Raw genomic sequence first — 56,951 nt, 5'->3', positions numbered from 1 at the left:
AGGGGCCTTTTCTCACCTTGCTCCGGAGTATGTGCTTGGCGGGATGGAATGGATGGGTACGGCCGATGGTCGCATCCACTTTGCTGGCGAGCACACGGGGACTTGGATAGGGTTCATCGAAGGCGCGCTGGAGAGCGCAGAAAGGGTGGCGAAAGAGGTTCTGGACGCTTGAGCGAGCTCATCGGGCGACGGTGGGATACCGGCGAACTGGTTCGGGTTCTCAGCCATGCGGGCACGATCGTGTCGATTGACCCGATCGCTGGCGAGGGAGATCACGGCTGGCTTGTGCCAGGTTTTATAGACAATCATTGCCATATTCTTCCCTCCGGGATGCACATGGGCTATTTGGATCTGGGTGGAGTCGCCAGTCCCGAGGAGGTTTTGGCGCGGGTTCACGATGCAGAGCCCACCATGCCGGACTGGGTGCTAGGGATCAGCTTGGACCCGATGCGCTTCGCGCCCGGATCCGCGCTACATCGCCTCGACCTAGACAAGATTTCGCAAGAGAAGCCAATCTTACTTCGTCATGTGAATGGCCACGCCAGCTTCGTGAACTCGGCAGCGCTGGAGAGGGCGGGCATCCATCGCGACGCCCCGGACCCAGCGGGAGGCACGTTCGTCCGCGATGCGGCAGGCGAGTTCACGGGCGAGATCTTGGAGCATGCGAGTGAGCACGTTTGGAGCACGGTTCCAAACCCGTCGCGGGAAGAGATGGTGAACGCCATCTTGCGCGCTGCAGAATCGATGGCGAGCTACGGAATCCGCACCGCGTCGGACATGATGACGGGCCGCTACGACTTGCTCGACGAACTGCACGCCTATCGGATCGCGACGGAGCGCGGCTCACCGGTGCGATTCCGATTGTACGTCCAGTGGAGCACGGTCTTTGGACCACGGGCGTTGGATCCGGAGCACTTGCGTGCTGCGACCGACGCCATGGATCCTGATCGTTGCCGCGTGGCGGGGATCAAGATTTTTGCGGATGGGGCGATCGGCTCGGCGACCGCAGCCATGTCCGAGCCGTACCTGACTGGTGGCACGGGCAAGCTGATCTACAGTCCCGAGAAGCTCACCCACATGGTGCGTACCGCCGCAGACGCGGGGTACTCGGTGGCCGTGCACAGCATTGGAGATCATTCGACCCAGCTAGTCATGGACTCCTTTGCGAAAACGGAGGACCCCGCCCGTCATCGCCTGGAGCACGCGATGCTGCTTTCGGAAGCGCAAATCGATCAGCTCGCGGAGCTGGGTTGTTTCGTGACTATGCAACCCGAGTTCTTGGTGCGCTTTGGACACTCTTATGCGCGCCAGCTAGGGCCGGAGCGCAGCGCGCGGCTCAAGCAGTGGCGGACCCTCATGGACCGCGGGATACCCGTCAGTTTTTCGTCCGACCGCCCGATCGTCAGCGGCGACCCGATGGCGTTGCTGCGCTGTGCAACGCACCGTCCGGCACCCTTCGATCCTGGAGAGAACGTGGGCTTTGATGTTGCGCTTGCCGCCATCACCTCGGAGGCCGCACGGGCGAATGGCGACGCAGGCTGGGGCCAGCTGGTGGTCGGCTCAACCGCGGATCCTATGCGACTTTCGACCCATCCTCGCGAGAATGTGTCCTAGTTTTCTAGTTTGGCGAACTCTTTAGGGGGTGAATGCGTTCAGATCAGTAAGCGCTGCAGAAAAAGACAGCGGTAAGCCAATCAAGCAAATCTCTCCTCCAACAACAATAACCAAGACCCAGCCCCCGAGCTCCCCTCGCTCCGGGGGCCTTTCTTTGCGCCGCATCCTGTGAAATTTAGAGTGGCCTCATGCGTTTAGGACTGTACGCGTTAGCGCACAATAAGATGATGATGAAACTGGCAAAACTGACGGGCGTGCTGTGCGCCCTCGCGAGTTCGTTCGCGTTCGCTCAGATCGACCCCAATCGGGTCCTCGTCACTGTAAACGGCGAGCCCATCAAGGCAGCCGAGTACTTTAGCCGAATGGAGTATCTACCGGGCGTCGGTCGCATGCTGCCCGATGGCAAGACCTGGGAAGAGAGCCCCCCGGGAGTGCTTACGCTCCAGCTCCTGATCGAGGAGCGCGTGATCATGCTTTGCGCCAAGGAGAATGGCGTGACCCCGAGTGCGGCCGAGATTGATGCGCAGTACCAACGCAAGGTTGGACGCAACCCTGAGTACCTGAAGAAGTGGCTCGCCATGGGTTTGACCGAAGCCGATTTGAAGTATCAAGCGCAGCTAGAAGTGGCGCAGTTCAAGTTAGTAACCAAGGGGATCAACGTCACCGACCAAGAGGTCGAGCGGCACTACAAGACTTACATCAGCAGCTACACCGTCCCGAGGACCATGAAACTCAGCGTGCTTGTGGTCTCCGATGAGAATAAGCCCAAGGCGACTGCTGACCTGGCCGCCGGGAAGGCGTTTGCCGACGTGGTGAAGGCGTACAGCGAAGACCTTACGCGCGCTAAAGGCGGAGCGCTTGGTGACGTCCCCGTCGAAGAATTCGCAGAGCCAGTGCAGAAGGCGCTGGACAGCGTGAAGATCGGTCAGCAGACGGATTGGATCAAGGGCGACAACAAGTGGATCAAGTTCAACAAAGAGGGCGTGACCCCCGAACGCGTGCTTCCTTTGGATGACACGCTGAAGGCGGACATCCGCCGCGGGCTGATGATCGACCGCGGCAACGTCAAGAACGACCTCGCCAAGATGCTCTCCGAGACGCGAAAGAAGGTCGTGATTCAGATGGTGGACACGCAGTTCAAGTCAGAGCTGCAAAAGCTGATCGATCGCTACAAGCTTGGTCGTTAGAAAACAGTACACCGTACTGGGAACTTTGTCAGGGCAATCAGACACTAAATAGAAGTGCGCCGTCATCAGGCGGCACACTTCTTTTCTGGAGGTAAGTACGTTGGATATTATGAACAAGGCTAAAGAGGCATTAGAAAACCTGACGGGTCAGGCCGCTACCGATGGTGAGGGCGCAGCCGGTGCTGCTACCGAAGGCGCAGCAGGCATGCTGGAGCAGGCTAAGGAAGCCATGTCGGGTGGCGTCGATGGTCTGGGCAAGTTGGCCGCAGGCATGATGGAGAAGGCAGGCGGCGTTGCCGACACCATTCAGGACAAGGCCGAGGAACTCCTCAAGCGGGATCTGGACGGCGACGGCGAGATCGGCAAGTAAGCGCGGTCTCAGAACGAATTGGCCCGTCACTTCATCGGAGTGACGGGCCAATTGCTGTCTAGATTTCGCCGCTGGTGCGATGTCGAAGTGGCGTGACCGGGAGCCGCAGGTCTGAAGTCGAGGTGCTGGAGGTGAACTTCAGCACGCGATTGAGGATGACCTTGATGGAACCCGCGACGGGGAACGCCAGAATCATGCCAGCGATGCCAAAGAGCGCCGCGCCGCTGAAGACCACGAACATGCTCACCAGGATGCTGAGCCCGACGGAGCGGCCGATCAGCCTCGGATTGACGAAGTTATCGTAGACGAAGAAGACGGCCGTGTATACGCCTGCGCAGACCGCGGCAAACATCCACGGATCGGCCATGTGCATGAACCAGTTGCCGGTCGCACCGGTCAACCCGGTGACCAGGAATACAGATCCCAAGGCGATGAAGAAGCCTAACCACGGGATCATGTAGAGCGCCCCAGCGAGCAGGGCGAGCAAGATCGCGTACGGAACACCCATGATGCTCAGGGTGACTGTGACGATGGCGGTGTAGACCGAGACTGAGATCGTGACTCCGCGCAGGTAGCTGATGAAGACTTGCCCGATCTCACGGATGAGGGCGAGTGTTTCGGCGCGGATCGAAGTTGGGATGTAAGTTGCCGAGCGTATCCTCATCTGCTCGAAGTCTCTGAGCATGAGGAAAACGAATACGGGCGTGAACAGCAGCATGAAGAACTGCGAACCCGCGCTGAGCAGGATGGAGAAGAAGCTGTTGAAAAACGTCTTGACGCCGTTTGCAATGCGCTCGCGGTGCGGTTCGATGTACTGCTGAACGAGCGCGCGGCGGTTTGCAGGGACTCCCACACGACCGAGCGGCTCGCGGAATTGCTCCAGCATCCGGTCGATAGGGTTGACGGTGGCCGTTTGGGTCGCCCGCTCAACCGGGTTCCAACGTTCGAAGACGCTCTGCGATTCCGATTCAGCGAGCTGATTGGTTAGCGTCTGAAGGTTGGAGCTGAAGTTGCGAAGCTGGGTCGTCGCCATCGGCGTGACGAGCGCGCCCACGACGGTAAGGCTCCCAAAGAAGAGAATGAAGACAAGGGCGATGGCCATGCCCTGACTCACGCCGCGTCTTCGAAGTTTCTGGATGGTTGGTTCGAGCAGGACGCTGATAATGAACGCCAGCACGAACGGCATCAGGATGCTGCGGACAAGGTAGAGAAAACCGAGGGCGGCGACCATGATCGCCGCCCACAGCATAATCTTTGGCCAACTGAGGCCGGCCCGCTGCACTTAGGCTCCGAGCTCTTCCGGCTCAAGCTTGCTTACTCGCTTGGCCTTTTGCTCCTCAACCCATTCCTTTGTGCGACCCTTCAGGTCGGTCAGCTTGTGGCCGAGATCCTCGCGGACTTCCGTGCCTGCCTTCGGTGCGAAAAGCACGCCTGCAGCTGCTCCAACAATCGCGCCGAGTCCAAATCCGGCAAGTAGATAAACTAAAGCATTCTTATCATCTGATTCGCTCATTTAGGTTCCTCCTAGTTCGTTTTACTCCAAATCTTGGTTTTTGGATACAAGAGCCTTTGTCCGCTGTTTTCGAGCAGACAAGAACCCTTGCAACACATTCAACGCCACCAACGCCGCAGTTTGTCCCGCGCCTCGGTTTTTTCCGCCCAGAAGCAGGGGCACGAGAGCGCCCAGCTTGCCGGGCAGTGCGGGAAGCGAGTGTGACTGATCCTCCAGCGCCTTCAGCTTTTTCTCCTGACTCGCAAGTTTGGAGTCCATGCGATCAAGTTGCTTGGAGAGCGATCCGAGGTTGCGGTTCAATGCACGTAGCTGCTGAAACGCCATGGCCCCGAGGACCATTGCGATGAGCGCAAACGTTAAGGCGAGGATTCCGAGAACCAGTTCCAAGATCACTCTATTCTAGTCTGTTCACCCCAGCTTTTTTAGGGCTTGTTCGAGATCTGCAATAAGATCGCGAGAATCCTCGATCCCGACACTGAGTCGGAGCAGGGTTGGAGTGATGCGGCGGGCGAGCCGCTCTTCCTCCGTCATGCCCGCGTGCGACATGAGTTTGGGGTAGCCGATGAGGGACTCGACGCCGCCCAGGCTCTCGGCGAGGATGAAGAAGGAGAGATCCTTTGCCAGTGCACGAGCCTGCTCCTCTGAGCCGTCCAGGTCAAAGCTCAACATGCCGCCAAAGCCGTTCATTTGGACCTTGGCGAGGGTATGGCCGGGGTTGGACTCCAGACCCGGGTAGTAAACCTGCCTGATACGAGGGTGGGCTTCCAAGTAGCGGGCGATTTCGGCGGCGTTCTTGCAGTGCCGTTCCATACGAAGTGCCAAGGTCTTGACTCCGCGAAGGGTCAGCCAGCAGTCGAATGGGCTCGGGTTGCAACCGACGTTCTTGTTGAACTCAAAGATCTGCTCGGCCAGTTGTGGGTCCTTGGTCGCAACTGCTCCACCCACCACGTCACTGTGGCCACCGATGTACTTCGTGGTGGAATGCAGAACGAGATCGACCTCAAACTCGAGGGGAGTTTGAAGCGCCGGGCTGGCAAACGTGTTGTCGAACACGACGAGCAGTCCCAGGCTCTTGGCCACAAGAACGTTCGCGGCAATGTCCATGACCTGCATGGTCGGATTGGTTGGCGATTCGAAGATCACCATGCGCGTTCGGTCGGTGGCGGCCTCTCTCATGGAGTCCGGGTTGCTCGCATCGTAGAAGCTCACGTCGATTCCGAGGTTTGGGAGGTGTGCGACGCCGAGTCGGTGCGTACCGCCGTAGATGTCGGAGGCAATCAAGAGGTGATCACCTTGCTTCAGGAGTGAAAAAGTCGCCATGACAGCGGCCATACCAGAGCTGAAGCAGGTACAGAACTCTGCATTTTCGAGTGCGGCGATGACCGATTCCAGTGCGCGCCGAGTAGGGTTCTGAACGCGTGTGTACTCAAGATCTGGAGTCGATTCCAGGTCGTCCCAAGCAAAGGTCGAGGATTGGTAGATGGGGAAGATGACGGACTTGAAAGCCGACTCTGGCTTTTGTCCTACGCGGATCGGCTTGCTTGCGAACTCCATATCTCCATTTTGACTGATGTCAGTCGGAGGCCATGGCTGAGGCAGAAGCAGCGCGAAAAATGACCAAAGACACCAAAACAATCGTACGTCTTTGTGACTTTCGACAAAATAAGCGGGCGCAATTCACAGGAATTGCGCCCGAGGTGGTTTCTTTGTGCCTTACTAACCGGTGACTTCGTTCTCAACTCCTCGTCGCACGACGAGGAACTTCATACGGCCTGGCTTAAATCGATCCTTCAGGACGTCCATAGCTTTGTGCACGTGCACCGTGCCACCGCAGTAGAAAAGGTCGACCGCTGCGTAACCGTGCTCGGGCCAAGTGTGAATCGTGTAGTGCGACTCTTGAATGATCACCGCGCCGGATACGCCATACGGCTTGAACTCATGGAACGACTCTGTCACGACCGTCGCCTGGCTCTCTGCCGCAGCTTCGTGCATGGCCTGACCGACCGTGGTTTCAAGCTTGAGTGAGTCCTTGTCGCAGTCGAAAAGCTCGACCAGAAGGTGCGATCCCAGCGAAGATGGTTCGCCGTCCTTGAACGGCAGTCCGACCTCGTCGCGCTCAAGCCAAGAGCGAAACTCATCGACGTCGTCACACTGGATAAGCGTCCATCCGCCCTCATTGCGTACGCGAGGTGGGGATGCGACTGCTTTCTCGAAGCGCTTTAAGAAGCGGCTGAGCCAGCTTGCCCTGCGCGAATGCACCATGGGCACGACAGCCGCAAAAGCGGCAACGACACTAAACGTATGGAAGATATTTTCCAATCAAGTTTCCCTTAGAAGATGTGACGCCGGACCGACAGCCGCAAGGGCCACCGGGAGAAACCCGACCAGACGACGAGTGGAGTGTGGGAGTGACGAATCCCAGCGACCGATCTCCTTGGTAGAAGTTCTGAGCATTTTGCTCAACACCCCGGTGCTTGGCACCGTCACCGTACAAGATCGACGTGAGATTCATTCTGCTAGCGCATGTTCGCTCCCGAGATTCGGCGGGCCAAAGGATCGAATTGTTCCCGTGGGGGGTCCCGCAGAGGTCCATTGTACCAAAGGTTAGGCCGGAAGTCAAAAATAGTTGGGGAAAACTCGCAGAACCGGTATCGAAACGGTGTCAGTGGTGGACAATTTCGCCATCGGAGATCTGGATGATTCGGTCGGCTTGGGCCAGCATGGAGGGGTCGTGGGTGACCATGATGAGCGTGCCCGAGCCCCGATGCTGGTTCAAAAGCTCGACTACCTGAGTTCCATTCTTGTGATCGAGCGCCGCAGTGGGCTCGTCCGCAAAGATGGCTCGCGGTGAACCCAAGAGTGCCCTGGCAACGCACACGCGTTGACGCTCACCGCCGGAGAGTTCATGCGGCTTCCGATGGGACTTTTGGCCGATCCCCAGCTCCTCAAGCAACTCTAGGGCCTCGTCCCGGCGGTCCTCGCCGGGACGAGCGAGCAGTACATTCTCGAGCGCGCTGAGGTACCCGAGCAGGTACGGGTACTGGAAAACGAAGCCGAACGATTTCAGCCGTAGGGCACTGCGCGCGGCGTCGGAAAGTTGATTGATGTCTTGATTATCGAGCGATATTTGCCCGCTAGTAGGAGTTTTCAGTCCTGAAAGTAAGAAAAGTAGCGAACTCTTGCCCGACCCAGAGGGGCCGAGGATGCCCACGAACTCACCCTCGTGGAGTTCCAGGCCGACCGCCTTGCACGCGAAGACTTCTTTGCCGTGATCGGAGTACACCAAGGATGCATCGGAAGCGCGGATCATACAAGCCTCCTCTCGACTACGCCCACCGGGTCAAACCTGCGGAAGCGGATCATCACCGTGAGCCCCGCCACTACCAAGATCGCGATGGGGACCGGAATGGAATACAAGTAGGCGGTGCGATCTAGCGGGTCGAGTGCGAACGCCTGCGGGTCCATTAGGATGCGCTTCACGAGATTGAGGAGTCCGAAAGCCGTGAGGACACCGAGGAGCCATCCGCCGATCACGACCATTGCTGCTTCACCCAAGACGCGACGTAGAAGTGCCGATCGTGTGTATCCCAGCGCCTGGAGCAGACCAAACTCTTGCAACCTCTGCGACTGGTAGATGTTCATGAGCATGCCCATCATGAAAGTGATCACGAGCACCAGCGCGCCGATAACCACGTTGAGAATCCGATACAGGATGTTGAACATCTCGGTTGTGTCCTTGTCGAGATCCTCGTAGACAAAAACGCGCGTCCGCTCACCCTTGAAGGCTTCGAGTGCCCACGAGTCGAACTCAGGCTGCTGCGCGGGGTCCTTCGTGAAGACCGCGAGGACGTCGATGGGAGGGAAGTGGTACAGCCGGTGGTACTCGATCGGGACCATCGCGACCCACTTGTTGGTCTGCGCGATACCGACCACCTTGACGGGCATGGGCGAGAAACTCTCGTCGATGGTCGGACCGAGCAATGTGGATCCGAGCTTGAGCCCGAGGTTCCTGGCAAGCGGCTCGCTGATGAGGGCCTCTGGCGTACCGGGGCGCGGCTTCCGACCGTCGATGGACTTGGTGTCCATCGCCTGTAGGTAGTAGTCCATGTCGGATTGCTCGAGTCCGAGAATGACGAACGGCCACTTTCCTACGATGCTCTTGACCACCGCTTCGCTGGCTCGGGCGGTCATGACTCTACCCAGCGGTACGGGAGACTCTTTCTCGATGCGCTGCCGGATTTCGGGGGTACGGCTGGCATCGCCCCGCGGGGTGAACCCGGCGTAAAGTGCTGAGTAGCTGTAGATGGTACGGATGCTCAGCGGAATGGAATTGATCATGCTCACAATGCCCGCGATAAGCATCACGGCGAGCACGATCACAAGCGTCAAAGGAACCGTCTTGCCCGTTTCGCGGAGCAGGTAGACCTTGGGCGCAAGTGGGTTGGTGCTCAGTCGCTTGGCCATGGGTTAGCGCTCCTCCCGACGGTAGCGCAAAAAGACTTCGTTGCCGATCGGTAGCACTGAGATGAGTTCCCACTGTTGGACATCTTCGCGCGAAAGCGGCTCGCCGTCCGCGAGCGTCGGCACATCGCGTCCGAGCTTGATCTTCGGCGCGAGGGTCATGAACACTTCGTCGACGACCCCGGCCTGCAAGAAGAGGGCGTTCAATTCGGAGCCGCCCTCGACAAGCAGCCGTTCAATTCCGTGGACCTGTCGGAGGGTTTGCAGGAGTGCGGAGACATCGCCGCAGAACGGGAGCGTCGGATGCACGGGGTGCTTGACTGGACCCGCGACGAACGCCCGGCCATTGAAGAATTTGGGCCGAGGGGGGAGATCGCCGGAACGCGACACAACGATGCGAACCAATCGGTCCTCGTACCAGATCCCGGGGGTGGCCCTGAGCGAACCGGCACCGATGATGACGGCATCCACCGCAGCGTGCAATTGGCGCATGGCATCATGATCGACGTCGGAGCCCAAGTCCATCACGGCTTCTTCGCGTGTGCCCGTGACTATCTTGCCATCGATCGTCGTGATCATGTTCATGATGACGGTCGGACGGTCTGCTTGGGCGGGAGGGAGCCGCAAGTGTTCGTACGGCGCATCAGACATGGGTTGGAGTGATAGCGTTACGGATGGCGGTCCGGAGGGTACGGGTCGGTTGCTCCGCATACCGCTCGCCAGCAATGAAGAAGGTTGGGACGTTGTAAACTCCGGCAGCGTAGGCGTCGTCGTCGAACCCGACGATGCGGTCGGCGAACTGGCGGTTTGCCACGGCCCCCAGCATCGCCTCCACGTCGTGGATCAGTCCCTGCGCGAGAAGCTTGAGCACTTCAAGTTGGTTGATCTCGAGCCCCTTCTCCCAGTAAGCGGAGTACAGACGCTCGATGAACGGGAACGGGTCGCCTTCGGTCTTGGCGTACTCGACGGCCTGGAGCGCGTTGTGCGTTCGCATGTGCTCGGGGCGCACAGCCTTGGGGGCGTCCATGTTTTCGGCCGCGTAGGCGAGCCCGAGACGGGACGGCGTCTTCGGTTTGTCCGGATTCTCCACGGGCGCGGGTCCAGCGTCTTCGGGCCATTCCAGGGCCTCCGGGAAGAGCTCGAATCCCTCCCATTCGACCTCGATATCAAACTCCTGGGTGAGCGTTCGCACTTGCGAAACGCTGATCCAGCACCATGGGCAAAGGAAGTCGTGGGCGAGGCGAATTTTCAGACTCATCTCGCCCATTCTACGTTTTTGAGCGTTACTTCGTGCGCGTGTAGTCGCCTTCCATGAGCTTCATCCACTTGGACTGGTCCGCTTCCGCACGCATGTCCAACCTGAAATGGATCACCCCTTTCGGCTTGAACTCGTACTTTGCGACAACCTGCATCCGTCCGCCCATCATGGGGTCTTCTGCAAATTCACTCGTCGCCGTGAAGCCATTCTTGTCTCCTGGCCCCGACATTTGCAGGACGGTCCCGGTGGTCGAATCGCGCCAGTCGCCGCGAAACTGCTTCGCCTTTGCGTCGTACGTCATCAGCAAAAGACCACTCTGGGTTCCCATCGTCGTTTCGGTGTAGTCCACCATGCACTGCAGATAGCGGCCATTGAGGATCATCTGGTTGGACATGGAACTCGTCCCTTTGGACTCGTTTATGCCCCAGAAGTAGCCCATGTTGGCTTTGAACTTGCCGACCATCGACTGCAGAACCGCCATCTCCTTGGGTGGCTTCATCGCCTCCGCCATTTCTGCTGGAGTGGGCTCGACGGTAGCCGATGCCAGGACGCAACACGACGCAACAAGAGTCGTTAACATATTGATTTCTCCTCGCTAGCGCCGCGAGCAGCGACGTAGACATTTAGTTACTATAGCAAACTTGCCTGGAGATGGCAAGAGCTGCGCGTAAGATCTAACATTTGCGGTTCTAAATGCCGTGTTCGACGCCTTTCATTGAGCAGAAATCGGCCATACGAGCGAGCGTTTCTGCGCTCACATGGTGCTCAATCCCTTCGGCGTCGGCCTGGGCGGCCTCGCGCGAGACTCCCAGCGCGATCAAGAACGCCACTACGAGTTCGTGCCGCTCGCGGGACTTGCGGGCGACATCGTGACCCGCATCGGTGAGAAAGATCGAGCGGTACGGCTCGCTACGCAGCAGCCCTTCGCGGCTGAGCCGCTGCAGCGTCTTTGAGACCGTCGCTTGGGAGACCCCCAGTCGGCTGGCCACATCGACCACTCGTGCCTCGCCCTTCTCAACGATGAGCGACGCGATCAACTCCACGTAGTCTTCGGCGATTTCGCTGCTGTGATCCAGGCGCGTGCGTTCGTAACGGTTCATGGCGCAGGTGGTGAGTTCAGCATACCGAAAGGTCAAATTCATAGTGACGAGCCACGCTGGGGTTTGCGCGAATCAGCTCCTCAATCTCCTCGCGAGAGGGGATACCCTGGTTCCCGCCCCAATCGCGGCAATTGAGACACCCCGCTGCGGAGGCGTAGGCAAGGCAGCGACCGAGTGGCCAGCCTTGATCAAGTCCGAAGAGCATGCCCGCCCGAAACACGTCGCCCGCGCCCGTTGAGTCCACGACCATTGGACACGGGAAGGGTGGAAAGGCGTGCGCGCTGCCGTCGGGTAGCGCCAGGGTGAACCCGTTGGGTCCGTCGCTGAGGATCGTGGTGCAATGGTGCTCTTTGGCAAAGCCCTCCACCCACTGCAGGTTCTTCTGGATGTTGCCGCGCTTGCCAGCCCAGTCAGTACTGCTCTGAAGTACGCAACCGGCCGGGATGGGCTGACCCGGCAAGACGAAATCTTGCAGGTAAATCTTCATGCCCGCGGCAGCAGCTAATTCGATGGCTCGGCACGCTGCGAGCCCGTGATTGGGCTCAGAGGTGAACCACTCGCCTCGCTGGTACGGAGCGAGGGATGGATCGACTTCGTCTTCCATCCTCAAGAACCCAAAGCCGTAGATCGTACGGTCTCCATCGGCGGTGACGTAGATGTCGCAGAACGGGGCGGGATGGTCCGCGTTGTCCGGGCTCACGAGCAGCAACCCGCGATCGGCGAGACACTGCCGCACGAAGTCGGACTGGTGCCCGATACCGAGGGCGTTGCCGAACAGCTCGAATTTCTGACCCCAAGCGCTGAGCGCGCATGCGGTGTTCGAAGCTTCGCCGCCCAGCATCTGATGCTCGCGGAGTATCTCGGCGTAGCCACCCTTCTTGGGGAGGCTCACGACGTGGCGGATGCGATCCAGGCAGACGGTCCCGTAGACGAGCATTATTAGCGCTTAGTTTAGCGCGTTGTCGCCGAGAAGGCTTCGAGTAGGTCTTCAACCATGCTCGATGTGAATTCGCCAGTCTCGATGTAAGCCTGCATGTCGGCTTCGAGTTGGCGCGCGTCGTCCGCCATCCAAACTCCAAGTGGAGCCTTCATGCTATCGACTTTGACCAGCGACAGGCGAAGGGCGTTGGCATCTCCGTCGATTCGACGGAGACCTTTCTCCTTCAAATCGTGGATGCTCGTGTAGATTCCAGTGGCGCTGCTCGACCCATCCGGTCGAACCTCTTCAACGATCCAGTACAGTAGTCTGAACATAGGGTTTTGTCTCCGTTGACGATTTCCCCGACGAGAATCGAGGCCCGTTTGTTTCCTTTCTAGGACGCAATATTGCCGCCAAAGGCTCGGAGGCTTGCGAGATTCACGCTCAAATAGCAGGACCTAGCGGACGTAGTGGATCTTGGGAGCATCCAGATTGTCCAGGAGCATCAGGCTCACGATGGGCATGGGGCGCTGCTTGGCGATTTCTCGTGCCTCGTCAAAAGAGACCTCGAGACACACCATCCCGACCATGTCGATGAACTCCGCGAACCGAATCGCTCCCGACTGCTGACTGAAGCAGGCGAGCCCGTTGACCCCATCATGGAAGTAGCAACCGTACTTGTCACTCGCCGGATGGTGGATGAGGTACAGGGTGTTTGGGAACTCAACATCGAGCCCCAGAATCGGTTGTAAAAGTGTCTGCGACATAGCTTGCTAAGTTTGCTATTGGAAGTCTACGCCGAAATTTTCAGACTTATCAGCCTCGTTTCATGAATCGCTTTTGGACCACTGAACCTGGCTCCTCGGCGCCGCGAATATTCACGGTGATTTCTTGGCCAATCGTGGTGTCCGGAGCGAGGAACGCGAAGCCAATCCCGCACTCCAGCAAGGGCGAGTAAACGCCGCTGCTCATGGAGCCGATCTGCCGGCCACCGGCGGATACGACCATATCGGGCGCAGGGATGCGCCGCGAGTTCATCTTAATTCCGAAAAGCTTCGTCGGCGTGCCGGACGCACGCGCGGCCTGCACGAACTCCGCGCCAACAAACGACTTTGTCTTGGATATCACCCAACCCAACCCGGCGGTCAGGGGGCTGAGCTCGTCGGTCAGTTCGTGACCGTAGAGAGGCAGCCCAGCCTCGACCCGGAGCACATCGCGTGCGCCGAGCCCGCAAGGTACAACGCCCGCCTCGACGAGCGCATTCCAGAGCTTCTCCGATTCCTCGGCCGGGCAGATCAACTCGAAGCCGTCCTCGCCCGTGTAACCCGAGCGGGCGGCGAGTACGGACACGCCCGAGATCTGGGTGTTTAACAGTCCGAAGAGCGGGGCGGCTCTCATGGCTTCGCCGTCGCCGGATAGCCCTGCGAGGATCTCCGTCGCACGGGGTCCCTGCACTGCGATCATCGCGCTGGCGTCGGTGTTGTCGGTCATCTGCACGTCGAACTGGTTCTGACGGTTGAGCCACGCCACGTCTTTGGCGTGGTTCGCAGCATTCACGACCATCACGTACTCGTGCTCGCGCAGCCGGTAGACGATGATGTCGTCCACCACGCCGCCCTGGTCATTGGGCAGCAGCGAGTACTGGCCGACGCCGTCGCTCAATTTGCTGACGTCATTGGTGGTGACCCATTCCAGGTACTCAAAAACGCGCTCTCCCACCAAGTTCAGTCTTGCCATGTGGGAGACGTCAAACATGCCCGCTCCGGTGCGCACGGCTTTGGACTCAGCGATGATGCCTCCATCATATTGCACGGGCATGTCGTACCCGGCGAAGGTGACCATCTTGCCGCTCGCTCGAACGTGAGCTGCATGGAGCGGAGTGCGGAGGGAGAGCTCGTTCATGCCCCAAGGATACCAACCGTCTCGGCCCAATCGACGCGTTCTGTGGTTGACAAATTCGGCCCGATCCTATTACTAGTAAGTAGACAAATGTATAGTAATGAGGTGAGCAATGATTCGTACCAATAGGCTCTCTGTTGTGGCCGATAGCCTCCTATCGTTGGTGGAGCGGGACCCCCGGTGTCCGCACTATGGAGAGGAGAGTTTCGAAAGAAAGCTGAAAATGGCGACACGGCGCGAGATTCGGCTGCCGCTGGGAAAATTGGACCCGTCGGCAGGCTATCTGCTGCGTCGCGAGTGGCTGATCATCGGCCGGCTGGCCGCCTTGACCGCGCGTCAGCATGACATCTTTTTCAAGCGGATCAGCGGGTGGACTTTCGAAGAGATCGGTCGCGAGGCAGGGCACAGTAAACAGGGTGCGCAGAACATTTTTCGTCAGGCACTCAAGAAGATTTGCCGGTCTGAATACGTCTATCCGTACGCCGGGCTGTCCGAGGTCTATCAGGCCGAGATCCGGCGTGGTCGGTTCGCGAAGCGGCGCTAGGTACAATCCAGGGTGCGCCGCCCTGACCGGTGATGTGCCTATGGTGACTTGTTCCGCATGTTCGAAAACCAGCACGCTCGACAGTCGATTCTGTCGATCGTGTGGATCTCCCTTGGATTCCGAGGCCATCGCCGCAGCGGAGACTGAACTGGGTGCATTGCTGTCCGCGGGCAAAGAGATGCTTGAGGAGGGGCGGGCCGAAGAGGCCGTGCTCACCGCCAAAGAAGCGCTCGCCCATCACCCCGGCTGCTACGAAGCGTACGCTCTCCTGGGGGACGCGCAGGAACGGCTCGGCGAACTCGCTCTGGCACTTGATGCGTACGAGCACGTCGCTGAGCTCCATCCCGATTCTCCCCTGGACCGGATCAAGCTGACCCACCTGCGCAACCAGTTGCAAGGAAAGTCCTTGGCGGCTCCGCCACCAAGAAAGGGTGCCGCTCTCGGCGCGGGACTCGCGGCGATGGTACTGGTCGGGTGCGTCGGCGCAGCATTGGCCCTCCGTGGACAGTCGGTTCCAGTAACCGATTCGCAACCCAATCAGCCGGTCGTGCAACAAGCAACGCCAACTGCCGCTGGCGCGATGACGCAGGGTGCAGGAACTGCGACGCCGGTCGATCGAGGCTCCGAAACCGCAAGCCAGCCTGAACCCCAACGAACCGAGGCCAGCGCTCCGGTCGCAACGCGCACTAGCGCGGACGGCACGCTTCCTGCGGCTGCGCGCTCCGGTCCACCGACGGTTGAGCCGATGCCGATCGGCCCAATCAAGATTGTTCCGAACGATCGACCGGCCGACACAAACCCAAAGGTCGAATCGCGCGACCCGGATCCAGGCCCGGTCACCAGCACCAAGACGGACGGCTCGAAGCCAGCAGAGGTCAAGCGCCCGCCCGGCATCATCGAGATCACGCCTTCAAAGGACTCGGGTTCGAGGCCAGTTGGTGGCAGCGAGAGCCTCGGTGGGGACGCGGCAAACCTGGTACGAGTGGCGCGCCAGCGCTACGCGACGGGTGACTATGCGGGTTCGGCGGACGCCTACGAGAAGGCGTTGAGTGCGGGCGGAGACGCGGGCTCGATCAACCAACGACTGGCCCAGTGCTACGAAAAGCTGGGTCGGAAGAGTGACGCCAAGGAGTGCTACCGCCGCGCAATCGCCGCGTACGAGCGTCGCAACGACGATTCGTCTCGTGCGGCGCTCGCCGCCTGCCGGACTGCGCTCCAGGTGCTAGGAGGCTAGTTTGCGCCTCGCTCCCGTTGCCCTCTTTGCGGTTTTCTCGGTGCCCGTTGCTGGCTATGCCACCCCGACGGTCATCGTTTATCAGCAGCTTGCCGCAGTCGAGGACGATCGGGATCCGAACATCGCGGTTCAGGCTTCGATGGCGCAGCAACTGAACGAAGCGCGCAAAGTTCGCGCGGTTGCCTGGGGGTCGGAGGATCGGCTTTTCCAGCAGTGGAAGGCCGCGGGGCAAGCCCCAAACTCGAAGGCCCCGTCGATCACCGAGCTACAAACGGTCGCTCGCGCCGTCAAGGCCGACTACATCTTGGTCGTGACTGGCGTGAAGTCCGAGGGTGCCGCGAACGGCGGTGCGATGCTCTACCGACCTTCGGGTGCTCGTCCGGTCTGGACCGATACGAAACAGTTCAAGGCGCAGGTGGATGGCGTCGCAGACTGGCAGTCCGCGGGCATGACACTCGCGAACACGTGGCGGATATTGCTCGATCAGGGACCGTTCAAGGGTCTGCAAGCGAGCGCTCTCCCGGCTGACGATGCTCCGGTGACTCCGCGGCACGATCCGGTCCAGCCCCCTGTCGACCCGAAGAACAACGATCCGGTTCTGCCTGACAAGACGAAGGTCCTGACGTCGATTCAGGCGCTCATGCGCCAAGGGTTGGTGACTGAGGCGATCGTTTCGCTGCGTCGTTCGATCGACACGAATCCGCTCGAACCGGAGTATCGACGACTCTTGGTTCAGCTGCTCCTGGCACGCGGACTCCGGGCAGAGGCGGCCGATGAAGCGCAACGGTTTGCTTCGCTGAGTGTGGCCAACCGAGAGTTCCTACTGCTCGCGGCAGAGGTTTGGGTTGAGCTCGGGGACCCGTCGCAGGCTCAGTCGCTTCTGAACGATTTGAGAGCGCGCGAGGGGAACACTGCACTGAGTCAGCTTGCCCAGGCGAAGGTGTATCTGGCATTGGACGACATGGTCAAAGCCGAGGCGGCGTTCCGGGAGTCGATCAAGCTTTCACCGTCGTTTGAGGCTGCGATGGGACTGGCCACATTGGCGGCGATGCAAGGCAACGAGCCGCAGATGTCTCAGTCGATGGCCGAAGCCGGGGGCTTGAAGCCCCGCGACTACGATAACACGTATCGCTGGGCGATGGCAGCGATCGACCGGCGCATGGTGACCGTCTCCGACATGGCGCGCGATGCTTTGCAGCACGCAACTGGCCGCCCTCGCACCCCCGAGGCGATTGCAAAAGCCACGAAGCTTCAGGCAATCGCGAAGGGCCTGGCAGGGTTCATGCGCGGAGTCCAGCCGCCGTCTGCGCATCAGAAATCGCACGATCTCCGACGATTGGCACAAGATTTGCTCATGCAAGCCACGAGTGAGCTTGCAAACTTTGCGTCGAGCGGCGATTCCGACATGGGTGCCGAAGCGACTCTGAGTCTTGGCGAGGCACTCCAGTATTTCGCCCGGATTCGCGAGGCAATGGATCAAGAATTCGGCGGCAAATGAGGAATAGGAATGGAGTCGATACTCCAAACGCTGCAGTTCTTTGCGCTAAGTTTTGTCCTCGCCATGGCATTCGGATACGTAGTCACTCAATACCGGCTTCGCGGCCGTCGCCACTTCCTTGAGGGTATCGCCCCCGAGGCAGTGGTGCGGGTGAAATCTGAATGCGGCGTGTATCGTGCCCGATTCATCGGGTGGCGCGAAGGGCATTTAGAGGTCAGCGCCCCACTGCAACGCAGCCACTTTGTCCCGTTGCGAGTGGGCCAAGAGCTGATCATCGAAGCACCGGTCCAAGACAAGGTCGTCCTCTTCCACACCGAAGTCATCTCCCGTGACCCGCGCCGACACTCGTTCATTCTCGAAAAGCCGGAAGCACCGTCAGTGGTGAACCGCCGAGAGAGCAACCGTATCGTGCGTTATGCGGGGACCGAAGCGCTCCTGAACGAAGAGCCCGCGGAACTGGTTGACGTCTCGATCCGAGGCGGGAAGTTCCTAAGCAAAGGGACCTTCAACGCGGGTGACGTCGTGCGCGTGCGCATCCCCGAGTTGGGGGCAAATGTACTCGGCTGGATCATTGACTGTATCCCCGTCGCCTACGATGAGGGCCAGGGGACGTGCACGAGGATCAGGTTTGCAGACGATCTGCCCCCAATCCCCGCGCACACCAGTCCTGCTACTTCGTAAGCTCCACGAGTAGCGGTCGCACTAACTTCTCCGAAGCCGTCTTGTAATCCGCAAGCACCCGGGCGAGGTCGGCGTCGAGCATGGCAAACACTTCGTAGCTAGGCTTGGTCGGCGCATACCAACCGCTTTGCACGACTCCAACCAGCGAGGAGAGCTTGTTAATCAGCTTCACCGGGTGGTTCAAGAAGTCTTGGCTGTTCTCGGCATTGACTTGATCCAGGATGTCCTCGACTGCCTTGAGGGCATCGAGTGCAGGCTTGGCGGCAGCCTTCTGCTCCTCGGTTTTCGCCAAGCGGTTGATTCGGTCCCGATCGCGACGCAGGCTGGTTAGAGCCAAGAACCCTTCGGCCGCGCGGTTGCTGATCTGCCGCGAAAACCGGAATTGCTCCATCAGGTCGGCGTCCGTCGAATCAAACCGGGGGTCGCGATTCCATCGGATGGGAACTGTCAGGGTCTTTTCGTCTGTCGTGAGCCGCACGGTGTAGTTTCCGGGAGGTGCCTTGATGCTAGATGGACCGCCGCCCCACATGCGTACGCCGGTGAGCGTGACCCCTCGATAGCGGGGTGTCACCGACCAACGATTGAACCCTGCGGTGGGCCTCGGCTCGGACGTATTGACTACCTCGCCTGCCGCATCCACGACTTCCAGCTTGCAACTCTTGGGAGCAGCGGGGAAGTAGGCGTCGATCACCATCGCGCCCTGCGGATTTCGGCCAGCAGTCGTTGCTGGAACAACGCGACCCAGCCCGAAGTTGATCGGATTGGCGGGCTTCGGTGCGAAGAGACTGACCTGGTCCTTTTTTCGCCCGATCATCTGGCGCAGGCTCACGAGGTTGTCCAAGATCCAGAACGAGCGTCCATGCGTCGCAGCGCACAGGTCGTCCGCTTTGATGATCAGATCGTGAATTGGTACGACGGGCAAGTTTGTCTGCAGCGACTGCCAGTTCGCGCCGCCGTTGAAGCTTACGTATACGCCCGACTCGGTCCCCGCGTACAGCATGCCTACCACCACGGGGTCTTCGCGCACCACACGGACGTAAGTGTCGCTCGGAATGCCGGTCGTCTGATTTGACCACGACTTGCCGCCGTCGGTGGTGATGAAGATGTACGGTCGGAGATCGTCGTTTTCGTGGTTGTCCACCGCGAGGAACGCGGTCTCAACGCGGTGCGGCGATGCTTCCACCATGCTGCAAAGACCATTCTTCGGCATCTGCTTCGGTGTGACGTTTGTCCACGAACCTCCCGCATTGTTCGTTACGTGGACCAATCCATCGTCGGATCCGGCCCAGATCATGCCCCGCTTCAGCGGCGACTCTGCAATCGTGAAGACCGTGCAATAGACTTCGACGCCGGTGTTGTCGCGCGTGATCGGCCCGCCGCTTGCAACCTGTTTCGATTTGTCGTTCGTGGTCAAATCAGGCGAAATCGAGTGCCATGATCCACCGTAGTCTGTGCTTCGCAACACATGCTGCGAGCCCACGTACATGGTGCGCGGGTCGTGCGGCGAGAAGACGATGGGGAAGGTCCATTGGAATCGGTGGCGGATCGACTCGACGCCCTGGCCGGTCAGTTGCTCAGGCCATGCGCTAATGTCACGGCTGATATTGAGCGCATGGTTCTGCCGCTCCAAGTAGCCCCCGTAGTTCGCTCCGAAGACCACATCGGGATTCAGCGGGTCGGCGACCATGTAGCCGCTCTCGCCCCCGGCGCTCGAAGTCCAGGCGTCTTCGTCGATCAATCCACCAAAGACGCGCGTGGAGATCCGCACCGAGCTATTGTCTTGCTGGCAACCTAACAAGCGATAGAGCAGGGCGTTGTCCGCCGAGACGTGATAGAACTGCGCGGTGGGGAAGTCTTGCTTGGACCAGGCACGCCCCGCATCAATGCTGACCGCCGCGCCGCCATCGTTGGCGCTGATGATGCGCTTGTTGTCGCTTGGGTCGATCCACAGGTCGTGGTTGTCCACATGGCCAGCGACGAGGCTGGAGAACTGCTTCCCGCCGTTGGTGGATTTGTGGATCATGACATTCAGGACGTAGACCGTTTCCTTGTCTTTCGTGTCCGCAATGACACGGTAGAAATACCAGGGTCGTTGCTGTATCGCGCTACTGCCGCTCGCCAGCGTCCAGGTTGCTCCCGCATCGTTCGATCGATACAGGCCGCCCTTATCGGCGTGCTCGACGGTGGCCCACACTTGCTTGGGATCGACGGGCGAGACATCGATGCAAATCTTGCCCAGGAGTCCCGACTGGGGCAGGCCCGGCGCGCGGCTCAAGTCGGTCCAGGTGTCTCCGCCGTTTGTCGATTTCCAGAGTCTGCACTCGGGACCGCCGGAGTTCAAGAAGAACGGCGTGCGCCAAATTTCCCAGGTGGTAGCGTAAACGACGTTTGGGTTCTTTGGTTCCAGGCAGATGTCCACCGCGCCGGTGCGATCGTTCGCGAACAAGATCTTCTTCCAGGTTTTGCCTGCGTCGGTGGTCTTGTAGACCCCTCGGTCGGGGTGGGGGCCGTAAATGTGTCCCATCGCCGCGACGTAGATCGTGTTCGGATCGGTGGGATGGATCCGAACGCGACCGATGGTCTGCGTGTCCTGTAGGCCGATATTCTTCCACGTTGCGCCCGCGTCTTCGGACCGCCAAACGCCATCGCCGTGGGTGATGTTGCCACGCGGGGCGTTCTCGCCCATCCCCGCAACGACAATGTCCGGATTGCTCAAGCTGACGTCGATGCACCCGACCGATCCGCTCTTGCGCAAGAACTTGTCCGAGACGTTGAGCCAGTTCTCGCCTTCATCGACCGATTTCCAGATACCCCCGCCGGTGAATCCCGCATAGAACTCTTTCGGACGACCCACGACGCCGGTGACTGCGGTCGAGCGCCCCCCACGCCAAGGACCAATCTCACGCCACTGCAGGCCAGCGTAGAGGTCAGGATCGACTTGGGCCTGCGATGTGGTGGCGACGACGAAGAGAAGAGGAGCGAGCGCAAAAAAACGAACGGCACGAGGCATAGGTGCACCTTAGCCCAAAATGGTGATGCATGAAAAGTCCCTCAGGATTTCGGTGCTGCGATTGTGCCGCCGCAGACCACCGATTCACCTCGGAATGCGACCGCGATCTGACCCGGAGTGACTGCGCGGATCGGCTCGGCGAACCGTATCAAGGGCTGAGGGCCGGGGATGAGCATTGCGCGCTGCGGTGCCATGTTGTAACGGATCTTGGCGGTTACACGCATCGGCTCATCCAACCGGAACGACTCGTTCCATGAGACGTCGAGGAGCTCGACTTCGCGCTGGAGGAGCTCCTCTTCATGGCCGACGACCACGCGATTTTGCTTGGGGTCCAGCTTGAGGACATACAAGGGGCGACCATTTGCGACCGTGAGCTGGATTCCGCGCCGCTGACCGACGGTGAATCCCGCCACTCCCTCGTGCTGCCCGAGAGTCCGACCTGCGCTGTCCACGAGTTGGCCGGGCGCGAAAGTCTCGGGCCGCTCCTTGCGCAGGAATTCCGTGTATCCGCCAGCCTCGCTCACAAAGCAGATCTCCTGGGAGTCGGGCTTATGCGCGACTGAGAGGCCGTATCGCTCAGCCATGGTCCGGGTCTCGGCCTTACTGTCGAGCTCGCCAAGAGGGAACATGGCCGCCCGGAGCTGCTCCTGGCCAAGCATGTAAAGCACGTAGCTTTGGTCCTTCGCACCGCCTTTGGAACGGAGGAGACGGTACTTACCCTGGCTGTTGCGCCGCACTCGGGCATAGTGGCCAGTCGCGATCCGGTCGCAATTGAGGTCTCGCATCGTGTCCATGAGCGCCTCGAATTTGACCTTCTTGTTGCACTGAACGCAGGGGTTTGGCGTGCGACCAGCGGTGTATTCGTCGATGAAGTACTGAATCACCGTGTTGCGGAATTGATCCTTGAAGTTGACAACATAGTGCGGGATTCCGAGCACGCGCGCAACGCGCCGGGCGTCTTCGACAGCCCCGAGCGAGCAGCATCCCGCGTGGCGTGGGTCGCGCTGGCTCTCCTGCCAGATCTGCATGGTCACGCCAATGACGTCGTAGCCACGTTCTGCAAGGATCGCGGCCACCACGCTGCTATCTACGCCGCCGGACATGGCGACGAGTACTGTCTCTTTCTTCTTCGCCATTACGGTGCTAGGAGCTCGCGATAGGGGGACGAGTTCAGGGTTTCGGTCAGATCTCTTGCTACGTATCGAGGCGGGACTCCCTCGGCAAAAACGATGAATGTGGGGGTTCGGTCTACGCCCTTGCTGGTGGCGTACTCCATGATCTTGCTCAGCGGGTCGATCAGCGAATCGTCCGCCTTGGCGATCCGCTCCCCTAGCGCGGTGGCATCAAGTCCAAGGTTGCGAGCCATCCCCAGGATCTGCTCCATGGAGGCCATCTGCTCGGTCGGCGTTGTGAAAAACAGTTCGACGGCCGCCCAGTAGTTTCCTTTCTTTCCCGCCTCAAGCGCGACCAGGCTCGCAGGGAGCGACTGCTCGTGCCCTTGGAGCGTGTACATCGGAAACGGGGTGAACCCGACGCGCAGTTTCCCGCCGTACTGGCGGAATGCTCCTTTGAGCTTGGGAAATGCTTCCCGGCAACTGGGGCAGAAGAAGTCGGCAAACTCCACCACCGTGACCTTCGCCTTCGGATCACCCTGGAGGTGGATAGCGGGATCGATCACGAAGTTTTCGGGGAGGAGGGACTTGATCGCTTGGTTCGCGTCGACGGCGTAGTCCCCGGCTCGGCTGAGCTGGGCTGCACCCATTCCAAGCCCGCCTATTGCCAAGATGAAGCAGACGCCCGCGACGGTTCGGTCCATGTTCCAAGTTGGCGTCACTTGGTCGGGCTGATTAAGCAGGAAGGCGTGCAGAAGGAAGATCAGCGTCATCGTGATCGCCGAGGCGAGGCACCACGCGCACGGCTGGATCGCGACGAAAGAGAAGAGAGTCAGACCAATGCTGACGAGAGTGCCTGTTCCTGAAATCCAGAATCCAAGGCGATTCAAGGTGTTCGCGGCGGGACGATCGGCGCGGCTGCGGGCGACGGCGAGCGCCATGAGCAGGAGATACGCCATGAGACCGAAAACGGCGACGGGAATGTTACCGATCTTCGAGGAAGGGTGAGAAGCGATTGCGGCGCAACCACCGCTCGCGCCGCAGGGAATGGCCTTCCCCATCATGTGGCTCAGCGAAAGGTAGCCCGCAATGTAGATACCCACAAAGGTCAGGACCGTGAGCACTCGATTCAGGGTAACTGCTTTCACCGACAGATTAAACCCGTTCAGACTGGCCGAGCGTTCCCCTTATGCGAGAGTTCAATCGTCCGACGCGAGACCAACGCGGCTGTCCGGATGACCTCGGCATGTGACCAAGTGAGCGGGCAAACCGACAGCGGCTCGCCTGAATGCGGGTGAAACTGCTCACTGAGCGCGCCAGTCGATTCGGCCCGGTCTGCGGCCCAATCGAGCCACAGCGCCGCCTCGCGAACCTCATCGAGCGTTCTCGCCTGTTGCAGTTGGGCCTGGGCGAGCCACATGGTGCAAATGATCCATGGGTTGCCGGGCATGTCGTGGTCGCGGCGGAAGTAGTAATCGTTCTCGTACCGCGCCACGCCCCGGATGCCGGTCTTCATGAGGAGCATTTCCGTCACTGCCTGGTAGGAGGCAACCATGGCCGGGTGATCCCATGGCAGGACGCCCAGGAGGCCGACAGCCAAACATGCGGAATCGACGGTGGAATCGGGCTGCGGATCCTTGCCGCCGGACAGACAGCGGAGCAGCCGTCCCGAAGCGGGGTCTACGAGGTGCTTCAGCATGGCAGCAAGCTGAGACTCGGCGACCCTCGACCACCGGGTGGCTTGGGTCGAGTCGTTGGTGAGCCCCGCGGCTGCGCGAAGCGCGGCAATGTTGGTTGCGAGCGTGTAGCAGTGGATACCGCGCCTCTCTTCCCACAGATCGTAGCTAGGCACCGGAAGGCCGGTCTGCTCGTCCACGGCGCGTGCGATGAAGTCGGCAGGCAAGGCGACGAGTCGGTCGAAGAGCTCACCGGCGTCGGGTCGGTGGGGTTCTCGCTCCAACAGTCGAACGGCCGACAGTACGGTGAGAGAAGTCTCGTCTTGCTGGAACGGAACCTCTGGGGTGCCGTCGATGATCCACGGGTGCCAAGTCGCTCCAAACGAGCCATCGGGCGAGTACTTGTGCAAGAAGAAGGGTTGCGACTCAGAGATCAGCGGCATGCAGAAGTGCAAGTGGCCTGCTGCATAGCCGGGGTAGCCGGCGTCGTCCATTGCTAGCGCGACAAGCGCCCCGTCGCGGGGCCACATGTAGCTGTAGGTCGCCCGGTTCGACCGGAGGATGTCGCTATCGTTTGCAGCGAGGATTGCGCCGTTATGGTTCGTTTGGGTGCGGACGTAATGCAGGCTTTGCTCGACCAACGTGCGCACCCGGTCGCTCAGGGCATGATCGGCGAGATCGGCGCGGCCAACGAAGCCTGACCAATGCGAATCGGCCTCGGCAAAGGCGGTACTGAATCCGACTTTCCGCAGTTTCGATCGAAGCTGGGCGAGGTCGGCAAAGTCGTGTCCGCCCATGATCCAGGTCTGCGCGGCGGCAGTGCCTCCGGCCGGAACATCCAGGCGCAAGCTATGGGTGCTGTCAACCGAACCCTGGTCCATCGCGCGCATATCCAGCTCGCCTCGTTCGGCTTGGGGCCACGTGCCGACGTGGCCAGCGAAATCTTTAACTCCAGTAGAGTATTGATGTATAGATCCGAGATCCGTCGTACCGCCGAAGAGCAGGGCATGCGTGGTTTTGAAGTGGACCATCCCTTCGAGCCCTGGGTGGTAGAAGGCGGTATCGCCGATGTCGGTTTCTGCGAGCCGCGTGTCCGCAGTTTGGAACAGGCGCACCTCGCGGGGCAGGTTTGCGGTATCGGTGAACGAGAATCGCCGCAAGAAAATTCGGTCTTCGGGCAGCATTACATCCTCGATGACGAGGTCAATCTGGAGTGCACCGTGGTGCAGCCTCAGGGTGCCGACGGCCCCGGCCGAGAAACTCGCCTCGCGGTTCCAGGCGTGATCCTCCAGCCATACAAACGCGCCATCGACCCAGATGCCGACCCGAATTGGGTGGCCGCTGAGGTGATTCCAAAGACCGACGTGCGGGGTGTAGAGGTCGCGGATGATGCCGAAACGGTCTGTTTGGACAAGCATCCGGCCGTTGCCGTGAGCAAAGAGTCGGGGCATAGCGCGTCGGGAAGGATACTCGAACGGGCCTGATTATGGGGCCGGGCGTCCGTCTTCGTCGATGCCGTCGGGCTCGACGAGCACGACCTCTTGGCCATTCCAAACGGCTACTTTGTTGCCGCGCAGCTTGTTCTCACGCAACCCCTCGGCGATGGCCCGTTTGACGGTGGCATCGGCCTTGTGGTCGTCGTGCAAGATCTCGTTTAGCTGTTGCTTGTCTTGATCACCCACGGCGAAACTCCTCGACAATTCGATCCCACTTGCTGGGTTGGTTGACTTCCAATGACCGGGCCCTTCCCCCCGAAGCGATGCGGACCGGATCGTTCAACCTCGAATTATCATACATCCGCCAATGGTCAACTGCCTCCCAATACGAGTCAAAAAAGTGTCTCAGGCCGCGGGCATAGCGTCGGCGCACCGTATCCTCGGGGACGTCGTGACCCCCCATTCGGACTCGGGAACGCACGCGTTCGACCGCCAATTCGGGCGATTCCAGCCACATGAAGATCAGGTGGGTTTCGTACCCATCGCCTTGCAAGCGCTGGAGTCGAGGGATGAGCTTCTGCGTGGCCAGCGTCGTCTCCACTGCAAAGTCGAGGCGGTCGGACTCTAGCTCGTCAAGCAGGTTGACGAGTAAGCGCCCAGCGCGCAGGTCCGCAGTCGTCGTGGCGACACCCGAAATCGACTGCGCAATCATGTCCGCGTTGACGAACGTCATGGATGGAGGCAGCAAGAGGTTCGCGGTCGTCGACTTGCCGGAACCGTTTGGGCCCGCAATGATGATCCATTGGGGCTGGTGATCGGGGCTCTCGGTGACGTCCCGCATGGGTCCTCGTTGAGTCTGCAGTTCTCTTAGTGGCATCGCGTTGTGGTGTCCAAGTTGTTTGACACCGAATCGGTCGGGGCAGTGCCCCAAAAATGACGAAAGACACCCTGAGGTGCCTTCCGTCGTAAGTCGAGGCTGCTGCTTACCAGCGTCCGCCGCGATCGTTGCCGCCGCGACCACCGCCGCTGCGACCACCGCCACCACCGCTGCGACCACCACCGCCGCCGCCATAGCCGCCACCGCCGCCGCCGCCATAGCCGCCACCGCTGCGACCACCACCGCCGCCGCCGCCGTAGCCGCCACCACCGCCGCCACGGGCCTCTCGCGGCTCGCGCGGTCGTGCCTCGTTAACGGTAAGGGTTCGGCCCATCATCTGGCTGCCGTGCAGGGCTTCGATTGCTGCGTCTGCCTGATCATCGGGAACTTCGACGAAGCCGAAGCCGCGACCTTGAACGATTCGGGCAACGGTTGCGCCGAACTTCTCGAATGCTTGAATAAGGTCGCCTTCCGTAGCCGAGTACGAAAGATTGCCCACGTATAGGGATTTTGCCATTGTTTCTCCTGGCGCTATTCGGATGGAAGGATACAGTCAGGAGCACAAGGCACAGACTTCCGCCAATCGTTTCAGAGCCGACCCTAATGTACCAGACAAATGGGCAATTTTCCAAGAGAAATCGCTAGGGTCGCGCCAAAATACCCAACTTCGAGCGTCGGGTACCCTTTGGACTTCAGCCCATGAAGTTGCACGAGTATCAGTCAAAAGATCTTCTCTCCCGCTACGGGGTGCCGGTTCCAGCCGGTGATGTTGCGCAAGACGCCGCAACGGCGCTCGAAATCGCTAACCGTCTCGGCGGCAAGGTCGTGGTCAAAGCGCAAGTGCTCATGGGAGGACGTGGCAAGGCGGGCGGCGTGAAGCTGTTCGACAACGCCAAGGCGGCTTCTGAATTCACTCAGGGACTGCTCGGGAAGCGCTTGGTCAGCATCCAGAACCCGCAGGGCATGATCGTCGAGCGCGTGCTCGTGGGCGAGCTTATCGACATTGCCGAGGAGTATTACCTGAGCGTTCTGACCGACCGCGCCGCTGCAAAGCTTGTGGTGATGATCTCGCGCGAAGGCGGAATGGAGATCGAGGAAGTCGCGGAGAAGAATCCCGATGCCATCGTGCGGCTGCATGTGGATCCGCAGTGGGGCCTCTCCGACTATCAGGTCCGCGCAGCCGTCCAGAAGGCGAACATCCCCGCCAAGGCTCAGGGACAGATGGTCTCCATGATCAAGCAGTTGGTCAAGGCCTACCTAGAGTCGGACGCCGACCTGATCGAAATCAACCCATGCGCGCTGACGCCGGAAGGGAAGCTGATCGCCGCCGATGCCAAGGTGAGCATCGATGAGAACGCCCTCTTCCGCCACAAGGAGTACGCGGCAACCGCCGATGACAGTGCGGAGGACCCGATCGAGGCCGAGGCTACGCGGCGGGGCATCGCTTACGTTCGACTTGGTGGCGACATTGGCATCATGGGCAACGGCGCGGGGCTAGTGATGTGCTCCATGGACGAAGTGAAGGCAGCCGGTGGTACCCCCGCGAACTTCCTAGACGTCGGAGGCGGAGCTAACGCCGAGCGCGTGAAGGGTTGCATGGAGATCCTGATGATGGACGAGAACGTGAAGGGTGTCCTGATCAACATCTTCGGCGGTATCACGCGCGGCGATGAAGTCGCCAAGGGTGTGCTCAGCGCGTTCGATCAGATCGACGTGCGAGTTCCCGTCGTAGTGCGCATTGACGGTACGGCCGCAGCGGAAGGTCTGGAAATCCTGAAGGGCAGCGACAAGCTCACCGGGGCGGCGACGATGCAAGAAGCCGCTGCCAAAGTGGTCGAACTCGCCTATCGCTAGGCGAGATCGATCGAGAACGGTGTGTAGATCCGGGTCGGCTTGAAGCCGTGCAGACCGTAGAAGTCGACGAGGGTCGTCCAGTCGATGATGCACTGGCGCACGCCCCGATCTCTCAGCCCTTCGAGCCCGAATGCGAGGATGGCGTTACCCAGCCCCCGGCCGCGCACTCGTTCGCTCACTCCGATTGGACCCAGCGATCCCCAGCCCGGACCCATGTCCACGTGCCAAACCGCACCGCCGATGGGCATCTTGCAGCCGTCCTCGTGGGTGATCGCGAACCCTTCGCAGACGCCGTCCACAAAGACCCCGAACACGCACTCGGGTCGGCCCTCGATCTCAATCTTGTTCATGACGTCGTACCACCAGCGCCGCGGGAACTCGCGCTTGAGGAACTCTTCTAGGAGCGGCACATCCGCTACGCTGCAGGCTCGCAACTGGGCATCGCCGATCCGCGCGTAGACGTTCTCGGGGGCCATGTACTCCTTCATGTCTCGTTCGAGATCGACGTTCGTGTCGCCTGCTTGGAACCCGCGCGAGGCGAGCAACTCCTTGAGGGCGGGCATCTCTTCGGGCACCCCTGGCCAGAAGTGTCGCAAGTCCTGCCCGTAGAAGAGCTTGGTCGCGGCCCGGGCGTGGGCCACATTCAGGATCGCATCCAGAAGCTGGGCACCGTCGTGCGGGTCCTCATAAACGAGGCAACTGAGATGAAGCCACGACTCCTCGGGGCCGGGATACATCCCAAACCCAGAGCGTTTCATAACCGCAAAGGCAGTGAGCGGATCTCCGATCGCAAAGGAGAGATCGGTTAGCCAGAGCGGCGAGCCGAAGACGTTGATCGACAACTGCGCGGCGTCGATGGCAAACTTGGCGGGGGACACCCGATTCCAGAGCGTGAGGCAGGCGTCCGCGTCGGACAATCGTAACGCGCGTACCATGCCTTCATTATGGCTAGGAAACTTGTTGCCTGAGGTGGTCGCTGTACAGGCTGAGCGCCGTGCGCGTGCGCATGATCCTCGAGATCATGTTGCCGTCGTCTTCCCGGAGAAACTCCTCAAGATTCGAGGCCGCAAAGAGGGATTCGAACGGGTCCGCGGATCGGCCGTGCAATTGGAGAGCGCTCGCTTCCGGGCCATCTGCGGGCTCGATGTAGCGTAGTACCGAAACGCGCAGGGTGCTGTAGTGTTTCAGCATCCACCCGCGTGTGTCCTGATACCGCACTTCAAGCTTGGCCTCGGGCCCGTACTGGGACGCGTCGCACAGCACCTCGATGAGGTCTTCATAGCGCCCGTAGAACGCGAGCAAGTCTTCGCGTCGCTCCGCGAGCGCTCGTGGAGCGACGTCCGCCTTTGCCTCATTCCGTCGGGCAACGTCAAGCCTTGCGGCGCGTACCCGAAGAGGCAACCGAGTGAACGTTCGGACAAGTCCCGAGGCTCGCTGGCGTGCGCCGTTCATGGCGGTAAAGACGTTTATGAGTCCTCTCCTCCGCTGTGGTTCACGTAATTGACTCTCAAATCTCTCAGTAGCGTCTGCACTTGGCGTTTATCGGACTCGTCCAGTGACGGCTCAAGCAACGGAATCAGCGCGGCGACGGCGTCGATGGCAATGCGCGCTTCTGGCAAATTCTTGTGAAGTCCGCCGACGAACGGGTCGTGCTGCAGCCCAAGCTTTTGCCAAGCGATGCTGGACATCTGCTCGATCACCATGGACAGTACCGGAAAAACACTAATCGGCTCGCTGGGCAGGCCGGTTTGCTCGTCAGCCATACACTTTGATGACGTCCGTGCGCTGCGGTTCGTCGCGCACGGATCTCCACAAAATGACCGGGGCCGCCCCAATTGGGGCGGCCCACCGTTAACGCAAACGGTTGGTTCTAGTGGGGTTACTTCTTGCGGCGTCGCAGGATGAGTGCAGCGCCGAGGCCCAGTGCGGCCAGCGTGGCCGGCTCGGGAACAACTTCGAGCTCGACGTTCGAGAAGCGAACTTCCCATCCCGCGGCGGTGTTGTAGCCCGTGTCGTACCGGATGATGGGCACGAACTCGCTCATGTTCGACAGCAGACCGGTGCCGCTGAAGTTGATCGTCGAAGACATGATCTGCGGGTTCGCGAGCGGTGAAGAGCCGAACAGTGCCGAGGTTGGCAGTACGTTGCCGTTCACATCAAGGTGTCGAACGGAAAGCGTGAATGCGCCCGACGTGTTCACGCGGACCTTGATATCCAGCTTCGATCCAATAGCGGCTGCGGTGTTGCTCGCATCGTCCTTGGGGAATGCGGTGAACTTGCCCGTGTCGAACGGAGAGGACGAGATCCCTGTCGTGCGGTACTGCTTGTTGAAGGCAGTGCGCGTGCCGAAGTCGGTGTCTCGGTAGTACATGATGGGGGCGCCCCAGTTGTTGCTACCGTTGCTCGAGTTGCCGAGCGCGCCGAGACGAGCCGCGGCGGTGTTCGTGTTCTCAGCGATGACCTTGTGGCCAAAGCCGAAAGTCATGATGTTGTTGATGCTGCTGGCATTGGCTGCTGCGGCGTTGATGTCCACGCGCATTCGCATCTCTGCAAACCCGCCCGCGCCAAGCGTGCCCGGCTTGATGACCTTGGTCATGTCGGCGGTGTACATGTTTGGGTTGACAGTCGAGACGGTGGTTGCGCCGCCGGTCAGCGTCTGGTTGAACGTTGACAAGCTATAGACGACGGCATTCGATGCGGCAGCCGCGCCCAAGACAAGGGCGAACAGCCCAAATCGGGAAGTCAGTTTCATTGATTGCTCCTTTAAGAAAACACATGCCGACCGGTAACCCCAGCCAATGCACGTCTTCAGTATAAGCCGGGCTACCCCGAGAACGCAAGTCTTATGTGCATAACAATCGGGCTTTTTATGCGACTCTGGTGCAAGTTCTGCATGAATCCCGTACGATTACGGGCCTAAGCTCGACTCAGCCCGATCTCGTCGAGGATAGCGAGGACTTTCTCGACAGGGATGTGCATGTCGCGGCCCACGTCCTCGCCAAAGATGACGCCATGCTTGAGGCCACCCACGTGCGCGCAGAATACAAAGGTGTTGTCGATCAAGGTCGGCGTGAAGAACTCAACCAGGGTGGCGTTTGGCGGCGAGTAAACGATGCTCGCCATGCCCGCGCCGTGCGGACCCATCACCAGTTCGGCTTCGGCAAACACGCGCACTTGGTCCTCCCATGAAAGCTTCCCGAGGATGATTCGCTCGAACCCCCATGGGGCCAAGGCTTCCATCAGCGCATCTTCATTGACCATCCGACGCCAGGTCGCATCTGCGCGCGAGATCAACACGCGGCGGCCCGATCGGGTGAGCGGTACGTTTGGAAGAATCCGCTTCCGCAGCCACTCGAACGCCTTGGGGTGTGTGTTGTTGTGCTCCATGATGCGCACCGGGAGCCACAATCGCTCCACGCGATACCGGCCCGGCGGGCGCCTGTCGAGCTGATCCTCAGTGATTCCTGCGGCCTTGAGACTGGCCAGATGAAACTGCGCGGGATTGTCGGGGAAGAGGTACGGGACCTTGGGGACTTCAGGGCATCGTTCAAGAGTGTCGATCCGGGTCAATAGGTCGGTGGTCCAGTGGCCGTAGGCGCGCCAGTGGAGGATCGGCAAGAAGATGCGGTCTCCAGGAATCTTGAACTTCTTGAGCCTCATCCGGTCTAGGTAGTAGCTTGGTCGCAAAGCCGTGCGAACCGAGGTGCACGCCTCCTCGACAATCTTGCCGTTGAGGGTCACCGTGCCCTCCGGCAGGAAGACATCGACATTTTCGAGCAGCACGACGCGCATCGCGCGGCTCAAATAGTCCTTTGTCTCGTGCTTCCGCTCGATGCGTTCGTAGAGCGCCTGTTTGTCCTCGGGGGTGCCGAAGTCGGACACTCGGCGCAGGCCGCGTTCGCCAGGGAGCACATCGAAGTACTTGACGCCAGGCGTGTGCGGGCACGGGAAACTGACGATCTCGATCTCGCTGTGGACCGGTGTCACGGTAGTGATAGCGCGCTCGGGCTTGAGCCAGACGAACGCCTTGCGGAGCGGGGTCAGGTCCAGGATTCCCCGGTACACGTTGGTCGGAGTGATTTTCCGTCCGAGGATTGCGGGGAGTATCGATTTGAGGCCAGCCATACGCTCTTTTAAGTATGGCTCGTGCACCGATTGTCGCGAGACTGATTGACACTCTCGGGTCGAGAGTGCCAAAATGCAACAGTAATCAGCGGTGCGTCGCGCACCGTTCGAAGGAGACATCAGACCACATGGCAATGGATATCAAACCTCTGGGTGATAAGGTCGTCGTTGAAGTGCTCGAAGCCGAAGAGAAGACGGCGGGCGGCATCTTCCTCCCTGACAGCGCGAAGAAGAAGCCGCAAGAAGGCAAAGTCGTCGCCGTCGGTTCCGGTCGAACGCTCGACAACGGTGGCCGCAACGAACTCACGGTCAAGGTTGGCGACCGTGTGCTCTTCAGTAAGTACGGCGGAAACGAAGTGACTCTCGAAGGTCGCGATGTGACGATCCTGGACGAAGACCAGATCTACGCAATCATCAAGAATTAAGGGGCTCGTCCGTAAAAGTTGGCGGCGGCGAACGATAAACGTTCGCCGCCGTCTTTTCTTGTGGGGTAGACCGGAAAGATGACGACATTTCACGCATCGTACGAAATTTGTCGTGGGCGATTCGATGAGGCTGTCCGAAACTTGAGCCAACCTCAGTTGAATTGGCAGATCCACGACCATGCGCTTTCGATCGGGCAGTCCGCGTTGCACGTTGCGGGCGTCGAAGTTTGGTTTATCGAACAGCTTACGGGCGTCGAACAGGCGGAGCTAGAGCAACTGAAGCGTTGTGCGACAGAGGGGGTTGTGGACGAGGGTCCTTTTCCATACGCTGCGGGCGACATCACGCCGGAACTGGTGAACTCAATGCTGGCTCGGGCTCGCGCCACGGCCGAGCCAATTCTCCGACATCCGAGCGAGGAGCTGCTGCGGCATGAAATCAAGAGCGCGCTTGGACCCATGATCACCGGCCACGGTGCTTTGGCTCGCCTGGCGTTTCATCCCGGCTACCACCACGGACAGGCTCACCTCATCGTCACGGCATCGGACTTCCCACGCTAATCTCCAGCGTTACTCCCAGACCCAAGCAAGATAGTTCGTATGTCAAAACGTATACAGAGCAGTAACTCGCGGGTGACCCTCGCCGACGTCGCGGCTGAGGCGGGCGTTTCTGTCCAGACCGTTTCGCACGTCTTGTCGGACACGGCGAGTGTTCGCCTGCCGGAGTCGACCCGACAGAGAGTCGTTCTCGCGGCAGAGAAGGTAGGGTACCGACCCAACCGAATTGCCCAGGCGATGAAGTCGGGCAGATCGAACGTCGTGGCGGTGTGGATGTCGCTTGATCGCGTCACCGCAAACCACTTGCGCGCCTTGCGAGCGATCACCACCCGGGCTGAAGCGGCGGGCTACAACGTGATGATCACGGCTTTGGATAACCCTCGAGCCCACGGAGCTGAACCGATAACGCGCCTTCCGGACTGGCCCGTGGACGGTGTGTTTGCCGTAGACGCAGGGCCGGCAATCGCCGCATTCCGGGCGGACAAGTCAAATCTCTCGACCCCAGTCGTGGTGATGGGGACCGAACTTTACGAGAACGGCGACGCGGTTGGATTCGACGTTTATGATGCGGCAAAGTCGGCAACCCTAGATCTTATCAAGAACGGGTGCCGAGAGGTTGCGCACGTCACGTTGAAATGGGTGGTTCAGGTGTACCCAGAAGAGCGGCGCCACACGGGTTACCTTGCCGCGATGAAAGAGGCGGGACTTCAGCCTCTTGTGATCGAGATTGAAGAGGAAACCCGACTCTCGACCGCCTCAGCGCTGAGCAGCTTCCTTGATGAGCACAGGTTGCCCGAGGGCATCGTGGCGTTCTCCGATGGACTGGCGATCAATGTCGCTCGTGTTGCGTTTGGCGCGGGCTACCGGATTCCGGACGACTGTCGAATCTGGGGATACGGAAACTTGCCCGAGTCGGAGGACTACCGGGTTCCCATCTCGACGGTGCAGATACCGGTCGAGCAAATCGTGAACCAATCGTGGACGTGGCTGATGGAGCGCATTGAGAATGGGTCGCTGCCCAGTCGGTCGATCGAGTTTCCGATGGAATTGATCGAACGCGAATCATCCCGGTAGCGGATAAGATAGAGCCATGAGAGCTTGGGTTTGGTTGGCATGCACGTGCCTTGTCGTTTTTGCCGTCGCGCAGGTGGGTGCACGTACGGGTGGAGCGGGCACGCTCAAGATTGGCCGCACGGTCGAAGAGGGGATCAAACGGGTGAACGTCGATCTTCGTCAGGGCGGCAGTTTCATGATCGAAATCGAAGCGCGCCGCACCGACCAATTCTTCGGGACCTGGCGCAAAGACCGTGACCGACAGTACTCGCTCAAGATCGAGAAAGGGTTCGGCAGCAATGGCGCGGTCGGTACGGGCTCCGTGGTGATCGCGCTGGATGGCAGTCTGGAGCGGCTCCTCCTCAACGGTTCCACGAAGGGCCAAAGCTTCTCGGTCGATTTCTCCAGCCAGATCAAAGCCGATGCGGGCCCCGGCCTGGGTCGATTTCTTAGCCTGAATCGGACTCGCGATGGGTCAGGAAGCTTCCAGCTTCAGGGCGAATCGAGCAACCAAGCCAAGACCGCGATCGTGTCGTTAAACCGCGATGGCAACTTCAGCATCAAGTTTCGCGGAAACAAGTCGATCCAGGTGAATGGCACCTGGAAGTGGCGCGGGAACGACGTGGCCCTCACCGTGACCGACGCCTTTGGCGATCAGCGAGCCACCGGCAGCGGAACGCTCTTCATCCAGCGCGAGTTCGATAACTTCTATCGGATCTCGCTAGCGGGCCGGGCAAAGGACCGCAACTACAGCATCAACTGGAGGGAGTAGTCGAGCATGCCACTCGTTGACATGCCCCTTGATGAGCTCCAGTCGTACCAAGGCACCAATCCGCGTCCATCTGATTTCGACTCCTTCTGGGATGCCGGGCTGGCGGAGCTCGACAAACTCGGCACCGAGGTCTGCCTCGAATCCGCGGGGCCGCACATCCCGGGGGTCGAGTGCTTTGACGCTTGGTTCACCGGAGTGGGTGGTGCGCGCATTTACGCGAAACACGTCCGGCCTGTCATGCGTCCGGCAAAGTCCCCCGCAGTGATCGAGTTCCACGGCTACAGCATGCAGAGCGGAGAGTGGATCGACCTCGCAAAGTGGGTTCATGCGGGCTTCAGTGCGTGGTCGCTCGATGTCCGTGGCCAAGGCGGGCGCAGCGAGGATGTAGGCGGGGTGCGCGGGACGACCCTACGCGGCCACATCGTACGCGGATTAGGTGATGAGCCGAGTAAAATGCTATACCGATCCATTTTCTTGGACTGCGCACAGTTGGCACGGATCGCCGCGAGCCAAGACGATACGGATGGCAGTCGCATCGGGACCATCGGTTGGTCCCAAGGCGGGGGGCTCTCGCTAGCATGCGCGGCATTGTCCCCGTTCGTGACTCGTTGTGTTTCGGCGTACCCGTTCCTCGCGGACTACCAGCGGGTCTGGGCGATGGACTTGGCCAAAGACGCCTATGATGAGCTGCGCTACTTCTTGCGGAGCTTCGACCCGACTCATGCGCGAATCCAAGAGATCTGGATGCAGCTCGGGTACATCGACGTCCAGCACCTCGCTCCGCGGATCAAGGGAGAGGTGCGAATGCTCACCGGCCTCATGGATACGATCTGCCCTCCGAGCACCCAGTTTGCCGCCTACAACAAGTTGACCGGCCCCAAGAGCATAGTGATTTATCCCAATCACAGCCACGAGGGACTCCCCGGCGCGGTGGATGCCAACTTCGAGTTTTTGTCCAAGCTATAACGATTGGGCATAATAAGATCCCTGCTAGCGCGATGCTAGCAGGGATCTAACGTCTCTTGGTGAAGCTTAGGCTTCGACGGCTTCCGCTTCCGGTTCGGCCGCAACATCATCGGTTGCAGCAACTTCCGTAGCGGCAGGTGCCTCAACCGGGGCTTCGGGGTCGAACACAACGACCGTGATGTGGGCATCGACATCGCGGTGCAGATCGATCGAAAGTCGCTGGGTGCCGAGCCGCTTGATTGGCTCGAGCAGACCAACCTGCTTCTTCTCGACGGTCACACCAGTGGCCTTCTTGAGAGCGTCGGCGATGTCCTGCGCGGTGATTGCGCCGAACAACTTGCCGGAGTCCTTGCCGACCTTGCCTTCGAGTCGCACTTCGGTGCCTTCGATCTTGGTCTTGAGGTCTTCGGCTTGGGCCTTGTTCGCGGCGATCTTGTCCGCTAGCCGGGTGTTTCGAATTTCGAGCGCTTTGATCTGCGAGCGATCGGCAACGGTGGCGAGGCCGCGCGGGAAGAGGTAATTGCGTGCGTATCCGTCCTTGACGGTCACGATTTGGTCGGCTTTGCCGAGATTTGGAACTGTCTGTCTGAGAATTACTTTCATGGTCTGTCCTCCTGTTGAGTTAGGCCCTGGTCGGTGCCAAGGTCAAACGCGATCTCAGAGTGTACCCGCGCCTAGCGCCGAATTCCAAATCCAACGCTGAGGGTGTTCCGGTCGAAGATGCGATCTGCTCCGACCCAGCCGACGGCGTTCTTGGTGAATTTGTATTCAAGCCGGGCATCGAACCGCGTGCGGTTCACCCCGAAGACGTCTCCGCGTAACGCCATCGAGTTGCCCAGCGGCATGTTGATTCCCGCGCCAGGCTTGCTGGCGTAGACGCCGTAGCGCAGTTCGCCATTCTTGCCGAAGGGGGAGCCGAGTTGCAGGTTGAGTTTGTTAGACTCGAATGCGTCCCACAGGCCGAAGTGAACGTTTTCCTTGGAACTGATTGGGATCTTGACGCCGAGGTCGGTTCGCCACCGGTCCGGTTTGCTCTCGCGGTGGGCGTCCGCGCTGAGCTCGATCTTGCGCAGGGCACCGGTCAGGCCGGACGCTCCGCCGCCGATGATCTTCTTCTTGAGCTCGGCGAAGAGGTCGCTCGCCTCATCGGCAAGCTTGTTTGCCTTCTTCATCAGCGAGGTCGCTTCATCGGCAAAATCGACTCCCTTGCCGGTCAGAATCTTCGCGTTCTCGGCGATCTCGGTCCCGGTCTTGCTCATCGTGTTCGCGTTGGCGAGGATCCCTTTTATGTTGTCTTGGACGGCGGGGTCGTTCATTGCCTTGCGCATATCGGCGACCAGTCCGCGGCCCTCGGTGAGCGCGCCATTCATCTGCTCCATGAGGGCGTCCACGCCGCCTTGGAGCTTGCCGCTCTGAACGTAGCTTGAGAACTTGCGGCTCATTTGCGCGAGGTCGCCGCTGATGGCCGATCCGTTGCGCATCATCTCGCGAATGGCGGCTTGATTCTGCGAAAGGGTCTGGTCAAAGCGTGCGGCAAGCTTGCCAAAGGCGGCAGCGGTCGCAGCGCTCTGCTGCATGAGCGCCTGAACGTCCGATTTGAGTGACTGGTCTGACAGGAGCTTGGTCATGGCATCCATGGTCTTGGTCGCGCTCTTGAGGGTCTGCTCCATGGCCGCCACGGTGGTGCCGCTGTCCGGGGCAAATGCATCGAGCGGCGACTTCATTGATCCAATTAGGGTGGCCCCGCTTGTTAGGTATCCGCCGGTCTTCACAGGTGGTGTCAGTTCGATCTGGCGATCGCCGATGCCGATGAGCGCGGTGGGGAGCACGGCCACGGTGCCTTGGGGAATCTGCGTGCCTTGCGCGACGTCCAGGGTGAGCTTGGCGCGGTTGCCGCCGACGAGCTCAACCTTTGAGACGCTCCCGATGTTCACCCCCGCGAGCAGGACTCGTGCGCCGACGGTCACTCCGCCCGCATCGGCGAACTCGGCGAAGTACTGATCGCTCTTTGGCGCGAAGATGCTCCGCTGCAGGATCGCGTACGACCCGAGCATGAGCCCCCCGAAAACCAGGACCAACGTGCCGACCTTCGATGCGCTTTGCATACGGCATTTTAGCCAGGTTGTGCCCGAGATTGGATAGTTGGGCGACTGAGGTACGTCTGGGCTCCGCGTCGTGGCGGATCAGTTGACACTCACGCGTGTGGAGACCCTAGCGATGCGCGACACGTTTGCCGAGGATTACGCTAACGGACGCGATGGCGGATTCGTTAGGCTACGGGTAACCTAGCAATGTGTCTAGGGACCATGAAGGTCAAACGGACTGAACATTTCGATTCGATTACCCATCGAATAGACAAAGGCATCTGCGGCGTAATGAGAGAAAGGTCTCTCGGAAACAGCCCGGGAACCATAAGGCAAATACACAATGTGGCAACGATTCACTGAAAGAGCACGCAAGGTCGTTTTCTTCGCCCAGGAAGAGGCGCAAAAATTCGGCGAAGGATATGTCTCCACCGAACATCTCCTGCTGGGGCTAGTACGCGAGTCCGACAGTGTCGCGGCCCGTGTCCTGGAGAAACTGGGCGTCAGCCTGAGCCGCATTCGACAAGAAGTCGAGAAGCAGCTTCCGCGCGGTGATGCACGTCCGAGTCAGGAGATGACGCTGACCCCGCGAGCCAAGCGCGTGATCGATTTGGCTTACGATGAGGCGCGGAATCTCAACAACAATTACATCGGCACTGAGCACTTGCTCCTCGGCCTGATCCGCGAAGGCGATGGCCTCGCTGGACGAGTCCTGGCAAAGCTGGGAGTCGAGCTTGAACGAGCGCGACGCGAAGTCCTGGCGCTGCAAGACAACGAGTCGAGCGGCGGACGCTCCACCGGGTCGAGCCGATCCAGCAGCAGTAGCTCGGAGCGCTCGAGCGGTGGCCAGAAGACCGCTACGTTGGACGAATTTGGCCGCGATTTGACCGACCTTGCCCGCGAAGGCAAGCTGGACCCCGTGGTGGGCCGCCAATCTGAAATCGAGCGCGTCATGCAGATCCTTAGCCGACGCACGAAGAACAACCCGTGCTTGATCGGCGAACCCGGTGTCGGCAAGACCGCCATCGCCGAAGGGCTTGCGCTGCGAATCGTGCAGGGCGACGTTCCCGACTTGCTCGCCGACAAGCGAATCATTGCGCTGGACCTTGCCGGCTTGGTCGCGGGCACGAAGTACCGCGGTGAGTTTGAAGAGCGCATGAAGAAGGTCATGGAAGAGGTCCGCCGGTCCGAGGGCCAAGTGATTCTCTTCATCGACGAGCTTCACACGCTGGTTGGAGCGGGCGCCGCCGAAGGGGCCATCGACGCCAGCAACATCATGAAGCCTGCTCTGGCACGAGGCGAACTGCAATGCGTCGGCGCGACGACCCAGGAAGAGTTCCGCAAGTACATTGAGCGTGACGCGGCGCTGGAACGACGCTTCCAAGCTGTGAAGGTGCGCGAACCGAACGAGGAAGAGGCAACCGACATCCTGAAGGGTCTGCGCGAGCGCTACGAGGTTCACCACAACGTGGAAATCACGGACGATGCGCTGATCGCTTCGGTGCAGCTTTCGCAGCGATATATCACTGATCGCAGCTTGCCTGACAAGGCCATCGACCTGATCGATGAAGCTGCCAGCCGCGTTCGACTGCAGATGAGCCTGCCTCCGCTCGACGTCCGACAGGACCGCGTGAAGGCGAGCAAGATGAAGTCCGAACTCGACCACCTGCGACGCAAGAGCGAGACCGACGACGCGACTCTCAAGCTCCAAACGGAAATCGAAGAGCTCGAAGAGTCGATCGCGAACCGCGAGGATCTGTGGATGGCCGAAGAGAAGGGCCCTGCCATCGTCACGGATCACGAGATCGCGCTCATTGTCCAGAGTTGGACCGGTATCCCGGTGAACATGGTCAAGGAGAGCGAGTCGGCCAAGCTTCTGCGCATGGAGGACGACCTCCACGAGCGGATCATCGGTCAGCACGACGCCGTCTCGGCCGTTTCGCGAGCGATTCGCCGCAGCCGCTCAGGTCTGCGCGATCCGAAGCGGCCCATGGGTTCGTTCATCTTCCTCGGCCCCACGGGTGTCGGTAAGACCGAGCTCGCCAAGGCCCTGGCCGCCTACCTGTTTGACAAGGAATCGAACATGATTCGCATCGACATGAGCGAGTACATGGAGCGGTTTTCGGTCAGCCGACTGGTGGGCGCGCCTCCGGGCTATGTGGGATACGATGAGGGTGGCCAGCTAACCGAACAGGTTCGCCGCAACCCGTACAGCGTCGTCCTGCTCGACGAGATTGAGAAGGCCCACCCGGACGTTTTCAACATCCTGCTGCAGGTCATGGAAGACGGTCACTTGACCGACTCGCAAGGCCGACAGGTGGACTTCCGAAATACGATCATTATCATGACGAGTAACGTCGGCGTACGGCCGATCGAGCTTGACAGCCGCCTCGGTTTCGCCGATACGCGAGAGGATCCGAGCGATCCGAAGGTGTACGAGAACATGAAGCGGCGCATGCTGGACGAGATGAAGAAGACCTTCCGACCTGAGTTCATCAACCGAGTTGACGAAGTCATCGTATTCCAGCATCTGAAGCGAGAGGAGATCCTCGAGATCGCCGACCTGTACATGCGCCGAGTCAACGAGTCGGCCAAGCAGATGGGCATCACGCTGGAGCTCAGCGATGCGGTCAAGGACCTGCTGGTGGACAAGGGCTACGACCCGAACATGGGTGCCCGACCTCTGCGCCGCGCCGTCCAGCGCTTCATCGAAGACCCGATCAGCGAAGAGCTGCTGCTGGGCCGCTTCACCGAGGGCGACTCCGTGTTGGCCGAGTTGGACGGCGAGCAAGTGGTCTTCGTCAAGAAGGAACAAAAGCCGCCGAAGAAGAAAGAAAAGGCCGGAACCGCGGGCTAAGATCCGCGCCGATCTGCGGCCCCGGGCGTCAATCGTCCGGGGCCTCTTTTGTTTGTAGCTGCGTAAGCAACCTGCCCGACGCCACGGAATTGGAACTCCCGTGCGGCGCTGGCCCTGTGTTAACCGTTCGTCAATGTTTCGTTATGGCCCGGTTAACGGCACTGGCCCAGCCTCAGAATTCTCCTTGGTGCTTGGGCGAAGCCGTTGGTTAGCCCGCTGGAGGAGTTCTCATGAATCGAAAAGCTTTTACTCTCATTGAGTTGCTCGTTGTTATTGCGATCATCGCAATCCTGGCTGCTATCCTGTTCCCGGTCTTCGCACAAGCCAAGGCCGCCGCGAAGAAGACCTCGGACCTCAGCAACATGAAGCAGATTGGCACGGCCATTCAGCTTTACTTGGGCGATGCTGACGACACCTACTCGCAGGCCTATTTCTACAACAACGACCTCGACGCGACGGGTGGTTACACGCAGTGGTCCGGCACCCTGCAGCCTTACGTGAAGAACTTGCAGATCTTCATCAGCCCCGGCGACAAGCTGAATGGTCTCGCACCGACGAACTACATCGGCAACAACCGTGGCTTCGGTTCGCCTGCGGGTCAGACGGCCCAGTATCCGACGGTCCAAGACAACCAGGCGCCGCGCCTGAGCTACACCGTCAACTCCTTGGTGATGCCGCGCAAGCGCCGAACCGCGGACCCCATGCGCGTGGTGAGCACGAGCGTCATCGAAGACGCATCGGGAACGATCTTGATCGCTCCGATGACTGACGTTCCGGCCTGTATCAACGGTTCTTCGGTTGCTTCGGGTGCGGCGTTCAAGACGCACCGATCGACCAACGCGATCTTGCTCGCAGACAACGGCGCACCGTTCGCCGGTGAAGCAGCGGCGGAAGTTGGCCTTAGCACCTACTACGCTATTAGCGTGACGCGCGCTCAGGCAGACATCAAGAGCTGCACGGGTGGCACGCCAGCTGCCGGTCTCTCGCACATCACGTACACAGCCCCGACGCGATTCGGCGCGGGTGCGAACTACGCGATGTCCGACACCAGCGCGAAGTTCCGAACGCTCAGCGACACGCTCAACCCGAGCCGATTCCTGTGGGGCAAGCGCGCGTACACGGCAGGTGGAGGCGTGATCAACAAGCCAGGCACCACGACCCCGGTCGAATAATCTGAGGTCTGAATCGCCTCAACCCTCTGGCGCACTGTTCGCCAGAGGGTCTTTTGTTGCCGGGACTTCTTGCACATTTTTGATCTGAACCGGTCAACCTTGCGAGCTTGGTGGACGTACAATGGGTTATGAAATCATGCGCGGTTCTTCGCCGGGTTGGATTCGGCATCATGCCGATCGCGATTGCAGCCTTTGCCCACGCTAACTTGATCCTAGAGTCGGTGGACTCGGTCACGTTGGACGCGAAAGCGAAACCGCTGTCGGTAGTGGTTTCGCAACTAGGCACACTCACTGGGCAGACGCTAGAGGTTGCCCCCGCGCTCGCCGCCGACGTGTTCTTCGTTCACGTCAAGGATGCTCCGGTTTCCGAAGTGATGGAGCGCATTGCGCGGTACTCGGGCGGCCGATGGCGAACGGACCCCGACGGATCCAAGCATTTGATTGATGACCCCGCAGCGATGAATCGCGTCGAGAACGAGCTGCGCGCTGCGCGAGCCGCATACTTCACGCGCGTTCTGAAGGGACTTCGCGAGTCACAGGAGAAGGAAGAGACTCAGCGGATGCTGAAGCGCGCGGCTGCCGAGGCTGAACAAGGAAACTCGGCACCCGACACCAATGATGCTCCGGAGGCGAGACAAACAGTAAGTCGAATGTTCGGAGGCGGCGATTCACCTGAGAACACCCTCTTGTCGAAAGTCGCCTTGACGCTCCGACCGGCCGACCTAGCCATGATCGAAGAGGGTTCGCGAGTCGTGTACTCGACTTCGCCGACCCGCATGCAGCGCCCGATGACGATCCAGAGCCAACTGGTCGCCACCTTCCTCGCCGAGCACAACAAACTTGCAGACGCGGAAGGGAAGGCCGCTAAGGAGAATCCGGCTGAGCGAGCGGAAATGATGGAGCAGCTTGGACCGTGGGCAGAGATGATGGGGATGAACCGACCTCGTCAGGGACTGGCGACTCCTCCTGCGAAGATCAACTTGGTGGTTTCCAATGGTGGCGGGGGCGGAATGAACTGGTTCATGGACGGTGGCGGCACGATGCAGCTCGAACTCGTCGTTTTCAACACGAAGGGTGAGATCGTCGCTTCGGCAGAGATGCCCCTGCAGGACTACTCCGAATCCGAGCGGGTGATGGAAGCGGTCGAGGATATCGCCGAAGATGCGGGCGTGCCCATTCCGGGAAAGAAGCCAGAGGAGCGAAAGCCTGAGCCGCCGAAGTACCCGATCAAGGATGGAAAGATCGAACAAAGTGAAGAGTCCAAACTCGTGAGCTCACTCAATCCGATGACCATGTTCACCGAAGGTGGCTCAGCTAAGATCGACCCGAAGGCGCGCGCGATTCTGTCTCGACCCGACATGTACGACCCGCTGAGTTTCGTGCACGGGGACGCGTTGGCGACGATCGCCAAGCTGAACGACTGGCAAGTCATCGTAAATTTGCCGGATGGGTTGGACTCCGGGGGCGTGATGAGCTTTGCTCGGCCCGAGACGATGGCGCAGAACTACTACACCGCGCTCCGTGAGAATGACGCAGTCGTCGTGGATCAGTCGGGCAACTGGCTGGGCGCACGGCCCGCGAGTTGGATTGCGGCGCGGCGCGATCAAGTGGATCGCGCCGGGCTTACCAAACTGGTCGCGGCAGCCACCGAAAAGGGGGTTGCGAACATCGACGACTACGCTACTTACGCAGCGACCAGTCCATCACCGACCCTGTCAGCGGTTTCAGGCCGGTATTGCATGCAGTTCGTTCCGGGTGCGATGGGCTCCATGACCGGTGGCCTCACGAACTGGGACATCCTTCGCCTGTACGGGTCGCTCAGCAACGCGCAGCGAGACCAACTGAAGCGCGGTGAGGGGATTCCTTTCAACGTGCTCTCGCAAACGCAAATGGCCACTGTCCGAAAGCTCGTCTTTGGCGCGCCACCCATGATCAAAGTGGACGATCCCGGGAAGGAGACGGATCAAGATGACTTCATGAAGATGATGGTCATGTGGATGCCGCAGAAGATGACCGACTACCGAAACGAGCCGACCGAGGCACTGCCCAACGGCGTACCCAGCAACGGGACCCTGAAGCTGAACATTGAGCAAGACTTCAGCATCGTTTTGGCGGATCAGGACAATCCGATGTCGCGCATGATGGGCGCGCTGGGTTCGAGCGAACTGGCGATGATGCAGGTGATGTCGGAGACCAAGATGTTCGCGCAGATGGCGGCGTTCATGCCCGCAATGGACAAGTTCAAGCTTGGAGACCGCAACATTATCAATATCGTGTTGGATCTGGCCCCGGGGATAAAGGTTTCGGAGCGGCTCGTCGACGACCAGCATGCGTCAAGCGCTAAGATCGTGGGGCTGAAGGATCTGACGGCGGAGCAGCAAGCAAAGCTCGAAGCCAAAAGGGCTGCATTCCGGAAGTCGCCGATGATGAAGTTCTTTGACGGCTCGTTTGACGGCGGCGGAACCGAGACGACCCCTCCCTAGGGAACGGCGGCGCGAAACGCCTCGAGCTCGGCTCTCGCCTTTACGCCGATCTCCTCAAGGTGCTTTCGCCAACCAGCTTCATAAGGCTCAAGCGCAGAGATCAGTGTCTCCATCACGGCGAGGTCGCGGTACCACTTGTGGTCTGCGGCGATGAGTCGCCATGGCGCGTTCTCCGGGCTGCACCGCTTGAGCACGTCTTCATACGCGGCGGTGTAGTCGTCCCACTTCTCCCGCTCTTTCCAATCGCCGACTGAAAGTTTCCAACTCTTCGTCGGGTCTTGCTCGCGGTCAAGGAGCCGCTGCTCTTGCTCGTCTTTGCTGATCCACAGACAGAACTTGATCAGGATGGTGCCGCTATCCGTAAGGATACGCTCGAAGTTGTTGATGTGCTCGTACCGCTTGGACCACACTTCCTTCGGCGCGAGTTCATGCACTCGCACCACCAGGACGTCTTCGTAATGAGAGCGGTTGAAAACAGTGATGCCGCCTTTGCCGGGCGTCTCTTGGTGCACCCGCCACAGGAAATCGTGGGCAAGCTCGACGGGAGTCGGGACTTTGAATGCAGCGACCCGCGCGCTTTGCACGTTTACGAAGTCGAGCATTCGATTGATTGCACCGTCCTTACCTGCGGTATCTCGCCCCTGAAACAAGACTAAGAGGCTGTTCCGACCCGCGGCGTACATGAGCTCTTGAAGCTCGGTCAGTCGTTTGCCGAGCTCAGCGACTTTCGCCTGAGCGGTCTCCTTATCGAGCCCACCTTTCTCGCAAGTGTCGAACTTGGCAAGGTCGATGGACTGGTCCGGCTTGATCACGACGGCATGGGGCATGATCTCATTTTGGCCACCGAAACGTGGCATTGCTTCAAAGACAAGGGAATTTACTCACGAATCCGTGCTGTAGTACAGTATTGACTTGGAGACAAAAATGCGAACGGCGATCTGGAACACGCGCATCAGGACGGTAGCGGTCGTCTTGTGGGCAGTGGGCGTGGCGGCTCTGGCCCGAGCCCAAACACCTGCCGGGTTGCTGATGGTGGGCGACAAAGCGCCCAACATCCAGGTCACCCGACTGGTAAAAGACTCCGGATTTGAATCATTCAAAAGTGGTCGTGTAACCGTCGTCGAGTTCTTCGCCACTTGGTGCCCCATCTGTCGATCGGAGATGCCGCGCATGAGCCAGCTCGCCGAAAAGTACGCCTCGAAGGTGGACATGGTCGGCGTGGCTGTATGGGAGAAGCAGTCTTCCTCGGGTACGCAAGACATCGTGGGCGGTGTGAAATCGTACGTCCAGACCATGGACTCCAAGATCCGATTTCCCATAGTGGTGGATACCGAGAAGAACTGGATGCTCGAAAACTGGGTCTATGCGGCAGCCCAGGAGACAATTCCGCTGGTGTACATCGTCGACCAGAACGGCATTCTCGCATGGATCGGTACTCCCGCCACGCTCGATAAGGTGCTTGGCCAAGTCGTTGCGGGCAAGTGGGACGTCGCGAAGGAACGGGAGCTCGCGATGAAGGGCCTCGATCAGAAACTCGCGAGAATCGACTATCGCAAGGCGATGTCGGCCGTGAGTACCCAGCTGCAGGAGGCATACGCGTCGAAGGACTTAAAGACAGTTTTGGCCACACTGGATAAGGTGCTCGAAGAGCACCCGCTCTTCGAATCTCAGATCGGAATCATGCGCTACGATGCACTCCTGTACGTCGATGAGAAGCGGGCCTACGATTACGGCCGTAAGCTAGCTGACGGCATCTATAAGGACAACTGGGTCCAGCTGAACACCATGGCTTGGTACATCGCTCAAGAATTCTACGGCCAACTGAAAGAGCCAAACTACAAGATGGCGCTGGAGTTTGCCGAACGAGCCTTGACCCTTATCAAGGAGCAGCCCACCGAAACGGCGCTTGTGAAGGACACGGCCGCTCTGCTGCACTACCGCATGGGCAACCTCCGAAAAGCGGTGACAATCCAGCGCGAGGCCATCGAGCTTCTGCGCAAGGGCGCGGAAGGAATCGACCGAACGACCCTTGCTGAGATGCACGCCCGACTGGCGATGTACGAAGCCGCGCTCGAAGGCTCAGGCAAGCTCGGCGCCTAGCGCTGTTTGCCCTCAAGTAACTCTTCGACCGTCCGGGGCCAATCTGCCTTGAGCAATCGGGCGAGTGACCGATCCGAGAGCAGACGATCCTCGTTCTGGCACCGCGGGCAGTAATTGGTCTCGTTCTCGGCATAGCGGATCCGCTGAATGGGGACTCCACACACCGGACACGGTTGACCGAACTTGCCGTGGGCGGCGAACTCAGGCCGAAATGCGGTGATCTGGCCCCGGCCTGGAAAGCGATCGCCAAAGTGGTCCTTGAGGTGCTGCATTGCTTGGCCGAGGACATGCTGGGTCGAGCAGTAAAGTCGAGACCATTCTTGGTTATCCAGATGATTCGTTAGCCTGACGGGTGAGAGCCTTGCATGATGGAGAATCTCGTCCGAGTAAGCATTGCCTATACCGCTGAGAGTCGCTGGGTCAATGAGTGCTCGCTTGAGGGTGCGGCTGCTGGCACCAACCGCCTTAAGGAACTCCTGTTCCGTACACTCCAACGGCTCGAGCGCAGCCGGAATGGCGCCTCTTGCTGCCTCCAGATTCGGAAAGAGGGTGATTGAGGCCCTCCGCTTCGTGCCCGCCTCGGTCAGGTACAAAGTGCCCGTCGGGAACTGCCAGCTTGCGAGGAGCGCCTTGCCCAGGGATGTCGGCTTCGCATCCCATAAGAGCCGTCCGGCGAGCATGAGGTGGGTGACCATCACCGCAGGCGCGTCGAAGACAAATACTAGTCGTTTGCCGAATCGTAAGATATCCTTACTAACTGCGCCAGCGAGTGCCGACATCGGAGGCTCGACTGACCGCAAGGCGAATAGACTTTTAACCGTCGACTGCTGCAGCGGCTGGCCTACGATCCGTTGTCGCAGTGCAGCCGCATAGAGTTCGATGTCGGGGAGTTCGGGCATTGGATCCTTCCAATCTGGGCGCAACTGGAGCGTGGTGACGCGTCCACGCCCGATGTTCGTTGATAATAGTACTGTGGTTCGCATCAAAACAGTGAGCAGATCGATCGGCCCTTTGATGCTTGTTGGGGCATTGTGGATCCCTGGTTCGTTGCTGGGTAGCACCGCCTCATTCCAGGCTCCCGTGTCTGGTGGCCAGGTGATGAACCAGTACTGCTCGCCTTGCCACGGCAAGGCCCTCGCACCGGCGAATGTTGCCTTGCCACTCAACCCAACGGTCGCGCAGATCCGGGCCAACCCAACGCTGTATGGCCGGGCTCTGCGCGCAGTCCAGTCTGGCCACATGCCTCCCAAGGGAGCGAAACAGCCGACGCCAGCCGAGCGTTCGGCGCTGGTGAGATTCTTGGAGTCCTCCCTGAGCGCAGAGGCCCCACGCGTGACGATGCGAAGGCTCAATCGCGCGGAGTACAACAACACGATTCGCGACCTCACCGGATTGGATCTGAAGCTTGCAGACGATTTCCCGGCTGACGACGTGGGGTATGGCTTTGATCAGAATGGCGATGTGCTTACTCTTTCGCCACTGTTGATGGAGAAGTATATTGACGCCGCGATCACCATCAGCAGCCGACTCGTGCCCGATACCTCCGAGAAGGAGTTTGTACACGCTGGAGTTGAATTCGACTCGAAGACAAGCAGCTCTCCGTTGGGGAGTGACTCGCGTATGTTCTACAAGAACGGGGTGGGTGAGCTCATGGTCCAAACGCTTGTCGGGGGAGACTATCGGCTGGAGCTCACGGCGGACGGAGACCAAGCAGGCGACGAGCCGTGCCGGATGTCGTGTTGGCTCAACGGCGAGAAAATCAAAACATTCGACATCAGCGCAACTCGGGACCAGCGGATGGTCGTATCCGTTGTGGTCCGCATGGGTAAGGGTCCCAACGTCTTGGGCGTCTCATTCGATAACGACTTTTTCAGTCCCGGTGCGAAGGCCGATCGCAACCTTGTCTTACATCAAGTTAAGATCGTCGGCCCCTTACGAGGCACGGCGAGCGCTGGGGGCGCTTTCGCGCAGCGGCCGGACGCTGGCAATGTCCGTGCGATCACTCGGCGGACCATCGAGCAGTTTGCGGCCAAAGCGTGGCGTCGGCCAGTCACTGCAGATCAATTGGATGCACTTGAGGCGCAGGCGAGGAAGTTCACCGAGTGGGAGGACGGAATGCGCGCCGCGATCGCCTCGGTGCTGTCTAGCCCGCGATTCCTCTTCCGGATCGAGCAGGGGACGGGTGCGTCTCGGCCGCTCGATGCGTACGAGCTTGCGTCGCGGCTGAGCTACTTCCTCTGGGCGAGCATGCCCGACGATACTCTCTACGCCCGTGCAGCGGATGGAAGCTTGCTGCAACCCGAAGAACTGGATCGACAAGTAGCCCGGATGATTTTGGACCCTAAGTCGCGCTCGCTATCCACCGAGTTTGCGGGGCAGTGGTTGCAGTTGCGCAAGCTACAAAGCCACGTGCCCGACAAGTCGGTCGCCGGTCCCGCGCCGCAATCGCTGGTGAAGTCGATGATCGAGGAGACCACCCGCTTCTTCGACTACATCGTGCGCAATGACCGACCGGTAACCGAGATTCTCGACGGACAGGTCACCTTTGTGAATGGGGAACTGGGTCAACTCTACGGTATGCCCGACGTGACCGGTACCAGTTTTCGGAGGGTCAGCGTCTCTTCAGCAGATCGACGCGGAATCTTGGGCCAGGCGAGCATTCTGACGCTCACGAGTAACCCGACCCGCACTTCGCCGGTGAAGCGTGGCAAGTTCGTGCTGGAGAACCTCCTCGGCACCCCGCCGCCGCCCCCTCCGCCCGGTGTTGGGGTACTCAATGATGCGCCCGCAGTCGTGGCCGCCACGAGCATCCGCGATCGACTCGCGGCACACCGTTCGAATCCGGCCTGCGCGAACTGCCACAAACAGATGGACGCCATCGGATTCAGCTTGGAGAACTTCGACCCGGTGGGGCGATGGCGCACTGTCGACGGAAAGTTCGCCATCGATGCCTCGGGGAAGCTCGACGACGGAACGGAGTTTCTGGGCCCCCAGGGCCTGCGAAAGTTGCTCATGGATCGGGTTGACCTCTTCGCGACCAACTTCACCGAGCGGTTGGCGACCTATGCGCTGGGTCGCGGCCCCACCCCAGCGGACCTGGCCGAGCACCGACGCATCGCCGCGGCTGCCGCCAAATCGCAGTATCGATTCTCAAGCTTTGTCCAGGAACTCGTTAAGAGCCCGCTCTTCTTGAAGACGGGCGGAGGCAACCCCTAAGATCATGAGTGCACCACTCTCTCGTCGAACCGTCCTGCGTGGCATGGGATCCGCCATCGCGCTGCCTATGCTCGAAGCGATGATGCCGCTCACAGCGCTCGCGGTTTCTGCGCCAAAGGCACCGGTGCGCATGGCGTTTCTCTTCGTGCCGAACGGCATGAGCATGGACGCGTGGCGACCCGCGACAGCCGGGGCGTTGACTGATCTGCCCCCGCTCCTGTCGCCGCTCAATCCGGTGCGAAACCAGCTCAATATCCTTTCGGGCTTGGCGCAGCGACACGCCGAGGCGAATGGGGACGGACCTGGCGACCACGCCCGCAGCACCGCAGCCTGGCTGACCGGGTGCCAACCGAAAAAGACGAACGGCTCGGACATCTACGTTGGAGTCAGCGCCGACCAGCTCGCTGCCCAGCAACGGGGTCACCTCACCCAATTTGCGAGCCTAGAGCTTGGTTGCGAGCGCGGTGCCCAGTCCGGGGACTGCGACAGCGGCTACTCGTGCGCCTACTCCAGCTCCGTGAGCTGGTCCAGCTCTACCTCGCCGGTCGCCAAAGAGATCAACCCACGACTGGTATTCGAACGGCTTTTCGGGAGTGCAGACCAGGGGCCCGAGGCGCAGGCTCGCCGTCGCGCTCTCCGCGCGAGTGTTCTGGACTATGCCTCAGCTGAGGCGACCGCGCTCGAAAGCAAACTGGGCCAACGCGACCGTCACAAGCTTCAAGAGTATTTGGCCGCGGTGCGAGAAATCGAGATCCGGATGGAACGGTTCGAGCAGACTCAGGCGAGTCGGGCACAGGTTGGCCCCACGCCTGCGGGTATCCCCGGAGACTTCGGCGAGCACATCCGACTCATGGGGGACATGATGATCCTCGCCTTCCAATCGGACCTCACTCGCATCGCGACGCTTATGTTTGCCAACGAAGGCTCGAACCGGGCGTACCCGATGATCGGCGTGAGTGACGGCCACCACGAGATGTCGCACCACGGGAAGGACCCGCACCGGCTCGAAGCCAAGCGCCGGATCGACGAGTTCCATGTCGCGCAACTGGCCTACGTGCTGAACAAGATGCAGTCGATCCGCGAGGGTGATAGCACGCTCTTGGACAATACGCTGCTCGTCTACGGCGGCGGCATTAGCGATGGCGACCGCCATAACCACGACGATCTTCCGATTTTGCTCGCGGGCAAAGGTGGCTCAAGCCTGAAGGGGGGACGTCACTTGCAATTCGTCCCCGGCACGCCGATGACGAACCTCTTCGTGTCGATGCTGAGCCGGTTTGGTGCAAACATGGACAAGATCGGAGACAGTACCGGACCGCTGAGAGAGCTGCTTTAACCTGAAGGCAAACCTTGAGCCAGCGAATCTCCGTCACAATGGCAACGTAATAGTTAAAACGGAGACGCTATTTGAAGCCCGCAGAGATATCATCGCTCGCTCAATCCATGATTCACGAAGTCGAAAAGGCCATCGTCGGTAAGGACGAGGTCATTCGTCGTGCGGTCCTCGCACTTCTGTGCAATGGCCACCTGCTCCTGGAAGACATCCCGGGGGTCGGGAAGACGACCTTGGCCAAAGCGCTTGCCAAGACGATTGGTGGCGAGTTTCTGCGCGTCCAGTTCACCGCCGACCTGTTGCCCAGCGACATCACGGGAACCTCGATGTACCATCAGCACGATGGAACATTTGAGTTCCGCCCGGGGCCGGTGTTCGGCAACATCGTCCTCGTCGACGAGGTGAACCGCGCGACTCCCAAGACCCAAGCCGCGCTCCTGGAAGCCATGGAAGAGCGGCAGGTCTCGACCGACGGTATAACGCGCAAGCTCCCGCAACCGTTCTTCGTCATCGCCACGCAGAACAACATTGAGATGACCGGCACCTATCCGCTTCCCGAGGCTCAGCTCGACCGTTTCTTTGGGCGCTTGAGCCTGGGCTATCCCGACCGCGACGCTGAGATGGAAATCGTGCGAGGCCAGCAGACCAGCCACCCGCTCGAATCGGTTCAGCAGGTGTGCGATCCCGAGAGAATGGTCGCTTGTCAGGCGGGAGTCCGTGAGGTCCACGTGAGCGAAGCAATTCGCCAGTACGTCGTCGATATTGTCCGCGCGACGCGCGGCCACAGTTTGTTGGTGGTTGGCGCATCCCCCCGTGGAAGCCTTATGCTCTCGCATGCGGCCCAAGCAGCAGCGCTCTTAGCGGGCAGCGACTATGTCCGCCCTGAGGACGTGAAGTCGGTCGCGGCCATGGTCCTGTCGCACCGCATCATCGCGCGAGGTGAAGTGCGAGCTCGCGGCATGACCAACGAACAGATCGTCGCACAGTTGCTCGATTCGGTCCCGGTTCCGCTGCCCGTTTCTGCCTAATCAATGTTCTCTCGGATTGCCCGAATCGTGCCCCCGTGGTCAGCAGTTTTTCTGATCATCATGGCCGTCTTGATCAATTCGCCTGCCCTCTTCTACATGGCGACGGCGATGGTCGCGACGATCTTGGCGTGCCGCCTGCAGGCATGGTTGGCGGTGCGCGGGCTGCATATCGAACGCGTGATTCCACCCGCGGTGCACAGTGGCGACCTGGTCACGGTGAGCATGACGGTGGTCAGCGATCATCGCACCAAGCGACCGCTGATCACCGTTTACGATCAGCTTCCGGAGCGGCTCATTACGACGGATCGCAGTCCGAGCTTGCCGGTCGCCCCGAGCTTCGATCAGCCGATCCAGACACGCTACAGTTTCCGTCCTGCGCGCAGAGGGAAGTACCGCTGGAGTACGGTGGTTGTCTTTGGGACCGACGCCTTGGGCTTGGTCACGATGGCGCGGAGCCTGCGGACGGAACCCACGGAGCTCATCGTCTATCCGGCGCGAATCCCGACGAACCTTGGCTTGAGGCCAGCAGGGGGATCGGGAGGATTTGTGGAGTCTGATACCGGCAAATTTCGAGGTTCGGGGTTGGAGCCGCGCGGCATCAGGGAGTACGCCCCGGGTGACCCGCTGCGCTCGATCCACTGGCTCAGCAGCGCGCGGGGCCGGTCGATCATGGTGAAGGAGTTCGAAGTCGGATCGGACCTGAGCGCATCGATTTTCATCCAACGCGAAGCCGGTACCGAGGTGGGCAAGGTCATCACGACGCTCGAAGCGATGTGCGGACACTGGGTCTACTTGTGCGAAGAGTTTCTGAAGATGGGCGCGACGCTTGAGTTCCCGGCGCTCGGACTCCGGAATCAGCCGGGAGAGCCGTATGGTGACAAGATTCGTCGCATCAACGAGGTGCTCGCCGAGTTCGACGCGCCAGTACCCGTCTCGGTCGCCCAAGAGATTCGGGAGTGCGCGAAGACCCTGGCTGGGACCGGGACCGTGTATGTCTCCATCGCAGTCGCCGACCCGGAGCTGCCCGAGGTGCTCGCGAAGCTAGACGTCGCGGAAACGGTGTGCCTCGTCTACGATCCGCTTGAGTTTGATCCTCAGTCGCGAGTGAAACCCGCACTCGATCCGGACTTCCTTGCCAACCTGAGAATGGCGGGCACCAAGGTGGTACTGATGCCTCCGGTGGTGGCGCTGCCATGAAGGGAATCACCCAACACATTACGATCCTCGATCACCTGCTCATGGGGCTCGCCGCGGGGCTTGCGGCTTACTCAAGCCTGGCGTCCATTGGTCAAGACACCTTCGCGATGGTGTTCGCGATCGGGTCTGTCCTCGCGGCGCTTGTCGGCCACGCACTGCGTACCTCGTTGCCGCTCAAGTTCACCACCATGACCAGCGGATTTCTGTATGCCCTCGTCGCCATCGCGATGGTCGCATTCGCAAGACCGCTGAATGAGCTACTCCCTCCCCCCGGGTACCCGTGGCAAATCATCATGGCTGGTATTTTTACCTGGACTGTCATGGTGTGCGGAATCGTGGCGTGGCGAGACTCCACCCTGTGCTTCCAAGCGGTCCCATGCATCGCGATCTTTGGGTTGGTCGGTGCCTTTGATACGTTCAAGTTAGCAAGCTTATTCTTCTTTATTTTCCTCATCTGCACTGCAACGCTTTTCTTCCGTTCGCACGCGCGCAGGATGGTGATTCAAGCCGAAGAGGCACTGGAACCGTCCTCATCGGAGACCCTCACGTCGGAGGACGTCGTCAAGCACGTGATGCAGTCCGGAGCTTGGCGCTGGATGGCCGGGCCGGAGTGGGCGGTGATCTCCGCGCTTGTCATCATCATGATGAGTGCGCTTGGCGCGCCCGCGATCCGCACGACGATCGAGCCGATCACTCAAGCCCTGCGCGTGAACGTTCCCAACAACTTGCCGAGGCCAGCGTCGGCGAACGTGGGGAACAACACGAACGACAGCTATCAGGTCGGTCGTGGGCCTGCGAGTTTCTTCAACACTCCAGTCGGCAAGGTCAAAGTCGACCATCCGAGGCTGCTCAGATCGGGCACTTTCGACCGATTCTCGGGCACGGGGTGGAGCCGCTTGACTTCGGCACGAGGCGTTCGCCCCTTCCTCGGGACCGGGCCGAGCAGTCGCCGCGAGGCGGAGCCGTACGACGTGGATTCGATCATGCCCCAGGGACAAGCAATTGACTTCTCCTATAAGGTCTTGAGGGGCTCGGCAAGTCCGCTTAACTTGCCTGGTGAACCGCTCACGCTGAGCTTGGAGAGAGGGAAACTAAGGATCAACCCGGACGGGACAGTAGAGGTTGTGGAGCTACCCGTGCCGACCGAGTACAGCGCAACCGTCAGAGTGTTTGATGGGGCGGTCGGGGATCGCAGTACCACCGCACCGCCGCTCAATAATCAGTCGATTTTCTACGACGTGACCTGGGTGTCGCCCGAAGTCCGAAGTCTTGCACTGGAAATCACGGATGGCGCGACCGCCGATGCCGAGAAAGCCGAACGGATCATGCAGTACATCGGGGACAACTGTAGGTATTCGCTCAACGCACCCGCAGTACCCACAGGCAAGAATGTAGTGGACCACTTCCTATTCGATTCAAAGCTGGGATATTGCGATCTCTTTGCGAGCGCATTTGCTTCGCTGGCGCGGGCGGCGGGCTTGCCGACGCGCATCGCCACGGGACTGCTGATGCGCGATCCCCAGCGGGACGAACGAGGCTATTATACCGTCAAGGACTCGGACTACCACATGTGGGCCGAGGTGTACTTCGAGGAGATCGGCTGGGTCGCTTTCGACGCCACCGCCTACGCCGAAGACGTGACCGACCAGGAAGAGCAGCAGTCCAGGTCGGACTGGTCGAAGATCTTCCAAAGCGCGCTGCTCATCGTCGCGGCGGTTGCGGGTCTAGGGTTGGTGATCCGCTCGCTGTTCGATTCGTTCCAGCCAAAGGGAGTCCGGGCACGTGCCTCGCTGGTTAACAAGCAGTACCTGCTGTTCCAGCGACGACTCGAGAAGTCAACCGGGAAGCCGCGTCGCATGGGCGAAACGATGCTGGAGTACTTGGACCGGGTTGGATCGAACGACCCAGTGTCTCGCGAGACGTACTTGATCTTTGAGCGCCTATTTTTCGCCCGAGCGGCAGACTCCGACGAAGCGGCGGCCCGAGAGGCTCGATCGGCGGTACAACGTTGGCAGGAGTCGCGCCAGAAGTGATGAACCTAGGGGTGGAGAAATCGGTGGCCTCGCGAGTCGTCCTGATTCGCGGCGATGAAGAGGTCTTGCGTCGGCAGGCATTGTCAGAACTGCTGCGATTGGCGGGCACCGACGAGTTCGACACCGAGTTTGTCCAGGGCGACACCAGCACCCCGGCGGAATGGATCGGGAGTGCGGGCACCGTGCCCTTTATGGGGGACCGTCGAACGGTCGTCGTTCGTAACTTGCTTCGCACGCGCGAGACGGCTGCGGACTGGCAGCCAGGACTCGCCGGGTTGCCCCCGACCGCGCTGATCGTGCTCGTGGCCGATGAGGAGATGACGGCCGATGACGACCGCGCTCGCAAACTAGGGACCGTTGGGCAAGCATGGCAATCCGTGGTGACTAAGGCAGGCGGGTCGGTGATCGATTGTTCGCTGAAGGACGCGGGCAAGCTTCAGAGCGCGCTTCGGGAGGCCGCAAAAGAAGCCGGGAAGCAGCTCACCCCTCCTGCAGCGACCGCGCTGGCCGAGATGTGCGGCGGAAGCTATAGTCGCTGCATCTCGGAGCTTGAGAAACTGTGCATCTATGTCGAGCCAAGCTTGGAAGTCCGCGAGACCGACGTATTGGCAGCCGCGACCCCCAGCCGGGAGTGGAACGTCTTCAAGCTCGCCGATGCAGTGGTTGCTGGGCAGCCGGGTCAGGCGCTCCGTCAGCTACGAGTCATGGTCTCAAGCGCGACCAAGGCAGACGAAGCGGCGAATCGCAGCATTTTGCCTAACCTCGCGCGGCAGTTCAAACTGATCTGGCAGGCGCGGGCTTGCATTGATGCGGGCATCAATCCCGGCGCACCGTCAGAGTCGATCATCGCGCACTTTCCCAAAAAACCGAACTTGGGAACCGAGAATCCCTGGGCACGGAATCGGGCAATTCAGTCGGCAAAGAATGTGAGCAAGGCCCAAGCCGAACAGTGCCTGAATCACCTCTCCGAAGCGGACGCAAGGCTGAAAGGGGTTTTACCAAGCGTCGATGCGCTGGAGACGCTGGAGAGCCTGATCTTGGCGTGCTGCGATACGATGGGCAGGCGCGCTTAGAGCTCGTCGCGGAACTGCTCCAGGAACCGCAGATCGTTCTCCAGGAACAACCGGAGATCGTCCACGCCGTGGGCCATCATCGGGATCCGCTCGACACCCAGCCCGAACGCAAACCCCGAGTACCGATCAATGTCGATCCCGTAGCTCTGCAGGATCTTCGGGTGGATGAGCCCCGCGCCGCCGAGTTCTACCCAGCGACCATTGAATAGCTTGGGAGTCGAGATCGCATAGTCCAC

The 56,951-nt window shown here is 60.1% G+C and carries 56 protein-coding genes (2 of these 56 running past the window's edge); 24 read left to right on the top strand and 32 right to left on the bottom strand.

Going from position 1 to position 56,951, the window contains the following annotated elements:
- From JNM85_08850 to JNM85_08835, 4 genes are all read left to right on the top strand, one after another.
- Positions 1-172, top strand: partial view of an FAD-dependent oxidoreductase gene (locus JNM85_08850; protein MBL8088160.1) — the end only. Its footprint begins 1,112 nt before the window's first position; only the last 172 of its 1,284 coding nucleotides appear in the window; the start codon falls outside the window, past its left edge; the stop codon is at positions 170-172.
- On the top strand, positions 169-1,614 hold the full coding sequence (locus JNM85_08845; GenBank protein ID MBL8088159.1) for an amidohydrolase: 1,446 nt from the start codon (positions 169-171) through the stop codon (positions 1,612-1,614). The genes JNM85_08850 and JNM85_08845 overlap by 4 nt, the downstream gene beginning before the upstream one ends.
- 230 nt (positions 1,615-1,844) lie before the next feature.
- Complete coding sequence (locus JNM85_08840) at positions 1,845-2,801, top strand: peptidyl-prolyl cis-trans isomerase (protein MBL8088158.1); 957 nt, start codon at positions 1,845-1,847, stop codon at positions 2,799-2,801.
- Between the two features lie 109 nt (positions 2,802-2,910).
- Positions 2,911-3,171, top strand: a complete 261-nt coding sequence (locus tag JNM85_08835) for a hypothetical protein (protein MBL8088157.1) — start codon at positions 2,911-2,913, stop codon at positions 3,169-3,171.
- A 58-nt stretch (positions 3,172-3,229) separates the two neighbouring features.
- Here the strand turns inward: JNM85_08835 and JNM85_08830 are convergent, their stop codons facing one another.
- From JNM85_08830 to gcvT, 15 genes are all read right to left on the bottom strand, one after another.
- Positions 3,230-4,420, bottom strand: coding sequence for an AI-2E family transporter (locus tag JNM85_08830; protein ID MBL8088156.1), 1,191 nt, complete (start codon positions 4,418-4,420; stop codon positions 3,230-3,232).
- Between the two features lie 33 nt (positions 4,421-4,453).
- Positions 4,454-4,684: a YtxH domain-containing protein gene (locus JNM85_08825; protein MBL8088155.1), complete on the bottom strand. Its 231-nt coding sequence runs from the start codon at positions 4,682-4,684 to the stop codon at positions 4,454-4,456.
- 21 nt (positions 4,685-4,705) lie between these two features.
- Entirely contained in the window at positions 4,706-5,071 is a 366-nt protein-coding gene (locus tag JNM85_08820; protein MBL8088154.1) for a hypothetical protein, read from the bottom strand.
- Between the two features lie 21 nt (positions 5,072-5,092).
- Positions 5,093-6,238: a PLP-dependent transferase gene (locus JNM85_08815; protein MBL8088153.1), complete on the bottom strand. Its 1,146-nt coding sequence runs from the start codon at positions 6,236-6,238 to the stop codon at positions 5,093-5,095.
- Positions 6,239-6,400: 162 nt separating this feature from the next.
- Complete coding sequence (gene speD / locus JNM85_08810; GenBank protein ID MBL8088152.1) at positions 6,401-6,946, bottom strand: adenosylmethionine decarboxylase; 546 nt, start codon at positions 6,944-6,946, stop codon at positions 6,401-6,403.
- A 400-nt stretch (positions 6,947-7,346) separates the two neighbouring features.
- Complete coding sequence (locus JNM85_08805; GenBank protein ID MBL8088151.1) at positions 7,347-7,994, bottom strand: ATP-binding cassette domain-containing protein; 648 nt, start codon at positions 7,992-7,994, stop codon at positions 7,347-7,349.
- A complete protein-coding gene (locus JNM85_08800; protein MBL8088150.1) occupies positions 7,991-9,148 on the bottom strand; it encodes an ABC transporter permease in 1,158 nt (385 codons plus the stop codon). Before JNM85_08800 ends, JNM85_08805 begins: the two co-directional genes overlap by 4 nt.
- A gap of 3 nt (positions 9,149-9,151) precedes the next feature.
- The gene (locus tag JNM85_08795) at positions 9,152-9,796 is read right to left on the bottom strand and encodes a dihydrofolate reductase family protein (GenBank protein MBL8088149.1); all 645 of its coding nucleotides are present in this window, start codon (positions 9,794-9,796) and stop codon (positions 9,152-9,154) included.
- Complete coding sequence (locus JNM85_08790) at positions 9,789-10,403, bottom strand: DsbA family protein (GenBank protein MBL8088148.1); 615 nt, start codon at positions 10,401-10,403, stop codon at positions 9,789-9,791. The genes JNM85_08795 and JNM85_08790 overlap by 8 nt, the downstream gene beginning before the upstream one ends.
- A gap of 25 nt (positions 10,404-10,428) precedes the next feature.
- A complete protein-coding gene (locus tag JNM85_08785; protein MBL8088147.1) occupies positions 10,429-10,983 on the bottom strand; it encodes a DUF1579 family protein in 555 nt (184 codons plus the stop codon).
- A 109-nt stretch (positions 10,984-11,092) separates the two neighbouring features.
- On the bottom strand, positions 11,093-11,503 hold the full coding sequence (mntR, locus tag JNM85_08780; GenBank protein MBL8088146.1) for a manganese-binding transcriptional regulator MntR: 411 nt from the start codon (positions 11,501-11,503) through the stop codon (positions 11,093-11,095).
- A gap of 16 nt (positions 11,504-11,519) precedes the next feature.
- The gene (locus JNM85_08775) at positions 11,520-12,440 is read right to left on the bottom strand and encodes a carbohydrate kinase family protein (protein MBL8088145.1); all 921 of its coding nucleotides are present in this window, start codon (positions 12,438-12,440) and stop codon (positions 11,520-11,522) included.
- Between the two features lie 14 nt (positions 12,441-12,454).
- On the bottom strand, positions 12,455-12,757 hold the full coding sequence (locus JNM85_08770; GenBank protein MBL8088144.1) for a hypothetical protein: 303 nt from the start codon (positions 12,755-12,757) through the stop codon (positions 12,455-12,457).
- A gap of 123 nt (positions 12,758-12,880) precedes the next feature.
- Entirely contained in the window at positions 12,881-13,189 is a 309-nt protein-coding gene (locus JNM85_08765; GenBank protein ID MBL8088143.1) for a hypothetical protein, read from the bottom strand.
- Positions 13,190-13,238: 49 nt separating this feature from the next.
- A complete protein-coding gene (gcvT, locus tag JNM85_08760; protein MBL8088142.1) occupies positions 13,239-14,324 on the bottom strand; it encodes a glycine cleavage system aminomethyltransferase GcvT in 1,086 nt (361 codons plus the stop codon).
- Positions 14,325-14,544: 220 nt separating this feature from the next.
- Between gcvT and JNM85_08755 the strand changes: the two genes are divergently transcribed.
- The 4 genes from JNM85_08755 to JNM85_08740 all read left to right on the top strand — a co-directional run bounded on the left by JNM85_08755 (position 14,545) and on the right by JNM85_08740 (position 18,278).
- A complete protein-coding gene (locus JNM85_08755) occupies positions 14,545-14,865 on the top strand; it encodes a hypothetical protein (protein MBL8088141.1) in 321 nt (106 codons plus the stop codon).
- A gap of 112 nt (positions 14,866-14,977) precedes the next feature.
- A complete protein-coding gene (locus JNM85_08750) occupies positions 14,978-16,099 on the top strand; it encodes a tetratricopeptide repeat protein (GenBank protein MBL8088140.1) in 1,122 nt (373 codons plus the stop codon).
- 1 nt (position 16,100) lies between these two features.
- The gene (locus JNM85_08745; GenBank protein ID MBL8088139.1) at positions 16,101-17,597 is read left to right on the top strand and encodes a hypothetical protein; all 1,497 of its coding nucleotides are present in this window, start codon (positions 16,101-16,103) and stop codon (positions 17,595-17,597) included.
- 9 nt (positions 17,598-17,606) lie between these two features.
- Positions 17,607-18,278, top strand: a complete 672-nt coding sequence (locus JNM85_08740) for a flagellar brake protein (GenBank protein ID MBL8088138.1) — start codon at positions 17,607-17,609, stop codon at positions 18,276-18,278.
- Here JNM85_08740 and JNM85_08735 read toward each other — a convergent pair.
- The 7 genes from JNM85_08735 to JNM85_08705 are packed head-to-tail and all read right to left on the bottom strand — an operon-like array spanning position 18,268 to position 26,906.
- The gene (locus JNM85_08735) at positions 18,268-21,288 is read right to left on the bottom strand and encodes a hypothetical protein (GenBank protein ID MBL8088137.1); all 3,021 of its coding nucleotides are present in this window, start codon (positions 21,286-21,288) and stop codon (positions 18,268-18,270) included. The genes JNM85_08740 and JNM85_08735 overlap by 11 nt on opposite strands.
- 41 nt (positions 21,289-21,329) lie before the next feature.
- Complete coding sequence (gene mnmA / locus JNM85_08730) at positions 21,330-22,424, bottom strand: tRNA 2-thiouridine(34) synthase MnmA (protein ID MBL8088136.1); 1,095 nt, start codon at positions 22,422-22,424, stop codon at positions 21,330-21,332.
- Positions 22,424-23,548, bottom strand: coding sequence for a vitamin K epoxide reductase family protein (locus JNM85_08725; protein ID MBL8088135.1), 1,125 nt, complete (start codon positions 23,546-23,548; stop codon positions 22,424-22,426). Before JNM85_08725 ends, mnmA begins: the two co-directional genes overlap by 1 nt.
- A 17-nt stretch (positions 23,549-23,565) precedes the next feature.
- Positions 23,566-25,527 carry a glycoside hydrolase family 15 protein gene (locus JNM85_08720; GenBank protein ID MBL8088134.1) on the bottom strand — a complete coding sequence of 654 codons (1,962 nt, stop codon included), beginning with the start codon at positions 25,525-25,527 and terminating at the stop codon, positions 23,566-23,568.
- Between the two features lie 33 nt (positions 25,528-25,560).
- Positions 25,561-25,758 (bottom strand): hypothetical protein, encoded by a 198-nt coding sequence (locus JNM85_08715; protein ID MBL8088133.1) that lies wholly within the window; start codon positions 25,756-25,758, stop codon positions 25,561-25,563.
- Positions 25,751-26,608, bottom strand: a complete 858-nt coding sequence (locus JNM85_08710) for a zeta toxin family protein (protein MBL8088132.1) — start codon at positions 26,606-26,608, stop codon at positions 25,751-25,753. The genes JNM85_08715 and JNM85_08710 overlap by 8 nt, the downstream gene beginning before the upstream one ends.
- A complete protein-coding gene (locus tag JNM85_08705; GenBank protein MBL8088131.1) occupies positions 26,496-26,906 on the bottom strand; it encodes a hypothetical protein in 411 nt (136 codons plus the stop codon). The genes JNM85_08710 and JNM85_08705 overlap by 113 nt, the downstream gene beginning before the upstream one ends.
- 182 nt (positions 26,907-27,088) lie before the next feature.
- Here JNM85_08705 and sucC point away from each other — a divergent pair, with 182 nt between their 5' ends.
- Entirely contained in the window at positions 27,089-28,243 is a 1,155-nt protein-coding gene (gene sucC / locus JNM85_08700; GenBank protein MBL8088130.1) for an ADP-forming succinate--CoA ligase subunit beta, read from the top strand.
- Here sucC and JNM85_08695 read toward each other — a convergent pair.
- From JNM85_08695 to JNM85_08675, 5 genes are all read right to left on the bottom strand, one after another.
- Positions 28,240-29,178, bottom strand: coding sequence for a hypothetical protein (locus tag JNM85_08695; GenBank protein ID MBL8088129.1), 939 nt, complete (start codon positions 29,176-29,178; stop codon positions 28,240-28,242). The two genes, sucC and JNM85_08695, sit on opposite strands and share 4 nt — an antisense overlap.
- A gap of 13 nt (positions 29,179-29,191) precedes the next feature.
- Positions 29,192-29,695, bottom strand: coding sequence for a hypothetical protein (locus JNM85_08690; GenBank protein MBL8088128.1), 504 nt, complete (start codon positions 29,693-29,695; stop codon positions 29,192-29,194).
- A 14-nt stretch (positions 29,696-29,709) separates the two neighbouring features.
- Positions 29,710-30,006: a DUF1844 domain-containing protein gene (locus JNM85_08685; protein ID MBL8088127.1), complete on the bottom strand. Its 297-nt coding sequence runs from the start codon at positions 30,004-30,006 to the stop codon at positions 29,710-29,712.
- 116 nt (positions 30,007-30,122) lie between these two features.
- Positions 30,123-30,995 carry a PEP-CTERM sorting domain-containing protein gene (locus JNM85_08680; protein ID MBL8088126.1) on the bottom strand — a complete coding sequence of 291 codons (873 nt, stop codon included), beginning with the start codon at positions 30,993-30,995 and terminating at the stop codon, positions 30,123-30,125.
- A gap of 164 nt (positions 30,996-31,159) precedes the next feature.
- Positions 31,160-32,368, bottom strand: coding sequence for a glycosyltransferase family 61 protein (locus JNM85_08675; GenBank protein MBL8088125.1), 1,209 nt, complete (start codon positions 32,366-32,368; stop codon positions 31,160-31,162).
- Positions 32,369-32,496: 128 nt separating this feature from the next.
- Between JNM85_08675 and groES the strand changes: the two genes are divergently transcribed.
- From groES to JNM85_08650, 5 genes are all read left to right on the top strand, one after another.
- Positions 32,497-32,793 (top strand): co-chaperone GroES, encoded by a 297-nt coding sequence (groES, locus tag JNM85_08670; GenBank protein ID MBL8088124.1) that lies wholly within the window; start codon positions 32,497-32,499, stop codon positions 32,791-32,793.
- Positions 32,794-32,871: 78 nt separating this feature from the next.
- Positions 32,872-33,351 (top strand): DUF664 domain-containing protein, encoded by a 480-nt coding sequence (locus JNM85_08665; protein MBL8088123.1) that lies wholly within the window; start codon positions 32,872-32,874, stop codon positions 33,349-33,351.
- 39 nt (positions 33,352-33,390) lie between these two features.
- Complete coding sequence (locus JNM85_08660; protein ID MBL8088122.1) at positions 33,391-34,422, top strand: LacI family DNA-binding transcriptional regulator; 1,032 nt, start codon at positions 33,391-33,393, stop codon at positions 34,420-34,422.
- 16 nt (positions 34,423-34,438) lie between these two features.
- Entirely contained in the window at positions 34,439-35,173 is a 735-nt protein-coding gene (locus tag JNM85_08655; GenBank protein ID MBL8088121.1) for a hypothetical protein, read from the top strand.
- Between the two features lie 6 nt (positions 35,174-35,179).
- The gene (locus JNM85_08650; GenBank protein ID MBL8088120.1) at positions 35,180-36,139 is read left to right on the top strand and encodes an acetylxylan esterase; all 960 of its coding nucleotides are present in this window, start codon (positions 35,180-35,182) and stop codon (positions 36,137-36,139) included.
- A 66-nt stretch (positions 36,140-36,205) separates the two neighbouring features.
- On the opposite strand, the gene JNM85_08645 is transcribed toward JNM85_08650, so the two are convergent.
- Both JNM85_08645 and JNM85_08640 read right to left on the bottom strand, forming a co-directional pair.
- Entirely contained in the window at positions 36,206-36,742 is a 537-nt protein-coding gene (locus JNM85_08645; GenBank protein ID MBL8088119.1) for a 50S ribosomal protein L9, read from the bottom strand.
- A 71-nt stretch (positions 36,743-36,813) separates the two neighbouring features.
- Positions 36,814-38,244, bottom strand: a complete 1,431-nt coding sequence (locus JNM85_08640; protein MBL8088118.1) for an MCE family protein — start codon at positions 38,242-38,244, stop codon at positions 36,814-36,816.
- A gap of 322 nt (positions 38,245-38,566) precedes the next feature.
- Here JNM85_08640 and JNM85_08635 point away from each other — a divergent pair, with 322 nt between their 5' ends.
- From JNM85_08635 to JNM85_08625, 3 genes are all read left to right on the top strand, one after another.
- Positions 38,567-41,080, top strand: a complete 2,514-nt coding sequence (locus tag JNM85_08635) for an ATP-dependent Clp protease ATP-binding subunit (GenBank protein ID MBL8088117.1) — start codon at positions 38,567-38,569, stop codon at positions 41,078-41,080.
- A gap of 230 nt (positions 41,081-41,310) precedes the next feature.
- Entirely contained in the window at positions 41,311-42,252 is a 942-nt protein-coding gene (locus JNM85_08630) for a prepilin-type N-terminal cleavage/methylation domain-containing protein (GenBank protein MBL8088116.1), read from the top strand.
- Positions 42,253-42,380: 128 nt separating this feature from the next.
- Positions 42,381-44,735 (top strand): hypothetical protein, encoded by a 2,355-nt coding sequence (locus tag JNM85_08625; protein ID MBL8088115.1) that lies wholly within the window; start codon positions 42,381-42,383, stop codon positions 44,733-44,735.
- Here the strand turns inward: JNM85_08625 and JNM85_08620 are convergent.
- Positions 44,732-45,592 carry a polyphosphate kinase 2 family protein gene (locus JNM85_08620; GenBank protein ID MBL8088114.1) on the bottom strand — a complete coding sequence of 287 codons (861 nt, stop codon included), beginning with the start codon at positions 45,590-45,592 and terminating at the stop codon, positions 44,732-44,734. The genes JNM85_08625 and JNM85_08620 overlap by 4 nt on opposite strands.
- A gap of 67 nt (positions 45,593-45,659) precedes the next feature.
- On the opposite strand from JNM85_08620, the gene JNM85_08615 reads away from it, so the two are divergent.
- Positions 45,660-46,835 carry a redoxin domain-containing protein gene (locus JNM85_08615; GenBank protein MBL8088113.1) on the top strand — a complete coding sequence of 392 codons (1,176 nt, stop codon included), beginning with the start codon at positions 45,660-45,662 and terminating at the stop codon, positions 46,833-46,835.
- On the opposite strand, the gene JNM85_08610 is transcribed toward JNM85_08615, so the two are convergent.
- Positions 46,832-47,818 (bottom strand): hypothetical protein, encoded by a 987-nt coding sequence (locus tag JNM85_08610; protein MBL8088112.1) that lies wholly within the window; start codon positions 47,816-47,818, stop codon positions 46,832-46,834. The genes JNM85_08615 and JNM85_08610 overlap by 4 nt on opposite strands.
- 31 nt (positions 47,819-47,849) lie before the next feature.
- Between JNM85_08610 and JNM85_08605 the strand changes: the two genes are divergently transcribed.
- The 6 genes from JNM85_08605 (at position 47,850) to holA (ending at position 56,715) form a co-directional block, all read left to right on the top strand.
- The gene (locus JNM85_08605; GenBank protein MBL8088111.1) at positions 47,850-50,051 is read left to right on the top strand and encodes a DUF1592 domain-containing protein; all 2,202 of its coding nucleotides are present in this window, start codon (positions 47,850-47,852) and stop codon (positions 50,049-50,051) included.
- 4 nt (positions 50,052-50,055) lie between these two features.
- Positions 50,056-51,387: a DUF1552 domain-containing protein gene (locus JNM85_08600; GenBank protein MBL8088110.1), complete on the top strand. Its 1,332-nt coding sequence runs from the start codon at positions 50,056-50,058 to the stop codon at positions 51,385-51,387.
- Between the two features lie 71 nt (positions 51,388-51,458).
- Positions 51,459-52,412 (top strand): MoxR family ATPase, encoded by a 954-nt coding sequence (locus tag JNM85_08595; protein ID MBL8088109.1) that lies wholly within the window; start codon positions 51,459-51,461, stop codon positions 52,410-52,412.
- A 3-nt stretch (positions 52,413-52,415) separates the two neighbouring features.
- Positions 52,416-53,609: a DUF58 domain-containing protein gene (locus JNM85_08590; GenBank protein MBL8088108.1), complete on the top strand. Its 1,194-nt coding sequence runs from the start codon at positions 52,416-52,418 to the stop codon at positions 53,607-53,609.
- Positions 53,606-55,642: a hypothetical protein gene (locus JNM85_08585; GenBank protein ID MBL8088107.1), complete on the top strand. Its 2,037-nt coding sequence runs from the start codon at positions 53,606-53,608 to the stop codon at positions 55,640-55,642. Before JNM85_08590 ends, JNM85_08585 begins: the two co-directional genes overlap by 4 nt.
- Positions 55,639-56,715 (top strand): DNA polymerase III subunit delta, encoded by a 1,077-nt coding sequence (gene holA / locus JNM85_08580; GenBank protein MBL8088106.1) that lies wholly within the window; start codon positions 55,639-55,641, stop codon positions 56,713-56,715. The genes JNM85_08585 and holA overlap by 4 nt, the downstream gene beginning before the upstream one ends.
- Here holA and pheS read toward each other — a convergent pair.
- Positions 56,712-56,951 carry the 3' end of a phenylalanine--tRNA ligase subunit alpha gene (pheS, locus tag JNM85_08575; GenBank protein ID MBL8088105.1) on the bottom strand. It continues 765 nt past the right edge of the window, so the window shows 240 of its 1,005 coding nt (coding positions 766-1,005); its start codon lies beyond the right edge, outside the window; it ends in the stop codon at positions 56,712-56,714. The two genes, holA and pheS, sit on opposite strands and share 4 nt — an antisense overlap.

The organism is Chthonomonas sp., assembly GCA_016788115.1.
Classification (GTDB): domain Bacteria; phylum Armatimonadota; class Fimbriimonadia; order Fimbriimonadales; family Fimbriimonadaceae; genus UBA2391.
This window is presented reverse-complemented; position numbering and strand designations above follow the sequence as displayed.

Bases quoted from the DNA above. Each gene is read 5' to 3' on its own strand.
- JNM85_08705 (MBL8088131.1), bottom strand. From the start codon at position 26,906: ATGGCAAAATCCCTATACGTGGGCAATCTTTCGTACTCGGCTACGGAA.
- JNM85_08770 (MBL8088144.1), bottom strand. From the start codon at position 12,757: ATGTTCAGACTACTGTACTGGATCGTTGAAGAGGTTCGACCGGATGGG.
- JNM85_08685 (MBL8088127.1), bottom strand. From the start codon at position 30,006: ATGGCTGACGAGCAAACCGGCCTGCCCAGCGAGCCGATTAGTGTTTTT.
- JNM85_08690 (MBL8088128.1), bottom strand. From the start codon at position 29,695: ATGAACGGCGCACGCCAGCGAGCCTCGGGACTTGTCCGAACGTTCACT.
- mntR (MBL8088146.1), bottom strand. From the start codon at position 11,503: ATGAACCGTTACGAACGCACGCGCCTGGATCACAGCAGCGAAATCGCC.
- JNM85_08815 (MBL8088153.1), bottom strand. From the start codon at position 6,238: ATGGAGTTCGCAAGCAAGCCGATCCGCGTAGGACAAAAGCCAGAGTCG.
- JNM85_08665 (MBL8088123.1), top strand. From the start codon at position 32,872: ATGACGACATTTCACGCATCGTACGAAATTTGTCGTGGGCGATTCGAT.
- JNM85_08795 (MBL8088149.1), bottom strand. From the start codon at position 9,796: ATGTCTGATGCGCCGTACGAACACTTGCGGCTCCCTCCCGCCCAAGCA.
- JNM85_08735 (MBL8088137.1), bottom strand. From the start codon at position 21,288: ATGCCTCGTGCCGTTCGTTTTTTTGCGCTCGCTCCTCTTCTCTTCGTC.
- JNM85_08625 (MBL8088115.1), top strand. From the start codon at position 42,381: ATGAAATCATGCGCGGTTCTTCGCCGGGTTGGATTCGGCATCATGCCG.
- mnmA (MBL8088136.1), bottom strand. From the start codon at position 22,424: ATGGCGAAGAAGAAAGAGACAGTACTCGTCGCCATGTCCGGCGGCGTA.
- JNM85_08680 (MBL8088126.1), bottom strand. From the start codon at position 30,995: ATGAAACTGACTTCCCGATTTGGGCTGTTCGCCCTTGTCTTGGGCGCG.
- JNM85_08740 (MBL8088138.1), top strand. From the start codon at position 17,607: ATGGAGTCGATACTCCAAACGCTGCAGTTCTTTGCGCTAAGTTTTGTC.
- JNM85_08620 (MBL8088114.1), bottom strand. From the start codon at position 45,592: ATGCCACGTTTCGGTGGCCAAAATGAGATCATGCCCCATGCCGTCGTG.
- JNM85_08790 (MBL8088148.1), bottom strand. From the start codon at position 10,403: ATGAGTCTGAAAATTCGCCTCGCCCACGACTTCCTTTGCCCATGGTGC.
- JNM85_08605 (MBL8088111.1), top strand. From the start codon at position 47,850: ATGCTTGTTGGGGCATTGTGGATCCCTGGTTCGTTGCTGGGTAGCACC.
- speD (MBL8088152.1), bottom strand. From the start codon at position 6,946: ATGGTGCATTCGCGCAGGGCAAGCTGGCTCAGCCGCTTCTTAAAGCGC.
- gcvT (MBL8088142.1), bottom strand. From the start codon at position 14,324: ATGAACGAGCTCTCCCTCCGCACTCCGCTCCATGCAGCTCACGTTCGA.
- JNM85_08805 (MBL8088151.1), bottom strand. From the start codon at position 7,994: ATGATCCGCGCTTCCGATGCATCCTTGGTGTACTCCGATCACGGCAAA.
- JNM85_08830 (MBL8088156.1), bottom strand. From the start codon at position 4,420: ATGCTGTGGGCGGCGATCATGGTCGCCGCCCTCGGTTTTCTCTACCTT.
- JNM85_08655 (MBL8088121.1), top strand. From the start codon at position 34,439: ATGAGAGCTTGGGTTTGGTTGGCATGCACGTGCCTTGTCGTTTTTGCC.
- sucC (MBL8088130.1), top strand. From the start codon at position 27,089: ATGAAGTTGCACGAGTATCAGTCAAAAGATCTTCTCTCCCGCTACGGG.
- JNM85_08765 (MBL8088143.1), bottom strand. From the start codon at position 13,189: ATGTCGCAGACACTTTTACAACCGATTCTGGGGCTCGATGTTGAGTTC.
- groES (MBL8088124.1), top strand. From the start codon at position 32,497: ATGGCAATGGATATCAAACCTCTGGGTGATAAGGTCGTCGTTGAAGTG.
- JNM85_08825 (MBL8088155.1), bottom strand. From the start codon at position 4,684: ATGAGCGAATCAGATGATAAGAATGCTTTAGTTTATCTACTTGCCGGA.
- JNM85_08720 (MBL8088134.1), bottom strand. From the start codon at position 25,527: ATGCCCCGACTCTTTGCTCACGGCAACGGCCGGATGCTTGTCCAAACA.
- JNM85_08585 (MBL8088107.1), top strand. From the start codon at position 53,606: ATGAAGGGAATCACCCAACACATTACGATCCTCGATCACCTGCTCATG.
- JNM85_08650 (MBL8088120.1), top strand. From the start codon at position 35,180: ATGCCACTCGTTGACATGCCCCTTGATGAGCTCCAGTCGTACCAAGGC.
- JNM85_08800 (MBL8088150.1), bottom strand. From the start codon at position 9,148: ATGGCCAAGCGACTGAGCACCAACCCACTTGCGCCCAAGGTCTACCTG.
- JNM85_08785 (MBL8088147.1), bottom strand. From the start codon at position 10,983: ATGTTAACGACTCTTGTTGCGTCGTGTTGCGTCCTGGCATCGGCTACC.
- JNM85_08840 (MBL8088158.1), top strand. From the start codon at position 1,845: ATGAAACTGGCAAAACTGACGGGCGTGCTGTGCGCCCTCGCGAGTTCG.
- JNM85_08710 (MBL8088132.1), bottom strand. From the start codon at position 26,608: ATGGCGGCGGCGGCGGTGGCGGCTATGGCGGCGGCGGTGGTGGTCGCA.
- JNM85_08615 (MBL8088113.1), top strand. From the start codon at position 45,660: ATGCGAACGGCGATCTGGAACACGCGCATCAGGACGGTAGCGGTCGTC.
- JNM85_08610 (MBL8088112.1), bottom strand. From the start codon at position 47,818: ATGCGAACCACAGTACTATTATCAACGAACATCGGGCGTGGACGCGTC.
- JNM85_08630 (MBL8088116.1), top strand. From the start codon at position 41,311: ATGAATCGAAAAGCTTTTACTCTCATTGAGTTGCTCGTTGTTATTGCG.
- JNM85_08695 (MBL8088129.1), bottom strand. From the start codon at position 29,178: ATGGTACGCGCGTTACGATTGTCCGACGCGGACGCCTGCCTCACGCTC.
- JNM85_08755 (MBL8088141.1), top strand. From the start codon at position 14,545: ATGGCGACACGGCGCGAGATTCGGCTGCCGCTGGGAAAATTGGACCCG.
- JNM85_08600 (MBL8088110.1), top strand. From the start codon at position 50,056: ATGAGTGCACCACTCTCTCGTCGAACCGTCCTGCGTGGCATGGGATCC.
- JNM85_08775 (MBL8088145.1), bottom strand. From the start codon at position 12,440: ATGCTCGTCTACGGGACCGTCTGCCTGGATCGCATCCGCCACGTCGTG.
- JNM85_08675 (MBL8088125.1), bottom strand. From the start codon at position 32,368: ATGGCTGGCCTCAAATCGATACTCCCCGCAATCCTCGGACGGAAAATC.
- JNM85_08835 (MBL8088157.1), top strand. From the start codon at position 2,911: ATGAACAAGGCTAAAGAGGCATTAGAAAACCTGACGGGTCAGGCCGCT.
- JNM85_08635 (MBL8088117.1), top strand. From the start codon at position 38,567: ATGTGGCAACGATTCACTGAAAGAGCACGCAAGGTCGTTTTCTTCGCC.
- JNM85_08660 (MBL8088122.1), top strand. From the start codon at position 33,391: ATGTCAAAACGTATACAGAGCAGTAACTCGCGGGTGACCCTCGCCGAC.
- JNM85_08645 (MBL8088119.1), bottom strand. From the start codon at position 36,742: ATGAAAGTAATTCTCAGACAGACAGTTCCAAATCTCGGCAAAGCCGAC.
- JNM85_08640 (MBL8088118.1), bottom strand. From the start codon at position 38,244: ATGCAAAGCGCATCGAAGGTCGGCACGTTGGTCCTGGTTTTCGGGGGG.
- JNM85_08590 (MBL8088108.1), top strand. From the start codon at position 52,416: ATGTTCTCTCGGATTGCCCGAATCGTGCCCCCGTGGTCAGCAGTTTTT.